The sequence below is a fragment of the Komagataeibacter melaceti genome (genome assembly GCF_003403295.1).
In the GTDB taxonomy this organism is placed as follows: domain Bacteria; phylum Pseudomonadota; class Alphaproteobacteria; order Acetobacterales; family Acetobacteraceae; genus Komagataeibacter; species Komagataeibacter melaceti.
Genome location: NZ_QUWV01000041.1, coordinates 56,345 through 113,063, shown reverse-complemented (window position 1 = coordinate 113,063; position 56,719 = coordinate 56,345). Strand labels below are relative to the sequence as shown.

Here is a 56,719-nt window from a genome sequence, read left to right as displayed (position 1 = left end):
TCACGCTCAAGCGCATGTGCCGCGAAGCGGGCGTGGAACGGCTGGAAGCTGGCCCCAAGGGCATGGTCATCCAGTTCCGCGGCAATACATTCGCCAACCCTGCCGGGCTGGTGGCATGGATCGCCCGGCAGAAGGAGGCCAATGTCCGCCTGCGCCCCGACCACAAGCTGGCCATCATTCGGGAAATGACAAATGCCCAGCGCATAAAACAGGCCCGCAAGGTACTGACAGCGCTGGTGGGGCTGGCACGGGAAGATGCGGGCGTCCCGGCCTGATAAACGCCCGCGAGATCATTCCTGCATACGGGTTGACGGGGCCAGCCGCATGGTGGCTGCCCCGTTAACGGCACATGTCCATCAACATATCCCTGACATGCGGCGGGACGGCGGGTAGCAAAACGGGCAGGCCGACATTGCGTTGCCTTAACGGATGGGCAGCGGAATATGGTTGACGGTCATGACACCGCCCTCCCAGCTTACATCCCATGACGTGCCGCCTGTTTCCGACTTGTGACCAAACAGCTTGGCCAGAATCAGCGCTGCACTGGCCCGTGTCTGCCCGGCATTGCGCAGGGTGTCGATCACGGCATCAAGATTCTGCACCAGTATGTGCCCGCTGGCGGAAGAAGCATCGGTATGGCCGGTCAGGTTGGCGTCACCATTGCCGGTAATCTGCATGGCCCCGCGCTGGGCCGACAGGGCTGATACATGCAGCGGCACCATGACGTTTTCCGGCGGGTGACCGGTTATGGCCTCGGCCAGCGGCACCAGCGAACTGCCGGGCACCGCCGCCTTTGCCGTTGCCTGCTGCGGCAGGGCGCTGACCAGCAGCGTATTGCGTGAGCCGGTTATGCCAATGCCCTGCGTTTCCAGCGTCAGGGTTGCGGGCGCGCTGTCGCTTTTGCTCCCCCCCAGATGCAGGTGCGCGCGGCGGAAGGACAGCTTCGTGCTTCCATTGGTCAGCAGGCCGCCCTGCCATGTCAGGTCATAACTGCCGCCCGTGCGCAGCCCGTCCATGATCGGAGCGGCGGCTGACGCGAAATAAGACTGCTCACAACCATCAGAATGATGCCCCGTCATGACCGCAAGCAGCACGAGCGACGCCACATCCTCCATATCCCGCAGGGCCTGCGGCCCCATGCCCGTACCGCTGGCCGCAATGTCGGTGGCGTGGAATGTCTGGTCGGTCCTGCCCGCCAGCGCCAGGTCATATCCCTGCGCGGCAAGGGCGCTGCCGCTACGGGGCTGGGTGGTCGCAACCTGCACCCTTGCGCAGGTATCGGGCAGGGCCGTGGCCTTTGCCGCGCCCATGCACGACAGGGTGGCGAGGATCGTGGTTATGAGTAATTTCTTCATTTGCCCTACACGTTGGCGTGATTATGCCCCTGATGCAATCGGGCATACTACTTCCACCCCATGATAATACAGCCCGAGCATACTGCCCATGCTGCGCAAGATTGATACTTTCCTGCTCTGCCTTCTGGTCACCGTGGGGCTGGCCAGCATCATGCCGTGCCGGGGGGTAGGGGTCAGCGTATTCAATACGCTTGCCATTATCATGATCGCGAACATGTTCTTCCTGCAGGGCGCACGGCTGTCACGCCGCGCGGTGGCGGAAGGGATCACGCACTGGCGCATCCATCTTGCCATCCTGTCATGCACTTTTGTCATGTTTCCGCTGCTGGGCATGGGCCTGCACCGGCTGCTGCCGGGCATGCTGGATGGCGCGATGTGGACCGGCGTGCTGTTCCTGTGCTGCCTGCCATCCACGGTGCAGTCTTCCATCGCCTTTACCTCGATCGCGCGGGGCAACGTGGCGGCAGCCATCTGTTCGGCCACGCTTTCCAACATACTGGGCATTTTCCTTGCGCCGCTGCTGGTGGGGCTCATGTTTGGCCGCCATGCCAGCGGGGGCGGCGGCGGAATCATGCCCATCGTGCTGCAACTGCTTGTACCCTTCATCGCCGGGCAGGTCGCGCAGCCATGGATTGGCGAATGGGCGCACCGGCACAAGAAATTACTGGCCTTTTCCGATCGCGGCTCGATCCTGGTGGTGGTGTACACCGCCTTCAGCGAGGCCGTGACCCAGGGGCTGTGGCACCGCCTGCCACCCGCGCAGATCGGCCGCGTGGTGATGATGGATACGGGCCTGCTGTTTCTGGCGCTGGGGCTGGCCTACCTTGCGGCGCGCGCGGGCAGGTTCGGGCGCAGCGACCGGATCGCCATACTGTTCTGCGGGTCGAAAAAATCGCTGGCGTCTGGCGTGCCGATCGCCAGCGTGCTGTTCGCGCCGTCCGATATCGGGCTGATCGTAATGCCGCTCATGATCTATCATCAGGTCCAGCTTTTCATCTGCGCGACCCTGGCGCGGCGTTTCGCCCGGCAGGCGGATGACCCGCCGGTGCCCGTGCAGGGTGCGGGCGAGACATGTTCCCGGCCCGGATCATAGGGCGATCAGCCGCCCGGTTTCCTGAAACGGCCTTCACGTCGATCGCCCCTCGCATACAGGCGCGCGGCCCGGTATGTAGGCAGGCCGCATGGTATGCCACAGGGCATGAAACTGCATGAATGGTGGAGAGAGATGACAGGACTGGATCCGGACAACTGGGATACGCTGCGGGCGCTGGGCCACCAGATGGTGGATGACATGATGGACCGCCTGTCCACCCTGCGCGAACGCCCCGTCTGGCAGCCCATGCCCACGTCCCTGCGTGAGGAACTGCGCACCGGCCTGCCGCATGATCCCACCCCGCCGGCCGAGCTGTATGCACGCTTTCGTAAACTGGTGGAGCCGTATTCCACCGGTAACGTGCACCCCGGCTTCATGGGCTGGGTGCATGGCGGCGGCACGGCGGTGGGCATGCTGTCCGAACTGCTGGTGGGCGGGCTGAACGCAAATTGCGGTGGCCGCGACCATGCCCCGATCGAAGTCGAGCGCGAGGTGATCCGCTGGGCGGCCGAGATGTGCGGCTTCCCGGCCGAGACATCGGGCCTGCTGGTCACCGGTTCCTCCATGGCGAACATGATCGCCGTCATCACTGCCAGCCGTGCCGTGCCGGACGGGCTGGAAATGCGCGCGCGCGGCGTGGGCACGCGCAAGCTGGTGGGCTATGCCGCCGCAACCGCGCATGGCTGCATCTCACGTGCATTCGACCTGACCGGGCTGGGCACGGACAGCCTGCGCGTGATCCCGGTGGATGCGCAAAACCGGATGATCCTGCCAGAACTCGAACTGGCCATTGCGCGTGACCGCGCCGCCGGGCTGGAGCCGTTCATGGTGATCGGCACCGCAGGCACGGTGGATACTGGCGCGATCGACAATCTGGACGGGCTGGCGGACATCGCCGCGCGGGAAGGCATCTGGTTCCATGTGGATGGCGCGTTCGGCGCGCTGGCCATGCTGTCCGACACGTTGCGGCCCATGCTGCGTGGGCTGGAGCGGGCCGACAGCGTGGCGTTCGATTTCCATAAATGGGCGCAGGTGCAGTATGACGCGGGCTGCATCCTTGTCCGCAGGCCCGGCGCACAGGCCGCGGCCTTCGCCCAGTCCCGCGCCTATCTTGCGCGCGAGGACCGTGGCCTTGCCACCAACGCGCCGTGGTACTGTGATCTCGGCCCCGACCTGTCACGCGGTTTCCGTGCGCTGAAGGTATGGATGACACTGGGCACCTATGGCGCGGATGGCATGGGCGCGATGATCGCCAACTGCTGCGCCATCGCCCAACATCTGGCGCGTCAGGTGGAAGCCAACCCCCGGCTGGAACTCCTCGCCCCCGTTACGCTGAACATCGTGTGCTTCCGGATCATCGCCCCGGTGGCGGATCTGGATCACTTCAATGGGGAAGTGGTGAAGGACCTGCATGAAAGCGGCATCGCCGCGCCGTCCACCACCATCATCAATGGCCAGAAGGCGGTGCGCGCGGCCATCGTCAACCACCGCACCACCAATGCGGATGTGGACCGGATGCTCGAAGCCCTGCTGGAACTGGCTGACCGCAGGCTGGTACCGGCCTGAAGCCGGAAAAACACCCGCGCCCGGCATATACTGACCGGGCGCGGGGCAGGGGCCTTAGCGGCGTGCCCGCCGGGCGCGGGGGCCGGCCTCCTCGCCAAACAGTTCGGACAGTTTCTTCATCATGGTGCCGCCCAGTTCCTCCGGGTCGGTAATGGTCACGGCGCGACGGTAGTAACGTGTCACGTCATGGCCGATGCCGATGGCCAGAAGTTCGGTGCTGGTGCGTGTCTCGATGTGGGCGATCACCTCGCGCAGGTGATTTTCCAGATAGGAGCCGGGATTGACGGATAGCGTGCTGTCATCCACCGGCGCGCCATCGGAAATCACCATGAGGATGCGCCGCGCCTCCGCACGCGTGGCCAGCCGCCGCTGTGCCCAGAGCAGGGCCTCGCCATCAATGTTTTCCTTGAGCAGCCCCTCACGCAGCATCAGCCCGAGGTTGCGCCGCGCACGCCGCCAGGGCATGTCCGCCGCCTTGTAGATGATATGCCGCAGGTCATTCAGCCTGCCGGGGTTGGCGGGCTTGCCCGCTTCCACCCATGTCTCCCGACTTTTGCCGCCTTTCCATGCGCGGGTGGTGAAGCCAAGCACCTCCACCTTCACCGCGCAGCGCTCCAGCGTGCGGGCAAGGATGTCGCCACACATCGCGGCAACCGAAATCGGCCGCCCGCGCATGGAGCCGGAATTGTCGATCAGCAGGGTCACGACCGTATCACGGAACTCCGTATCCCGCTCACGCTTGTAAGAAAGCGACAGCCTCGGGTTGACCACAACGCGCGACAGGCGCCCGGCGTCGAGCATCCCTTCCTCAAGGTCGAATTCCCATGCCCGCGTCTGCTGCGCCATGAGCTTGCGCTGCAACCTGTTGGCCAGCTTGGACACCACGCCCTGCATGCTGACAAGCTGCTGGTCCAGCGTCTGGCGCAGGCGGTACAGTTCCTCGCTGTCACACAGGTCCTCGGCGGCGATTTCCTCGTCAAACGCGGTGGTAAAGGCGTGATAGCCGGGCGCGGCGTCCTCTTCCGGGCCAGTGTCCTCGGCGGGACCACCCGCTTCCTCCGACCCGCTGGCAGCGCCGCCCTGTTCCCCGTCTTCCGGTTCGTCGTCACCGGTTCCCACGCCCTGCGACATCTGCATGGGCAGGGCGTTTTCATCTTCCTCCGGGCCATCATCCTGCGGCTCGGGGTTGGTGTCGTCGCCCTGTTCCTCGTCCTCGGGGGCGGCGGTATCGGCCTCGGCCGTGCCATCATCCGCCTCTTCCTCCGGCATGACTTCCTGCGGCAGCAGGTCACAGGCCATGAGCAGGCGGCGCGCGGCCTGTGCGAAATCCTTCTGGTTTTCCTGCCGCGTGGCCATCTCGTCCAGCGCGCGGGCGGCCGCGGGCGGCAGGGTCTTTTCCCACCCCGCCATAAGCTCGCGCATGGCGGGCGGCACGGGGTGGCCGGACATGCGCGCACGCGCCAGCAACCCGAGGGCGAGCGGGGTGGGCAGCCTGTCGGGACCGGGCAGGCGGTCCAGCCCCAGATCGGCACATTCCTGCGCCAGCCGGGCATCAAGATTGGCCGCCACGCCACTCATGTGCCGCGCGCCCAGGCTTTCCACCCGGGCCTGCTCGAGCACGTCGTACACTTCCCGCGCCTCACCCGCCGGGGGGCGGGCGGTTTCATGCAGCCCCACGTCATGATGGCGCAGTCGCAGGGCGGCGGCATCAGCCGCGCCACGCATGCGGGTCTTTTCCGCATCCGTCATCTGGCGCGAGGGATGTGGCAGGCGGACATGCGTGCCGGTAACGGACACCCCCGACGGCACGGGGCCGTTGAGGAACGAGACCTCCGTCTGCGCCTGCCCGCCCAGCGCGCGCACCGCGCCCACGGTCGCGCGCTTGAAGCGCTCGGCCATGCGGGCTTCGTGTTCCGCCGTGGGAGAGGGCGTTTTTTTCCTGCTATCTCGCATACCTGGCCCGTGCCCTGCCATCAGCCCTTGGGCGCCAACGGGCTGGTGTTGAAACAGCGCTGGTAATACTCAGCCACGGTGGGGCGTTCGGCCTCATCGCACTTGTTGAGGAAGGTAACGCGGAAAGCGAAGGCGAGATCATTAAAGATACGGAAGTTCTCGGCCCAGCTTATCACCGTGCGCGGCGACATGACGGTTGATATGTCCCCCGCGATAAAGCCCGAACGGGTCAGGTCCGCCAGCGCGACCATGCTTTCAACCTGCCTGCGCCCGGCTTCATCCCTGGCCGGGTCGATGTTCATGCGTGCGAGCACGATGGCCGTTTCCTGCGCATGGGGCAGGTAATTGAGCGTGGTCACGATGTTCCAGCGGTCCATCTGGCCCTGATTGATCTGCTGCGTGCCATGGTACAGCCCCGTCGTGTCGCCCAGCCCCACGGTGTTGGCGGTGGCGAACAGGCGGAAGAAGGGATGCGGGCGGATCACGCGGTTCTGGTCCAGCAGGGTCAGGTGGCCTTCCACCTCCAGCACGCGCTGGATCACGAACATCACATCGGGGCGGCCGGCGTCATATTCGTCAAACACCAGCGCGCACGGGTGCTGCAGGCCCCATGGCAGCAGGCCCTCGCGGAATTCGGTCACCTGCTTGCCGTCCTTCAGCACGATCGCGTCCTTGCCGATCAGGTCGATGCGCGAGATGTGGCTGTCGAGGTTGATGCGCACGCTGGGCCAGTTCAGCCGCGCGGCCACCTGCTCGATATGCGAGGACTTGCCCGTGCCGTGATAGCCCTGGACCATGACGCGACGGTTGAAGGCAAACCCGGCCAGGATGGCCAGCGTGGTGTCATGGTCGAATTTATAGGCGGGGTCGATCTCGGGTACATGGTCGGTCCGCACCGAAAAGGCGGGAACCTTCATGTCACTGTCGATGCCGAACACCTCGCGCGCGGACACGACAAGATCGGGGGCCGAAACAGCCGAGATGGCAGGTAATGGCGTGCCGTTGGCATCCACTGCGGCGGTAGTCAGGTCAGCGGGTTCGTTCATCTGCTTTCTTGTCCGTCACTTCGTCTGTTCTGGCCCGCCATGGTGGCGCGCACCCGGTGGGGCCGTGAGTATAGGTATGTACGCAACGATCGGCCAGTCCATCGCCTGCGGGGCATGCCCCGGGGTCAGGCGCTGCGGGCCATGCCGTCGCGCTGGCGGTTCGCCACAAGGTGGGCGCGCACCGTGGTATAGGCGATATTGATGCCCTTGAACCGTTCCTCCGCCCTGCGGTCGCCGCCATTGGCATCGGGGTGATGCTGGCGGGCCAGATCCTTGTAACGCGCCTTGAGTTCTTCCAGTGACACCGGCCAGCCAAGATCCAGCACGCCCAACGGATATTTGAGCGCATCCGGCGCCTCGGCGCGGCGGTCGGCCTGCTGGCGGCGCGCACTAGCGCGTGCACGCGCGGCCCCCTTGAGCAGGTCGAGCGGGTCGAGCACCTCCTCCTCGCTAAAGCCATGGGCCGCCTTGCCCTGTCCCAGCTTCCATGACGGCCGGTTCCATGAAACGTCGGCACGGATATGCGCCTCGATCTGGCCCGGTGACATGCCGCGATAATAATCCCAGCGGGAATTGTACTCGCGTACGTGTTCGAGGCAGAACCAGAAATACGAGTTCAGCGCATCACGCGAACGCGGGGCGCGGTAACCCGCGGGCTGGCCGCAGTCATGCATGTCACAGCAGCGATCCGGCGCGTCGGGATCGGGGTCAAAGGCGCGGTGGCGGGTATTCCTTCTCTTCATCATAATCGTTATGTGCGCCTGTTCATGCTTCGTGCAAGAGCGAAGCTGTGCAATGAATGATCCCGCCATCATGGAGCCGCCAATGAAACAGCACGCAACCGGCCGGGCCGGACGGATCGAAAGCATCATACGCGAACACCTTGCCCCCGTGGAACTCCATATCCACGATGACAGCGCCCGCCACGCCCACCACGTCCATGTGCGCGACAATGGCGTGCAGGCGGGCGAGAGCCATTACAACGTGATGGTTGTAAGCCCCGCCTTTGCCAACGTGAACCGCGTGCAGCGCTCGCGCATCGTGCATGACCTGCTGGCGGATGAGTTCGCCGGGGGCATGCACGCGCTCTCCCTCGTGCTGCGCACGCCCGAGGAACAGGCCCGGATCGCCGCCGCATGAAGCCCGGCTTCCCCTTCGCCACGCGACGGCTGATGATGGGCGGGCTGCTGACCCTGCTGGCCGCCTGCGCGGGCGTGCCCGAACGCCAGACGCTGGACCAGCATGGCGAGATCGAACGGGTTGAAGCCTATCTCAACAACACACACGGGCTGCAGGCCAGTTTCGTGCAGACATGGCCCGATGGCGGCAAGGGGCAGGGCGTCATGCATTATGACCCGGGCCGCCTGCGGCTGGATTACACCACGCCCGGCGCCATGAAGCTGGTGGCTGCCAACGGGCGGCTTTTGTTCGTGGACCACCGGCGCGAATCGGTCACCCGCATGTCGCTTGGCCGCCAGCCGCTGGGCCTGCTGCTGGACCAGCCGGTGCACCTGTCCGGCCAGATCGTGGTGACGGCGGTGCAGCATGGCGCCAACAGCCTCCAGCTTTCGCTTGCGCGCGCGGACAGCGCGTCACAGGGCATCCTCACCCTCGGCTTTTCAGATATCGGCGGCAGGCTGTCGCTGCTGGTGATCGAGATGACCGATGTGGAACGCCAGCATATCCGCCTCGACCTGACGGATACCACGGCCACCGGCCAGAGCTGGCCTGACACGATGTTCACCCTCAGCCCCGACGACTGAGGGAGCAGGCAGCGCGGCTTCAGTCCCGCGCGCCGGGAATCGGGCCGAAACATTCCGGCCACGTGGCGGCGAGGGCAGCGTCCACTGTCGCCATGTCCACCTGCCTGCCAAGCCTGGCCAGGCTGGTCACGCCGTATTCACTGATGCCGCAGGGCACGATTCCCCCAAAGTCGCTCAGGTCCGGGTTCACGTTGATGGCGATTCCATGCCAGCTCACCCAGCGTGAGACCCGCACCCCGATGGCGGCAATCTTTTCCTCCCGCCCTGTGGCCGGATCGACCACCCACACGCCAATGCGATCCGCGCGGCGTTCACCCGTCACGCCCAGGCGGGCCAGCGTGCGGATCAGCCATTCCTCCAGCGTATGCACGTAAGCCCGCAGGTCGCGCGCGGGTGAGAGGCCATGCGGCTTCATCAGGTCGAGCATGACATAGGCCACGCGCTGCCCCGGCCCGTGATAGGTCCACTGCCCGCCACGCCCCGCCGGGTAGGTGGGATAGCCGCGCGGGTTGAACAGGTCCGATTCCCGTGCCGATGTCCCGGCGGTGTAGGTGGGCGGATGCTCCAGCAGCCATACCCGCTCGGGGTGCGTACCGGCCCGGATACCGCGGGCCTGGGCCTCCATTTCCGCCAATGCGGCGGGGTAGGGGACCAGATCTGGCGCATGATCCCATAAAAACTTGCTTTCAGTCATTGCCCGTTCGTCATCCATCGGTTATACGCCCCTTCATCGTCATGACGGTATCGCCCAGTCGATCATCGTTGTCACGTTGCGGCCATGGCGGAATGGTAGACGCGCAAGCTTGAGGTGCTTGTGGGGGCAACCCCGTGGAAGTTCGAGTCTTCTTGGCCGCACCAGTTTTTTTCAAAAAAACCGATACACCGCGGAAACAGCCCTTAGGGGGCTGCGTTCGTGCGTTCATGCCATTGCAATGAATCGCGCGACATCTGCCCGGCAGGCTTCCGCGATGGAATGGCAGGTGTCATAAAAAGGTCACATTATCTTTGCACTGCACTGTTGTAAGTATTTTGTGACCATGGATTTTCGCAAACCCTCCTTCAACCCGCGCGCCAGGGGCGAGGTTACAAAAAATGTCGGCTCCGTCCCGCTACTGGCGTCGTATGAGAAACGTGACCTAGAATTATACCGGGTCATGACGTCATGTTATGATCATGATAAAATGCGCTATTTTTTATTGCCATCTGGCGGGATGCCACGATCGGGTTTTCAACATGAGGTCCGGCACCCGGCTGGCATGGTCCGTATAGCCTGTTCCTGATTCGTACGTTGAGGTAGATAATTAGTGATTAAGCCCCTTAAAAAAGCCGTATTGCCGGTTGCCGGTCTGGGAACACGCTTTCTCCCCGCGACGAAGTCGATGCCCAAGGAAATGCTTCCGGTGGTCGATCGCCCGCTGATCCAGTATGCCATTGATGAAGCGCGCGAGGCGGGAATCGAGGAATTCTGCCTTGTTTCCAGCCGGGGCAAGGACTCCCTGATCGATTATTTCGATATCTGCCACGAACTTGAAGACACGCTGAAGGCCCGCAACAAAACGGCCGCCCTCAAGGCGCTGGAGGCCACCCGCGTCGTGCCGGGCACCATGATGTCGGTGCGCCAGCAGGAGCCGCTGGGGTTGGGCCATGCCATCTGGTGCGCGCGTGAATTCATTGGTGACGACCCGTTCGCCATCCTGCTGCCCGATGACATCGTGCTCAGCAAGACCTCGTGCATCGCGCAGCTTGCGCAGGTCTATGGCCAGACAGGTGGCAACGTGCTGGCCGTAACCGAGGTGCCGCGCGAACAGACCAGCAGCTACGGCATCCTCGACATCGGTTCGGATGACGGCAAGATGGTCGAGGTGAAGGGACTGGTTGAAAAACCCGCCCCGGAAGACGCACCCTCCAACCTGTCGGTAATCGGTCGCTACGTGCTGACGGCGGATGTGCTGAAATACCTTGCCCGGCTTGAAAAGGGCGCGGGCGGCGAGATCCAGCTGACCGACGCCATGGCCAAGACCATTGGCGAGGTGCCGTTCCATGGCTACCGCTACGAAGGCCGACGCTTTGACTGCGGCAGCAAGATCGGCTTCCTGGAGGCCCAGATCGCCTTTGCCCTGGAACGTGACGACCTGGCGGCCGACGTGCGGGGTTTCCTGCAGAAGTATAAATGACCTTCACCCACCGCTTCGACCCGACCTGCCTGCGGGCATATGACATCCGCGGCACGGTCGGCCGGACGCTCAGGGTGGAGGACGCCTACGCCATAGGCCGTACCTTCGGCAGTATCGTGGCGCGGGCAGGGGGGCGGCGCATCGTCATCGGTTATGACGGACGCCTGTCATCCCCATCGCTTGAACATGCACTGGTGGCGGGCGCCATGGCGTCAGGCATGGATGTGCTGCGTATAGGCTGCGGCCCGACGCCGATGCTCTATTTTGCCTCCGCCGAACTGGAGGCGGATGGCGCGATCATGGTCACGGGCAGCCACAACCCGCCGGACCATAACGGCTTCAAGCTGCTGCTGGCCAACAGACCATTCTTTGGCGACGACATCCAGCATCTGGGCCAGATGGCCGCCAGCGGTGACGTGGTGGCGGAAACAGTCGGCACCGTGCGCGATGCGGACATCCGCCCCGCCTATGTGGACCGCCTGCTGCGCGATATTGACGGAACGGGCCGCCCGCTCAACGTGGTGTGGGATAACGGCAATGGCGCGGCGGGAGACGTCATCTCGCTACTGGTAAAACGGCTACCCGGTCGTCACCACGTGCTCAATGCGCGCATTGATGGCAGCTTTCCCGCCCACCATCCCGACCCGACCGTAGCTAAAAATCTGCAACAGCTTATCGCAGCCGTGCGTGCGGACGGGGCTGATCTGGGCATCGCCTTTGACGGGGATGCCGACCGCATTGGCGTGGTGGACAATACGGGCGGTATCCTGTGGGGGGACCAGTTGCTGGTCGTACTGGCGCGCGACGTGCTGCGCGACCACCCGGGCGCGACCGTGATTGCGGACATCAAGGCCAGCCAGACCCTGTTTGACGAGATCGACCGCGCGGGCGGCAGGCCGCTCATGTGGAAGACGGGCCATTCGCTTATCAAGGCAAAAATGGCGGAAACCGGCGCGCCACTGGCCGGGGAGATGACCGGCCACATTTTCTTTGCCGATAAATGGTACGGCTTTGACGACGCGCTTTATGCAGCACTGCGGCTGCTGGACATCGTCTCGCACCTCAAGGGCCCGCTATCCGATGTCCGGCTGGCGCTACCCCAGACCATCAACACACCGGAACTGCGTTTTGAATGTGCCGAAGCCCGCAAGTTTGACGTGATTGCCGAAGTCGCGGCCCGGCTGGAAAAAAGCGGGGCTTCGGTCTCCTGCATCGACGGGGTGCGTGTCACTACGCCCAATGGCTGGTGGCTGCTACGCGCCTCCAACACGCAGGCGGTGCTTGTGGCGCGGGTGGAGGCGGAAACCCATGCCGGGCTGGAACGGCTGAAGGCAGAACTTGGCACGCAGCTTGCGCAATCAGGTGTACGCGCGCCCGATTTCACGGCTGCAGCATCGGGTGCCTGAACGGCACCGCATGCCAGATTGCCGGGGCTGCTCCGCTTCCACGCTGTTTTTTTGTTGAATAGATGGCAGGGGGGTTTAATAAATCCACCTCCGGTCCGATATGCCCGACAGGACCACAATGCAGGACCATCGCAGCATAATGGCGACTCTTCCCTTTCGTTCCTTTCTTGTGCCGGGGCAACTTGTCCGCCACCCCGACCACCCGGAATGGGGGGAGGGACAGGTGCAGTCCGCCATAGGCGAGCGGGTTACGGTCACGTTCACCCATGCGGGCAAGGTGCTGGTTGACGCCACGGTCGTGCAACTGACCGTGCTGTCATAGGTTGATGGCCATGCACCACGCCCCGCTGCCCGATTCCTACGGCCGCCTGCTGACCTACCTGCGCGTATCGGTGACAGACCGCTGCGACATGCGCTGTATCTACTGCATGGCGGAAGAGATGACCTTCCTGCCCAAGGCGGAAATCCTGTCCTTTGATGAACTTGAACGGCTATGCGCCGCGTTCATCGGGCACGGCGTGCGCCGCCTGCGGGTTACGGGCGGTGAGCCGCTGGTCCGGCGCGATGTCATGTCGTTTTTCCGCGCCATGGGCGGCTGGCTCAACCGCCCCGACGGGCAGGCGGGCCTGGATGAACTGACCCTGACCACGAACGGGAGCAGGCTGGCCGAATTCGCTGATGAACTGCGTGCATGCGGTGTCCGCCGCATCAATGTCAGCCTTGATTCGCTCGATCCTGCCCGGTTTTCACGCATTACGCGGCGCGGCAATCTGACCCGCACGCTTGAGGGTATCCGCGCGGCAAGGCAGGCCGGCCTGGCCATACGCATCAACACGGTCGCCATGGCCGGGCTTAATGACGACGAATTCGATACCATGATCGCATGGTGTGGCGAGATCGGCGCCGACCTGTGCCTGATCGAGACCATGCCCATGGGCGAGACGGGCGAGGACAGGACCGACCGCTACCTGCCGCTCATGGATGTACGCCGCGACCTGTCGCAGCGCTGGACGCTGGAGCCGATCGACTTCCGCACCGGCGGCCCCGCGCGTTATGCCCGCATTGCCGAGACCGGACGCCGGATCGGCTTCATCACACCCATGACCCATAATTTCTGTGAAAGCTGCAACCGCGTGCGCCTGTCCTGCACGGGCAGGCTTTACACCTGTCTGGGGCATGAGGGGGCGACCGACCTGCGCGCGCCCCTGCGTGATGGGGCGGATGACCGGGCCATGATGGAGCATGTGCGCGCCGCCATCCTGCGCAAGCCACGCGGGCATGATTTCCTGATCGGGCGCAGCGCGGATGATCCCGCCCGCGTAACCCGGCACATGAATGTTACGGGCGGCTAGGTCTGCCGCCCGTCCCGCAGCGCATCTTCCAGACTGACATCAAACTGCCCCGGTCGCAGCGGTTGTGGCTGGGTGGGGGCAGGGGACCATCCGGTCATGATGGCGATATGCAGGTCCTGCGCAATGTCACCATCCACGCCACGGGGCAGGCGGGCCATGGCGTCAGCCAGCAGGGCGGGGGATGTCATGGCCCGCGTGCGCTGGCACAATGCGTTCGTCTCGCCCGCATGGCGCAGGTCGGACAGCAGGCCCATCGGGGTCTGGTAGGACAGATGGATCACATCCCCATCCGCCACCGGCAGCGCAAACCCCGCGCGCTGCAGCAGGGATGCGCAGTCCCGCAACCCCGGAAAGGGCGAGACACGCGGCGAAACCCCGCCACGGCTGGCCATCTCGGCCTCCATCAGCGCATGGCGCAGCCCGCCCAGTGTCGGCAGTACCGGCATGCAGGCCAGGAACAGGCCATCGGGCACCAGCACGCGCCTTACCTGCGCCAGCAGCCCCGGCAGGTCATTGACCCAGTGCAGCGACAGGCAGGCCACCACAAGGTCAAAACTGTGGGGGGCGAAGGGCAGCCATTCCCCATCCATGCAGACGGCAGGCCCCGCGTCACGCGCGCAGATGCGTGGCGACAGATCGGCCGCCACGGTGTCGATGCCGCGTGCGCGCAGTGCCGGGGCCACCACGCCTCGCCCGCCAATATCCAGCGCGGTGCTGAAAACACGCGTCACATCATCCAGCCGGTCAAGCAGGCGGGTGGCGGCCTCCTCCAGCACGGGCTGGACCTGATCAAGATCCGGCACGGCCCGGTCGCGGTGCAGGCGCACTGTCCTGCGGTCGAATATCTGTGGCACGTCCATGCTCATGCCTGCCGGTGTGCCCGCGCGCGTCATTCCTGCCAACCCCACGATCATGTGAACACATGAACCACCATTCCTTACCCCCATGGTGGCGGCGTGCCGGTGAGCGGATACTCGATACGCTGTTTCCACCACACTGCCTTGGCTGCGGCGCGGCAGTAACACGGGCGGGGCATCTGTGCGGGAACTGCGTGGCGCAGTTACAGCTCATCACCGCGCCATTCTGCCATCGCTGCGCGCAGCCCTTTACATCCCGCGCGGCGGCCGGTCCCGCCATGACCTGCGCCTCCTGCGCCAAAGATCCGCCACCATGGCGCGAAGGCAGGGCGGCCATGGTGTATGACGACCTGCCGCGCCGCCTGATCCTGCCGCTGAAATATGCCGACAGGACGGAAAATGTACGGCTGCTGGCACGTTACCTGGCCATTGCGGCGGCGGATGTGATGGGGGATGCCCCCCTGCTGGTGCCCGTGCCGCTGCACCGGCGGCGGCTGTTTACCCGGCGCTACAACCAGGCGGCCCTACTGGCGCGCGCGCTGGGGCGGATGACGGGGGCGGACGTGCTGCCCGACGCATTGGAGCGCCCACGCGCCACCCCGCCGCTGGAAAGCGCGGGGCGAGCGCGGCGGCAGGCCCTGATGCGTGGCGCGATTGGCGTAAGGCCGGGCAGGGCGGGGGCCATTGCGGGGCGGAACGTCATTGTGGTGGATGATGTCATGACCACCGGGGCCACGCTGTCGGCCTGCACACATGCCCTGCTGGCGGCAGGTGCGGCGCGGGTCGATGTCATTGCCGTGGCGCGTGCCTGTGGCCAGCAGGAACAACAATAGGGTAAGCTGGGCGCAACACACCGTTGCACGCAAGTTGAAACGGACAGACCACCAGCCAAGTGAAGGTTCCATGCCCGCCATCGACATCTATACCCAGCCCGGCTGCCCCTACTGCATCCGCGCAGTACGCCTGCTGACACAGAAGGGCGTGCCCTTCAATGAGATCAACGCCCCGCATGGCACCCCGGAACGCGCGGAATCCACCAGCCGCTCCGGTGGCCGCACCACCGTGCCGCAGATCTTCATTGACAACACGCCCATTGGCGGCTGCGACGACCTGATGGCGCTGGAACGCGCCGGCAGGCTTGACACCCTGCTGGGCAAGGACTGAGTGCAACACGCGGAGAGGGCATGATCCGGTATCAGCTACGCTGTGACGCAGGCCACGAATTCGAAGGCTGGTTTCCCGGCAGCGGGGCGTTCGAGCGCCAGGCCGAAAACAACCTGCTGTCCTGCCCGCAATGTGGCAGCAGCAATGTCATGCGCGCGCTCATGGCCCCTGCGGTCCATACCGGCGGCGCACCTGCGCCCGCCGCCGAATCTCCCCCGCCACCGCCTGTCACGCCACCCGGCCATGCGCCTGCGGGAGTGCCAGATGCCGTGATCGCTCTGTTACAGAAAATGCGTGAGACGGTTGAGAAACATTGTGATGATGTGGGCGACCGTTTCGCCAGTGAAGCCCTGGGCATGCATCGTGGGGAGAAGGAGGCCCGCGCCATTTATGGCAGCATGACGGAACAGGAGCATGCCGAACTGGATGAGGAAGGGGTGGAAGTCCATTCCATACCGTGGGTCCGCCGGGCCGACAGCTAGAGAGAACACGCAGGCGTACACGGCGCGGACAGCCGCCGGGCCACGCGCCGTCTCGGGGAGCGATTTGAGATGCAGGACAGCAAAAGGAACAACGGTGCACCAGGGCGCGAAAGCCGCTTTGCGCCACGCAGGGCGGCGCGGGCCGCTGTCATGCTGTGCGCCATGGCGATGGCTTGGGGCACGGGTGCTTCGGCCGCCCATGCCCAGAGCCATACCCCCGGGTCGCAGCCCGACGTGATCGGGCTGTGGATGACCAAGGACCATGACGGCGTGTTCGAGATCAGCCACTGCGGGCAGCAGTTGTGCGGACGGCTGGCCGGGCTGCGCTACACGACCGAAATGCCGCGCGACAAGCGGGGCGAGCCGGAATGCAACCTGCCCATGCTGAACGGGTTCACGCCGGACCCCGATTCGCCGGGACACTGGAACGGGCGCGTGACCGACCCCGATAACGGCCATGTCTATCACGCCAAGATATGGGTATCCCAGTCGGGCGACCTGAAACTGCGCGGTTTCGTGGCTGTTCCTTTATTTGGTGAAACCGAGACCTGGACCCGCTATACTGGCACGATTGGCCCCGCGTGCAAGCTGCCCTGACGGCCCGCCAAGATTTTTTACCCGACTGGCTTTAACTGACTGGGATCGCCTTTTTTCCATGAGCTGCAATATTTCGCGCCGCATGTTCACCACGGCGCTGGCTGCCTCCGGCCTGCCCGTCCTGTCCCGGCGGGCCATGGCCGAAGCTCCGGCCAAGCCCCGCATCATCTGCTATATCGGTGGCTATACCCAGCATGGCCCACCCGGCGGCGCAGGCAATGGACAGGGCATTTCGGTCTTCGAAATGAACCCCGATACCAGCAGCCTTTCACCACTCATGACCTATGTGGACATCGCAAGCCCGTCCTTTCTGGTCATGTCGGCGGATTGCAAGCATCTCTACGCCCTGAGCGAAATCAATGATTTCAATGCGAACGGGGAGGGGTGCGTTACCGCGTTTTCCGTCAACCGCTCCAGCGGGGAGCTGACCAAGCTCAATGTCGTGCGTTCGGGCGGTGCGATTCCTGCGCATCTGAGCGTCCATGCCTCGGGCAAATACGTGCTGGTGGCCAATTACATGGGCGGCACGGTGGGCGTCCTGCCCATCCATGCCGATGGCAGCCTGGGCGACCCGACCGACGTGGTGCACAACACCGGCCCGCGCATGCCCGACCGCGCCAGCGACAACCCGCCGGGCAACTTCGCCATAAGTGACCATTCATCCTCGCATGTGCACATGGTCAATTCCGATCCGTCAGGCCGCTTCGTGCTGGCGTGTGACGCCGGGCTGGACCGGGTATATGTCTGGACGCTGGACCTCCATACCGGCCGCCTCATCCCCGCCAAGATCCCGTTCATCAACATGACGCCCGGCTCCGCGCCGCGTCATTTCGCCTTCAATGAAAAAGGCACGATGATCTATATCCTTGGCGAGCAGGATTCGAAGGTGGTCGCCGCCACCTTCAACCCGCAGACGGGCGAGATCGTGCCCCAGCAGACCGTCAGTACGGTCACGCCGCATTTCCGCGGCAGCACGCTGGCGGCGGGCATCCTGCTCTCACCCAACGGGAAATACCTGTACGTCTCGAACCGGCTGGGTGATTCGCTGGCGAGCTTCCACGTCAATGACGACGGCACGCTCAACCTGGTGGACGAAATCTGGATGCATGCCGATTACGGGCGTTCGATGATGTTCGACCCCAGCGGCAATTTCCTGTTCTGCGCCAACCAGCGCAGCGATTCGGTCACGTCCTTCCGGGTCAATGCCCAGACCGGCGTGCTCGACTTCACATGGAATTTCACCCCCGTGGGCAGCCCGACCACCTTCGCGTTCATGAACACGATCTGACGCGCACCCGTTCCCGCGTCTGTAAATGGACAGGCGCGGGAACGGGACAGTCAGGGAAGGGGCCGACGCCCCCGGTCAGTCACGCACCCGGATCAATCACGCACAAGCGCCGCGATGTAGTTCACCGCCATGTCGCGGCTCTCCCGCCAGCCACCCAGCCCGGGCACCATTCCGGCCACATCGGTAATGCGCAGGCCGGAGCGGGCGGCGTACTGCCCCAGCTCGGCAGGCGTGATGAACTTGCGCCAGTCATGCGTGCCGACGGGCAGCAGGCGCAGCACGTATTCCGCCCCGATCTTGGCCATGGCCATGGAGCGCCATGTACGGTTCATGGTCGAGACCACCATCACCCCGCCGGGGCGCAGCATGCTGCCCAGCATGCGCAGGAATGCCGCGGGGTCGGTCACATGCTCGATCACCTCCAGCGCGGAAATCGCGTCAAAGCGCGCATGTTCCGCCACCAGTTCCTCGGCACTGCCACAGCGATAGACCAGCGGCCCGGCGGTTGCGGGCAGGGCATGCTGGCGCAGGTGCAGCCTGCCCGCCGTAATCGCCGCCTGGGAGGCATCAAGCCCGGTCACGTCAAATCCGGCGCGGGCAAAAGCCTCGCTCGCCAGGCCGGCGCCACAGCCGATATCAAGCAGCGTGCGGCGCGTGCCGTCCGGCCCGAGGGGGGCTGGCATGTGGCGCAGGCTCCAGTCCGTGCGCAGGTCATTCATGGCGTGCAGGGGGCGCATCGGGCCTACCGGGTCCCACCACCGGCTGGCCAGATCGCTGAAATGGGCGATCTCGTCCGGGGCGACCGAATCTGCCGCCAGAACGGGCGAATCGTGATGCTGCATGAGTGCACCGCCTTTCATTTGGCTTTCTCCCGCTGGACGCGGAAGCTGGGGGGTTGTATGTGACGCGGCTTGCGCATAACCGCAATGCCCCGGATCGGCCAGCAGGCCCACGTTCGGGACAGGATGTAGCCTGAGCAGGATGGAGCCGTTATTCCGATGTCCCCTACCGTACCGCGGATCGTGATGAAATTCGGCGGCACTTCCGTCGCTGATCTTGACCGGATTCGGGCCGTGGCGGAAAAAGTCCGGAAACAGGTCGAGGCGGGGTGCGAGGTCGCCGTGGTCGTCTCCGCCATGTCCGGTGTCACGAACCGCCTTGTCGGCTATTGCCGCGATCTTTCCCCCCGGCATGATGAACGTGAATACGACACCGTCGTTGCCACTGGCGAGCAGGTCACCAGCGGCCTGCTGGCGATCGCGCTGCAGAACCTGGGCATCAAAGCCCGGTCGTGGCTGGGCTGGCAGATCCCGCTGCGCACGGACGATGCGCATGGCAAGGCCCGCATCGAATCCATTGACGGCACGGCGCTGATCAGGAGCATGCAGGCGGGCGAAGTGCCGGTATGCGCGGGTTTTCAGGGCATCGGCCCCGATGGACGGATCACGACGCTGGGGCGTGGCGGGTCCGATACATCGGCCGTGGCGCTGGCGGCGGCGCTGAAGGCGGATCGCTGTGACATCTACACGGACGTGGACGGAATCTATACAACCGACCCCCGTATTGTTACCAAGGCACGCAAGCTGCACAGGATTACCTACGAGGAGATGCTGGAACTGGCATCCGTAGGGGCCAAGGTGCTCCAGACCCGTAGCGTGGAACTGGCCATGAAGGAGCGCGTGCGCGTGCAGGTGCTGTCCAGTTTCAATGACGGCCCGGCACCGGCCGAAGGGCATCTGCCCGGTTCATTAGTCGTGGATGAGGACGAAATCGTGGAACAGGAACAGGTCGCCGGAATTGCCTACTCCCGGGATGAGGCCAAGCTTTCCGTCCGCCGGGTTCCCGACCGCCCCGGCATCGCTGCGGCGGTGTTCGGCCCGCTGTCGGATGCCAACGTGAATGTGGACATGATCGTCCAGAGCACGGGCGATGACGGCATGACCAACATGACGTTTACGGTCAGCAAGAACGACCTTGCCCGCGCCATCGCGGCGCTGGACGCGCACCGCGCCACCATCCAGTACGGCGAACTGCTGACGGATAACGATGTTGTGAAGATAAGCGTCGTCGGCGTGGGCATGCGCTCGCACGCGGGCGTTGCCAGCACGATGTTCCGCACACTGGCCGAACGCAACATCAACGTGCAGGTCATCTCCACCAGCGAAATCAAGGTTTCGGTGCTGATCGCCGCCGAATATACCGAACTTGCGGTACGCGCCCTGCATACCGCCTATGGCCTTGATGCGGCGTGAGCAGCACTGACATGACAGCCCCCGGCACATCCGACATCACAGCCGCCATGGCCGATCCCGCCCGCCGGGCGGAAGCCCGTGCACGGCTCGACCACCTGTGTGGCCGGGGCACACGCTTCCTTGGCAGTGAATACGCGATTCTGGCGGGTGCCATGTCGTGGGTCAGCGAGCGCCATCTCGTCTCCGCCATTTCCAATGCGGGCGGCTTTGGCGTGCTCGCCTGCGGCGCGATGGAGCCGGAACGGCTGGCCGAGGAAATCGCTGCCACACAGGCCCTGACCAGCCGCCCGTTTGGCGTCAACCTGATCACCATGCACCCCCGGCTTGATGACCTTGTGCGCGTCTGCCTGGATGCGGGCATTACCCATGTGGTGCTGGCGGGCGGAATCCCGCCGGGGCCGGTCATCCGCGCCATCAAGGAAGGCGGGGCGAAAGTCATCGCCTTTGCGCCTGCGCTGGTGCTGGCCAAGCGCCTGGTCCGGCTGGGCGTCGATGCGCTGGTGATCGAGGGATCGGAAGCGGGCGGGCATGTCGGCCCGGTTTCCCTGACCGTGCTGGCGCAGGAAATCCTGCCGCATATCCATGATGTGCCGATCTTTGTCGCGGGCGGACTGGGCCGGGGGGATGCGATCCTGTCCTACCTTGAACTCGGGGCGTCCGGTGCGCAGCTTGGCACGCGCTTTGCCGCATCACGCGAGAGCATTGCTCATGAACGCTTCAAGAAGGCGTTCATCCGCGCCAACGCACGTGACGCAGTAACATCCGTCCAGCTTGACGAGCGTTTTCCCGTCATTCCCGTGCGCGGGCTGAACAATGCGGGTACGCGCAACTTCCTCCAGCATCAGGCCGAGACGCTACGCCGCTTCCAGGCCGGGAAACTGACCAAGGAAGCCGCACAGCTTGACATCGAGCACTTCTGGGCCGGTTCCCTGCGCCGCGCGGTGATTGAAGGCGATGTGGAAAACGGTTCGGTCATGGCGGGCCAGTCGGTCGGCATGATTACGGCTGAGCAGCCGGTTGCCGAAATCATCAGGGAACTGGTCGATCAGGCCATTGACGCCCTGATCCGGCAGGAGGAGAGGGCACGCCACGGATGAGCGACGGCAAGCGCATGTTCCGATCCACCCCCGCGACGCCAGACGCAACACCCGAAGCCGGGAAGGCAGCGCCTTCATCGGTTGGTGACGAACTGCGCGCGAAGCGGGAGGAAATGGGCTGGAAACTGCCTGATGTCGCGGCCTGGCTGCGCATCCGCCTGTCCTATCTGGAAGCGCTGGAGGGTGGTCGCCCCGGTGAGCTACCCGGCAGCGCCTATGCCGTGGGTTTCCTGCGCACGTACGCCAAGGCCCTTGGCCTGAATCCCGAACCGCTTGTCGAACGCTTCAAGGCCGAAAGCCGTGGTGCGTTCACCCGCCGCGCCGAACTCTCCTTTCCCGTGCCGCTGCCCGATCGCGGGCTGCCGACGGGCGTGCTGCTGTTATGCGGCATCGTCATTCTGGTGGGCGCCTATGCGGGCTGGTACCGGCTGACCGGATCGCCCGATGTCAACCATGATGCGCCAGCCCGGCTGACGCTGCCGGGACTTTCCTCGGCCACGACGGCATCGCCGCAGGTGGCATCCGTCCTGCCGCCGGCCGATGAACAGCCGGTGCCCCCGCCGCAGCCCCTGCCACCGCAGGAACGCGAGGCCCTGACCGGCACGCCCGCCACACCCCCGGCCACGGCGCCCGCACCGGTCCCGCTGGCTCCCACGCCCGCGCCCCAACTGGAAAAGATGGGGGGTGATCCCGTTCCCGCGCAGGTGCCGGAGCCGACGCCCGCCCCCACGGACAGCATTACCCTGAGCGCGACCGCCCCGACATGGGTGCAGGTGCGCAAGCCCGGCGGCCCGGTGCTCTATGACCATGTCCTCCAGCCCGGTGAGACATGGCAGACACCACAGGGCCTGTCCGGACTTGAACTGACAGTTGGCAACGCGGGTGGGCTGACACTTTCCGCCGCAGGGGTTACAACACAGCCACTGGGGCGGAACGGGGAAGTCAGGCGCAACATCGTGCTGACCCCGCAGGCAGTGGCGGATGGGTCCGTCCTGCGTGCGCAGGCTGTGCCGGTTGCGCCACCCGTAACGGGAAATGGCAATAATCCGCCATCGCCCCTCCCGCCGCATGTTGATCCGGAGTAGAATGGTCTTCTCTGGCATGGTCCACTCCGGGGCGCATGCCAAAAACGGCATGTTACAGACCCCGGACCACGCCGCGCCCCGCCATAGCGGGCCGGAGCCGAAACCGCCGCCTTATCTGGAGGGCACAGAATGAGCAGCTATCGTCCTTATCAGCACATCGAACGCCGCAAGTCGCGGCAGATCCATGTCGGCAATGTGCCGGTCGGGGGGGATGCCCCGGTTTCGGTCCAGACCATGACCAACACGCTGACAACCGACGCCGAGGCCACGATCGCCCAGATCCGCCGCGCGGAACTGGCGGGCGTGGACATCGTGCGCGTGTCCTGCCCCGATGAGGAAAGCACGGCGGCACTGGCCGAAATCGTGCGTGAGGTGAATGTCCCCATCGTGGCTGACATCCACTTCCACTACAAACGCGCCATCGAGGCCGCGAAGGCCGGGGCCGCGTGCCTGCGCATCAACCCCGGCAACATCGGCAGCGCCGAGCGTGTGCGCGAGGTCGTCAATGCGGCGAAGGACCATAACTGCTCCATCCGCATTGGCGTGAACGCCGGTTCGCTGGAAAAGCACCTGCTTGAGAAATACGGCGAACCCAACCCCGACGCGCTGGTGGAAAGCGCGCTGGAACACGCCAAGATCCTTGAAGATCATGACTTCCATGAATTCAAGATCAGCGTGAAGGCGTCGGACGTGTTCCTTGCGGTCGCGGCCTACCAGCAGCTTGCCGATGTATGCGACCATCCGCTGCATATCGGCATTACCGAGGCTGGCAGCAAGCGCGCGGGCACGGTCAAGTCCTCCATCGGGCTTGGCAACCTGCTGTGGGCGGGCGTGGGTGACACCATGCGTGTCTCGCTTTCGGCCGAGCCGGAAGAGGAAGTGCTGGTCGGCTGGGACATCCTGAAGTCACTGGGCCTGCGCCACCGTGGTGTTAAGATCATTTCCTGCCCGTCCTGCGCGCGTCAGGGCTTCAACGTGATCCAGACCGTGCAGACGCTGGAAGACCGGCTGGCCCATATCAAGACGCCGCTGACCCTTTCCATCATCGGCTGCGTGGTCAATGGCCCCGGTGAGGCGCTGATGACCGATATTGGCGTAACCGGCGGTGGCTCCGGCCGCCACATGGTCTATTCCGCCGGGCGGCAGGACCACACCATGCCGGCAGGCGACATGATCGAGCATATCGTCGATCTGGTGGAAAAGAAGGCCGCCGAACTTCAGGCGGAAGACGCAACCAACACCCCGGCGGAAGAAATGGCCCGTGAGGCCACCATGTCCCCCGCGGACTGAGCCATGCGGCGCGCGACTGAAGGCGCGCCATCTACCGGCCTGCCGGTAAGGCAGGCCGGACCCAGTGCAGGAATTTCGCGTAGTGAGCAGTATTCAGCCCGTTCGTGGCACCCATGACCTGATCGGTGAGGATCGCCGGCGTTTTGCCCATGTTGTGGAAACGGCGCGCCGTGTTGTCAGCCTGTATGGGTTTGATGAATGGTCCACCCCGGTTTTTGAAGATACACGGGTCTTTTCACGCTCACTGGGCGATACGTCCGATGTCGTTTCCAAGGAAATGTACACCTTCGAGGACCGGGGCGGCGAATCCCTGACCCTCCGCCCCGAGGGCACGGCCGCCATCTGCCGGGCGCTGGTCACCAACGGGCTGACCCAGTCCCTGCCGCAGAAGGTCTTCTACGCAGGCCCCATGTTCCGCTACGAACGCCCGCAGAAGGGGCGTTACCGCCAGTTCCACCAGATTGGCGCGGAACTGCTGGGGGCCGCAGAACCTCTGGCCGATGCCGAAGTGATCGCCATGGGCCGCGATGTGCTGCGCGCGCTGGGAATTGAGGGCGAGACCGTTCTCGAACTCAACACGCTGGGCGACGCGGCCAGCCGCGATGCGTGGCGCAGCGCGCTCATTGCCTATTTCAGCGCGCACCGCGCCGACCTGTCGGCCGATAGCCAGTCACGGCTGGAGCGCAACCCCCTGCGCATCCTTGACAGCAAGGATGAAAAGGACCGCGCACTGGTGGCCGACGCCCCCATGATCGCGCAGTACCTGACACCTGACGCCTTGGCGTTCTGGGACGGGCTGCGCCGCACGCTCGACCTGATGGGCGTGCGCTTTCGGGAAAACCCGCGCATCGTGCGGGGGCTGGACTATTACGGGCATACTGCCTTTGAATTCGTGACCAGCCGCCTTGGCGCGCAGGGCACGGTGCTGGCCGGGGGGCGGTATGACGGCCTCGTGGCTGAAATGGGCGGGCCGAAAACCCCCGCGATCGGCTGGGCCGGGGGCATTGAACGCCTGTCCATGCTGCTGGAATCAGCCCCGCCGGAGCCACGCCCCGTTGCCGTCGTGCCAATGGGGGATGAGGCGCAGGCCGCCAGCATTACCGTGCTGCAGGCCCTGCGCGCGGCGGACATCCGGGCAGAGACCTCCTATCGCGGCAACATGAAGCGCCGCATGGAACGCGCCAACCGCATGAACGCCACCCATGCCATCGTGATCGGCAGCGACGAGATCGCCCGTGGCGTGGCGCAGGTCAAAAATCTGGACAGCGGGCAGCAGACCGAGGTGCGGATGGAGGACATTGCCGCCTTCCTTCTGGCCGGAACACCCGAGAGAGCCTGAACGTGGCAAAGTTTGACGACCGCCTTGACCGCATCGTCGCCCGTTGCGAGGAACTTCAGGCCCTTCTGGCGGAAGGGCTGTCAGGGGCCGACTTCAGCCAGGCCTCACGCGAGTATGCGGAACTCGAGCCGATCGTGGCCCGCGTGGGCGCACTGCGGGAGGCCGAGCAGGCGGAACATGACGCCAGCCAGATGCTCGAAGACCCCGAAATGCGTGAACTCGCGCAGGCTGAACTGGATACGCTGCGCACCCGCATCCCGACCCTGCGCCACGACATCCGCCTTGCCATGCTGCCGCGTGACGAAGCGGATGAACGCAGCGCCATACTTGAAATCCGCCCCGCCGCCGGGGGCGACGAGGCGGGCCTGTTTGCGGCTGAACTGTTTGGCGCCTACCAGCGCTATGCCGACCAGCGTGGCTGGCGGTTTGAAATACTGGAATATGACCAGTCGGAACTGGGTGGCCTGCGCGAGGGGATTGCCAGCATTACCGGGCGTGGCGTGTTCGCACGGCTGAAATATGAATCCGGCGTGCATCGTGTGCAGCGCGTGCCCGCGACCGAAAGCCAGGGCCGCATCCATACCTCCACCGTAACCGTGGCGGTCCTGCCCGAAGCGGAAGAAGTGGATGTGGAGGTGAACGAGACCGACCTGCGCATTGATGTCTATCGGGCATCAGGGGCAGGGGGGCAGCACGTCAACAAGACCGAAAGTGCCGTGCGCATCACCCATCTGCCCACCAACATCGTGGTGGCGATGCAGGAAGAAAAGAGCCAGCACAAGAACCGTGCCAAGGCCATGAAGATCCTGCGTGCGCGCCTGTATGAGCGCAACCGCGCCGCCGCCCATGAAAGCCGCGCCGCCGACCGCCGCGCGCAGGTTGGCACGGGCGACCGCTCCGAACGCATCCGCACCTACAACTTCCCGCAGGGCCGGGTGACCGACCACCGTATCGGCCTGACGCTGTACAAGATTGACCGGGTCATGGCGGGCGAACTTGATGAGTTCGTCGATGCGCTGACACAGGAAGAACAGGCCGCGCTGCTGGCGGCGGATGACGGCTAGAACACCGGCACACCGCCCTTATGATGTGGGTGGCGCACAGAGCGAACTGGGGCCGGGATGACGTTCCGCCACCTCCGGGTCATCCGGGTCGGCAAGGTAGAACTGGGTGAAGTTGCGCGCACCCAGCGCCACCAGATGGTGCCCGTCGGGTTCATGCAGCACGCCTTCGCCACTGACCTGGTGGATCTCGACCTTTCCCTCCGGGCGGCGGATGGTGATTTCACCACACAGGGCGTAGCTGTGGGTTGTCCGTCCCATCGGGGTCTCGACATGGGCGGTCTGGGTGGCATGTTCCTGGTCGAGGCGGAATGTCGCGACAAGCTGTTCATCCACATACAGCCGCGATACTTCCGAAACCTCGTCAGGACTGCACCCGTCTTCCACATCGAAGGAACCGGCGAAGGCGGGCATGCCGATCCCCATGCACAGCAGGGTCATGGCGACGGTTCGTACAAGGCGGGATGAGAGGGCGGGCGTTTGCATGATTCCAAGATATGAAGGGAAAGTGGCCACGATGAAAGATGTCACGACACCCGCGCCCACAAATTTGCGCCAGGCCCTGCTTGCCGCCACAACCCGGTTGCGTGAAGCGGGCATCGAAGCCCCGCAACGCGAGGCCCGGCTATTGGCCGCCCATGCGGCACGGACCGATCTGGCCGGCCTGCTACGTATCGACACGCTGCCCGCTGCCGCCGCTGAAACCCTTGACCATATTCTGGCACGCCGCCTGCGCCATGAACCAATGGCCTATATTACCGGACAGGCCGGTTTCTGGACGCTCGACCTTGAAGTCTCCCGCCATACCCTGATCCCGCGCGGCGATAGTGAAACACTGGTCGAGGCGGTGCTGGACCATCTGCCCGACCGCAATGCACCGCTGCGCGTGCTTGATATCGGCACCGGCACGGGGTGCCTGATGCTGGCGGTGCTGGCGGAATATCCCCGGGCATCGGCAATCGGGACCGACCTTGCGCCACAGGCCGCAGCCCTTGCCGCACGCAACGCCACCCGCAACGGGCTGGGCGCGCGCTGTACTACGGTCTGCTGCAACTGGGCCGATGCCGTGACGGGACCATTTGACCTTGTGCTGAGCAACCCGCCCTACATCCCGCATGAGGACCTGGCCGGACTCATGCCCGATGTCGTGGAGCACGAACCCGCCCGCGCGCTGGATGGGGGCGAGGATGGGCTTGTCGCCTATCGTGCGCTGGGGAACGCGCTGCCCGGCCTGTTTGCCCCGGGTGGAATCGCGGTGCTGGAACTGGGCATAGGGCAGGGGGAGGATGTATCCGCCATCATGCGCGCGGCCGGGCTGGAGGTGACGGAAATCCGCCCCGATCTGGGGGGGATAGGACGCGCGCTGGTCGTAAAAAAATAATTTGGCAGAAAGAACCGTGCGGGTTATATTGCAGGCGTGCAGGGAAGACGGAAGGCAGATTAACGGCCACTCCACTCCCGCGCGATCGATCCCGATTGCAAAATAAAAAAACTGGCAAGATGAACCATGTTGGTTCCGCCATGGTTCAGGGATCCGCGTCCGGTGTTGCACCGGGCCATCAATATGCAACAGACGGGACGGGCAGACCGCCCCACGGTCCAGGGCAGCGCCGGCGACCGGCAACAGGAAAGTGCTGCGACAGCTTATGAACATGAAACGCATGCGAGGCCGTCACCATCGTTCGGGCGGCAGCAATGGCGGAAGCGTACGCCATAATAATGGCCAGATCCCGTTGAACCGCAACCATGTCTTTGACAGTAATGGGCCTGACCTGCGTGTACGCGGCACAGCGCAGCAACTGTTTGAAAAATATCTCCAGCTTGGTCGCGATGCCAGCAGCACTGGTGATCGTGTCATGGCGGAAGCCTACTTCCAGCATGCCGAACATTACTTCCGCATACTGAACGCCATGACCCAGGCGGCACAGCAGAGCCAGCAGGAACGTCAGGAACGCATGGCCCCGCGCCAGCAGCAGTCCCGCCCGGCCGATAACCGCCAGAACACCGACACCACACCGGAAGAAACACCGGAACAGCCCGCCGCCCAGCAGCAGCCGGCAGCCGAACCGCCGGAAACGGCCCCCCAGCCCAGCGTGGCCGAAGCACCGGAACCCGCAGCCGCCGCACCCGCGCCGCGCCCGCCCCGCATGCCGCGCCGCCGGACCAAGCCCCCGGTTGAAAAGAATAACGAAGAACTGGAATCCTCGCCGTCCTGATTCACGGCTGGTCCCGCTGCGGCTACCGACGCGGGACCATTACGGATTACATGGATACATGCCTGAAGAAAAACCGGGCCTGTAAAGACTATTGGGACTGTTTCAGCCCCGGTCGTCAACCAGTCGCCAGACCTTGCGCGCACGCCCGTCACGGGCATCGGGCGCGTCTTCCACGGTAACCAGCCCCTGGTTACGCAGCGCCTGCAGGGCGAGACGGGCGTGATAGGTGCCCAGTTCGGGAAACAGGTCACCTATTTCCCTGACCGACCGCGCTTTTCCATCCGACAGGATTTTCAGCACGATCTGTCGCTTGCTGTCATGATTGGTCATGCGCCAGGATCGATGCTGAAAGAAAGTCATGTTGCTTTCTATACCAGTTCCGTCCCCAATGGCCTAGCACCGATGCGCCGTATCAGGCGCGGATTGTGACAGGACCGTATGAATGGCCGTGGTCAGCCGCGTCAGTTCAGCGGGCGTTATTGTAAAGGCCGGGGTCAGATACACGATATTCCGGAACGGTCGTACCCACACACCCTGTGCGATCAGCGCGCTTTTGAGTGCATTCATATCGCCTATGCGTTCAAGTTCCACCACGCCAATCGCCCCCATTACACGCACATCCACCACATGGGGCAGGCCACGACAGGATTCGAGTTCGGCGCGCATCTGTTCGCTTATGCGACCGACCTGTTCCAGACGGGGTTCACTCGCAAACAGGTCAAGCGATGCATTGGCGCTGGCGCAGGCAAGGGCATTGGCCATGAAGGTCGGGCCATGCATCAGGGCATGCAGCGGATTGTCGGACAGGAAGGCCTCGAATACATGGCGGCGCGCGACCGTTGCCGCCAGCGCCATGGTGCCCCCGGTCAGGGCCTTTGACAGGGTGATGATATCGGGCACGATCCCCGCCTGTTCGCATGCGAACAGGGTGCCGGTGCGGCCAAACCCCGTAAAAATCTCATCAAGTATCAGTAGCACGCCGTGCCGGTCCGCAAGTTCGCGCAGCCTGCGCAGCACCTCGGGCGCATGGAACAGCATCCCGCCTGCGCCCTGTACCAGTGGTTCGACAATAATGGCGGCAATACTGTCACCCGACTGGCGCAGCAGGGCATCGAGCGCCTGCGTGCTGGTCTCATCGACTGGCAGGTCCGCGATGAAATGTTCCGGTAGCGCGCCCTGGTACAGGCTGTGCATGCCTTCCTCCGGGTCGCACACGGCCATGGTGGCCATCGTATCGCCGTGGTAGCCACCCCGGAAGGCAACCAGCCGTGTCCGCCCCGTCCGGCCACGGTTGAGCCAGTACTGGATGGCCATTTTCATCGCGACCTCGACCGCGACGGAACCGGAATCGGTAAAAAACACCCGCTCCAGATCGCCGGGCAGCATGCTGGCCAGCCTTGTGGCCAGTGTCAGCGCCGGTTCATTGACCAGCCCGCCAAACATGACATGGGGCATGCGCTCAAGCTGTGTCGCCACCGCCGCGCGGATATGCGGGTGGTTATAACCATGGCACGCCGTCCACCACGAGGCGATGCCATCCACCAGTTCCCTCCCGTCTGCCAGGGTAATGGTGCAGCCCCGCGTGCCCATGGCGGGCAGGGGGGGCAGGGTGGTGCGCATCTGGGTATAGGGCAGCCAGACATGGTTCATGCCCTGTTCCAGCCAGTCCGGTCCACACATGGGCTGTCTCCGTCATATTGCGTTGGCGGGATTGACCGGGGCAGCATGCTCCGGCAGGAGAATGCGCTTCATGGCCCGTTTCGATCCGATTTTCCAGACCGCGCTGCACGAGATGGCGCAGCGCCATACCCGGCGCGTGCTGCGCCCTGTGCGCCCCATGGGGGCGGCCATTGTTGTGCGCGATGGGCGGGAACTGGTCAATTTCTCATCCAATGACTATCTGGGCCTGTCCCACCATCCCGCCCTTGCCGCCCGCGCGGCCCAGTGGCTGGAGGAGGCAGGTACCGGCGCGGGCGCGTCCCGCCTTGTAACGGGCACAAGTGCCCGGCACATGGCCGTGGAAAAACGGCTGGCCACCTTCAAGGGGGCCGAGGCCGCCCTGCTGCTGGCCAGTGGCTGGCAGGCCAATGCGTCAGTTCTGGCGGCACTGCTCAGGCTTGCCGCAGCACAGGGTGCGCCCCCCCTTGTCTTTACCGACCGGCTGAACCACGCCAGCCTGCACCAGGGCTGCATGGCGGCGGGTGTGCGCCAGATCCGTTTCCGCCATAACGACCTTGACCATCTGGACGACCTGCTTTTGCGGCACGCGGACGATGCGGGCATGCGCGTGATCGTGACGGAAAGCGTGTTCAGCATGGATGGCGACCGCACCGACATCGGCAGGCTCAGCGCCATTGCCCGCCAGCATGGTGCCTTTACCTATGTGGATGAAGCCCATGCCACTGGCGTATTGGGGCCACAGGGGCGCGGCCTGTGCGCGGGGCATGACATTGACCTTGTCATGGGCACGTTCAGCAAGGCGCTGGGTGGTTTCGGGGCGTTCGTTGCCGGGTCGCAGGCGCTGTGTGACTGGCTGGTCAACGCCTGTTCGGGATTCGTGTTCACCACAGCGCCCCCGCCAGCCGTGCTGGGCGCGATGGACGCGGCCCTTGAACTGCTGCCAGCACTTGATGCCGAACGTGCGCGACTGACCCGCAATGCGGAGCATATACGCGACGTGCTGCGCGCATGCGGTCTTTCACCCGGTCCCTCGACCACCCAGATCATCCCGGTCATGATGGGTGAGGCCACGCGCGCCCTGGCTTTTGCCGCACATCTTGAAGAACACGGCATCCTCGCCACAGCCATCCGCCCCCCGACCGTGCCGCCCAACGCCAGCCGCATCCGCCTTGCACTAAGTGCCGCGCATACCGACGCCATGATCGACCAGCTTGCCAGCACCATTCCCGCCGCCCTGCGGGCGTGTTCGTGACCATGGCCCTCACATTGCCCGTTGCCTTCGTGCACGGATGGGCCTTTGAGCACACATTCTGGCAGGCCACACGCGCGGCCCTCGGGTCATGTCCCACGCGGGCGCTCGATTTCGGCTTTTTCAGCGATCAGCCGGACATGGCCCTGCCTGACCAGCCCTATATCGGGGTCGGGCACTCCCTTGGGGCGTTATGGCTCCTGCGCCATCATGGCCCGCTGTGCCGGGGGCTGGTCCTGATCAACGGGTTCAGCCGGTTCGGGGCCGCACCGGGCTTTCCCGATGGAATTCCCCGCCGGGTGATCGAGCGCATGCGCCTTGGCCTGCTGCGTGAGCCTGTGGGGCTGTTGCACAGTTTCCGCCAGCGTGCGGGCATTGAATCGCCACTTCCGGCCCATATTGACAGTGCGCGACTGGAAACCGGCCTGCGCGCACTCATGGACATGGATTGCACCCATGACCTGACCGCGGCGAAATGCCCCATACAGGCCATTGCCGGGACGCAGGACGCCATCGCTCCCCCCGCGCTGACACAGGCCTGCTTTCCGGCAGGTGAAAAAACGCCGACGGAGTGGATGGAAGGCGGGCACCTGCTGCCACTCACCCAGCCCGAAGCCTGCGCACATATCATCAGGACCATGAACCAACGGATCACCGCACCATGACGCGCAAGGACCGCATTGCCGCCAGTTTTGACGCGGCACAGGATTATGAGCAGGCCGCCCGTGTCCAGCGCATTGCCGCGAGCGAACTGGCGCGCCGCATCGCAGCCTGCCATGCGCCTGACGCCCCACTGCGCATTCTGGAAACAGGCTGCGGCACCGGGTTCCTGACCCGTGAGCTGCGCCGCCTGTTCCCCAACGCCCATATCACCGCCACCGACATCGCGCCGCGCATGCTCGAACGCCTTGCGCACCGGATGCCCGATGACAGCAGACTTACCCTGCACCATATGGACGCCGAAGCGCCGAACCTGACGGGACCGTTCGACCTGATCTGCTCCAGCCTGGCCATGCAGTGGTTCGGCCAGCGCGCGCATACCCTGCACCTTCTGGCGTCCCTGCTTGCGCCGGGCGGGCAGATGGCGTTCGCAACCCTTGGCGCCGACAGCTTCCGGCAATGGCGCACCGCCTATGCACATGCAGGCGTGCCGTGCCCCATGCCTGACTACCCCACGCTGGACACCCTTCAGGGTGAATGGCCAGCCTGTGGTGCGGGCCTGTGGCATGAGGCGGAGATTGTGGATGTCCCGGCCTCCCCACTGCATTTCCTGCGTGAATTGCGCACCATAGGCGCAAACCATACCGACCGGCTCCCGGCCTCGGCCGGGCAGTTGCGCCGCGTGCTGGCGGCAGCGGAGCAGGCGGGGCCAATGGTCGTTTCCTATCACGTGGCCTATGGCCTGTTCCGCAGCAACCAGTGGCCCGGCGTGTTTGTAACCGGCACGGACACCGATGTCGGCAAGACCGTCAGCGCCGCCGCACTGGTGCATGCATGGAATGCTGCTTACTGGAAACCGCTGCAGAGCGGCACGGACGATGCCCCGTCCGACAGCAGCACGCTGCGCCATCTGGCCGGTCGTGAAAACCTGCGCATCTATCCACCGGCGGCCACTTTCGGGGCGTCCCTCTCGCCCGAGGACGCGGCCCGCCACGCCCATGCCCGGATCGACCCGGACAGTCTGGCCCTGCCGCACCATGACGCCACGCATGGCCCACTGGTGGTTGAAGGGGCAGGGGGCGTGTTCGTGCCCATTGCCCCGGATTATCTTATGATTGACCTGATGGTCCGTCTGGCACTGCCTGTGGTGCTGGTGGCCCGCAGCCAGCTTGGCACCATCAACCACACCCTGCTCAGCCTTGCGGCATTACGGGCGCGGGGCCTGCATGTGAGGGGGGTCATCCTTAACGGTCCCCCCGAACCCATCGGCCGCGCCGCCATCGAGCGCCATGGCCGGGTGCGTATCCTGGCCGAGTTCCCGCCCGTCACCCCCATGGGGCCGGACGCCGTGGCCACACTGGCGGCCCGCCTGCCATCATGGAGCGATGTTAGCGGACCACAGCCATAGGTTCAGTAACGCCGGAGCAGCCCGGCCAGCGTGCCCTGTATGCTGACCCGGCGTGCGGGCAGGACGCGCGTCTCATAGCGGCTGTTGGCCGGGATCAGCGCAATGTCATCGCCATCATGGCGCAGGCGCTTGAGCGTGACCTCCTGCCCGTCGATCAGGGCAACCACGATCTGGCCATTCGCAGCCTGTTTCTGGTCACGGATGATGACCGTATCACCATCCAGTATCCCAGCTTCCTCCATCGAATCCCCGCTGACCTCCAGCGCGTAATGGCTGCCAGCCTTGCCCAGCATATCCGCCGGGACGGTGATATGGGCCGTGGTGGTATTGATCGCCTCGATCGGCGCACCGGCGGCGATACGGCCCACGAAGGGCAGTTCGACCATGCTGGCCAGTATCGCGGCGGATGGGGTCTCGGCAGGTGTCTGCGGCGAATCGGCGGGGCGGCGCTGGGGCGGTGGCTCGATATCGGGCAGGCGCAGGATTTCCAGCGCACGGGCGCGGTGGTGCCTGCGGTGGAGGAAACCACGTTCCTCCAGCGCGGAGATGAGCCGGTGGATACCCGACTTCGAGCGCAGGCCCAGCGCGTCCTTCATCTCATCGAAGGAGGGGGAAAATCCCGTCCTGCGCAGATGCCCGTCGATAAACAGCAAAAGCTCATGCTGTTTTTTTGTAAGCATGCCACATGTCCTTTTGCCGTGGGCGGTTTCCAGACCCTGAAATGCGCTGGAACAAATCAAAAACCTATGCGCATGTTCTATATTGGTTCCATACGCCACGTCAACCGGCATTAGCGCCTATGCGCCAGTCTGGTCCAGCCGGATGATGTCACATGCATCCCCCGCGCGGGCCGCTGGCGCGTGGGGCGCGCGCATCACCAGCGCCTGGCTCTGGGCCAGCACATGCAGCATGGCCGAATCCTGCACCGCGAACGGGGTCGCCACCAGACGCCCCTGCGCATCATGGTCCAGGCTGGCGCGCAGGAAGTCCATGCGCGCGTCATTCGCACGCAGGTCCGTGCCCAGTATGGCCTGAACAGGCGGTTCGACAGGCGTGGCAAGCCCCGCCATCCGCCGCAGGGCCGGAAGAATGAACACCAGCGTGCAGACAAAGGCCGCGACCGGGTTGCCGGGCAGGCCGATAAACGGCAGGCGGCCCAGATGGCCGAACATGAGCGGACGACCCGGACGGATGGCGATTTTCCAGAAATCGGTCTTCAGCCCGACCTGTTCCAGACCCCGCCGCACAAGGTCATGGCTGCCCACGCTCGCGCCGCCGGTGGTGATGAGCATGTCCACGCCGTCCACCATCCGCTCCAGCGTGGCAAGGTCGGCCATGCTGTCACGCAGCACGGGCAGCACCACCGGCTCGGCCCCGGCCGTGCGCAGCAGGGCCGCCAGCATGGGCGTGCTGGAATTGGCGATCTGTCCCGGCCCGACCGCGCTGCCGGGCAGGAGCAGTTCATCACCCGTCGCCGCAATGGCCACGCGGGGGCGACGCGCCACCTGCAACCACGCATGGTTGGCAGCCGCCGCAAGGCCGATATCACGCGCGCTCAGCCTGTGGCCTGCGGGAATGACCTCTTTCCCCGCCATGAAGTCCTGCCCCATGCGGCGCACATAGGTTCCCGCCGCCAGCACATGGCCTGTGGTTATGCGCGTGCCCTGTGCCTGCGCGTTTTCCTGTATCAGCACGGCATCGGCACCGGCAGGCATGACGCTGCCGGTAAATATGCGCGCGCACTGGCCCGGGCCGACCGTAACATCGGCAGGGTGCCCCGCAGGGGATTCGGCAATGCAGGTCAGCGTAACCCCATCCGCCGAAAGGTCGGCCGCGCGCACGGCATAGCCATCCATGGACGAGACATCGGCTGGCGGATTGGACAACCGTGCAACGACCGGCACGGTGGTGACACGGCCGCAGGCATCGGTCAGGGCCACGACCTCCGCAGGGAGGGGGGAGACCCCTTCGAGTATCCGCTCACGCGCTTCCGAGACACTCAACATCGTGCAATGCACTCCTTTTTTACCCGTTCTGGACGAATTTAAGCAGAAAAATGGAACTGGGTGCTTGACCTAGGCCTTGTGTATGCGCATTTTCCGCCAACTTGAACCACTGCCGCACCTGAATGTTCCAGCAGCGGCGGAGCAGTGCTGAGGATATCATGGCCAAGACCAACACCATTCAGATCAAGCTCGTTTCCACGGCGGATACCGGCTACTTCTATGTCACCAAGAAGAACGCCCGTGCCCAGACCGGCAAGATGGAAATGCGCAAGTACGATCCCGTCGCGCGCAAGCACGTGACCTTCCGCGAAGCGAAGATCAAATAATTTTCCGCCCTGGCGGATACGAAAAAACCCCGGCGGAAACGACCGGGGTTTTTTCGTATGTGCGCACGGGCGCGGGACAGGATCAGTAAAGATGGTCATGCTCGGCATAGGGCACGACAATCTCGTCCTGCCGCGCAAGGTTCTGCATGGTGCGCGCGCGTTCATCCAGCAGGTCGAGATCCAGCGCGCCTTCCTTCAGGCCCCGCACGCGGCGCAGCCATACATCCTGCTCCGCCTGCGCGTCCTTCTGCGCGGAGCGGGCTTCGTCCATCAGGTGTAGCTGGGCGGCGTAGCTGTGCAGCCCATGCTCACCGCGCATGACGTTCCAGCCAAAATAGGCCGTAAGCCCGATAAACAGGGCAGGGGGCAAAGTCGCCCGCACCACATGCCTTACAAACCTGCCAAATCGCATATCATCCTGTCCCTGTCTCGCACCGCCATCATCCCGGCCGGACGGGACCAGCCCGCCCGGCCGGGGTTGCATCACCCATGTTTCAGGATGGTGCGCCCGGCATAGCGGGCGGCCGTGGCCAGCTCGTTTTCAATGCGGATGAGCTGGTTGTATTTTGCGGTGCGGTCCGAGCGCGAGAGCGAGCCGGTCTTGATCTGCCCGCAGTTCGTCGCCACCGCCAGATCGGCGATGGTGCTGTCTTCTGTCTCACCCGAGCGGTGGCTCATCACGGCCGTGTAACCGGCGTGCTGGGCCATCTGCACGGCTTCCAGCGTCTCGCTCAGCGTGCCGATCTGGTTGACCTTGACTAGCAGCGAGTTCGCGACACCCGCCTCGATGCCACGGCGCAGGCGGTCGGGGTTGGTCACGAACAGGTCGTCACCCACCAGCTGCAGCTTGCCGCCAAGATTGGTGGTCAGTTCGGCCCAGCCTTCCCAGTCATCCTCGGCAAGGCCATCCTCGATCGAGACGATGGGGTAACGCGCGGCAAGGTCGGCCAGATAGGCGATCATACCCGCGGCATCGAGCGTGCGGCCTTCGCCCTTGAGCTCATAACGGCCGTCCTTGTAGAACTCGGTCGCGGCGCAATCGAGCGCGAAGGTCACGTCATCGCCGGGCTTGTAGCCAGCAGCCTCGACCGCGCGCATCATGAAGCCAAGCGCATCGTCAGCCGATTTGAGGGCCGGGGCAAAACCGCCTTCGTCACCCACATTGGTGTTGTAACCGGCACCTGACAGGCTTTTCTTGAGCTGGGCGAAGATTTCCGACCCCATGCGGATCGCATCCGTGACCGTGGGCGCGCCGACGGGCTGGATCATGAATTCCTGTATGTCGATGGGATTGTCGGCATGCTCGCCGCCATTGATGATGTTCATCATCGGCACGGGCAGGGTGCGGGCATAGACACCGCCAACATAGCGGTAAAGCGGGGTCTGCAGTTCCTGCGCCGAGGCCTTCGCCACCGCCAGCGACACGCCCAGAATCGCGTTTGCGCCAAGGCGGGACTTGTTGGGGGTACCATCCAGATCGATCATCGCCTCGTCAATCGCGACCTGATCGGTGGATTCCACGCCCTGCAGTGCTTCCAGGATCTCATGTTCGACATGGCTTGCGGCCTTGAGCACGCCCTTGCCGCCAAAGCGCCGGGGGTCGCCATCACGCAGTTCCACCGCTTCATGCGCGCCCGTGGACGCGCCAGAGGGAACCGCCGCGCGGCCTTTCGCGCCAGACGCCAGCTCCACATCCACCTCAACGGTCGGATTGCCACGGCTGTCCAGTATTTCACGGGCGATGATGTCGATAATGGCGCTCATGATATCTGTTTCCTCAGATTTGACATTATGGGGATAAGGCATACCACCGCATGCACATCCTGTCCCACGATAACAGATGCCGCGTATCATGCCAGAGTGCGCTATGAACTTCCCGACCTTGGCAACAGGAGAGTCCCGCCTTGAAACGCCTGCCACTGCTGGCCATCGTAACCGCGCTGGCCAGCCTCCTGCCGCTGATCGGCTGTACATGCGCGATCGTGTTCCTGACACCGCAATACACCCCACGCCTGCTTACGGCGGCAGTGGGGTATGGCGCGGTCATGCTGTCCTTTCTGGGGGCGGTGCACTGGGGGCTGGCGCTGGAACGGCCCGACATCATCCCCGCCGGGGGGCTTGGCCGCCTGACCAACATGCGCCTGAGCCTTGGCGGCGTACCGGCCTTTATCGGCTGGGTGGGCCTGTGCGCGGCCACCGTGCATGAACTGGCGGGGCTGTTGATCCTGATCGTGGGCTTTGGTGCCACCGCCGTGGCCGAGCGCATGGCGTGGAAGCGCGGCGCGATGCCACGCGGCTACATGACATTGCAGTGGTTCGTCATCTGCCTGGCCGAGGTCTGTTTTCTGGCCATCCTCGCGGCCTGCCTGGGCATGCGCCCGGGGCACTGACCCGCCATATCCCACGCAATAAAAAACCCGGCATGACTGGCATGCCGGGTTTTTTTCGTTCAGCTCAGGTGTGCCTAGCTGTTCTGGAGCGCGCGCAGCACATCCGCCGGGCGCACCGGCATGTGCCGCAGGCGCACGCCCACCGCGTTGAAGATGGCGTTGCCAATCGCGGGGCCAACCACCGTCGTTCCCGGCTCACCAAGGCCCATCGGCTTTTCGGTGCTGGGCAGGAACTCGATGTCCATTTCCGGCGTGTCGGCAATGCGCAGCGGCGTGTAGGTGTTCAGGTTGCGATCAACCGGCAGGCCGTTCACGATTTCCGTATTTTCAAACAGAACCATGCTCAGCCCCCACAGCGCCGCGCCCTCCGTCTGGGCCTTCGCCCCGTCGGGGTCCACAACTGTCCCGGCATCGACCACAATGGTCAGCTTCTCGCACCGTACCACGCCGGTCTTGCGGTCAACATGGACCTGCGCACAGCAGGCGATCCATGTCGGCATGCCGCGTTCCTGACCCGCCGTAGTGGCCAGCCCCAGCGCGGTGTCCTTGGGCAGGGTGGCCTTGCCCCAGTTCACCTTTTCCATGAGCCGACGCACGACAGCAGCCTGACGCAGCGCACCGCCCACGGAATCCGGGGCCTGCCCCTTGTTACGGCCCTGTGCCGTCAGCAGTTCCAGACGGAACTGGGCCGGGTCCTTCTTCTGGCGATGGGCAACTTCATCAAGGAAGCATTCCACACCCCAGCTGGTCCAGCCGGGACTGACCGAGCGCAGCCAGCCGGGACGGAAGGTCTTTTCCGCCAGATCGTTGCGCAGCGCGCGCACGCGGAAGGAACCGACCTCGTACCAATGGTCACCACCCGCGATGGCGAACTGGTCATAGGGCTTGTCATCCACGCCCTTTTCCATGAAGGCCGCGGCCATCACGCCAGTCGGCCACCCGGCAGCCGCCTGATAATCCATGGCGGTGATCCGGTCGCTGCCGTCAAACGCCATGCGGACACGCTGGACCGACGGGGAGCGGAAGGAATCGAACTGCATGTCATCCGAACGGGTCAGGATCAGCTTGACCGGCTTGCCCCCCAGCGCCTTGGACGCAAGGGCGGCAGGGATCATGTAGTCCCCGTTCAGGCGGCGGCCAAAACCACCACCCAGCAGGTAGCTGCGCAGGATGACCTTGGATTCCGGCACATCCAGCGCCTTGGCCAGCGTGGGCAGGATCAGGCTCTGCCACTGATTGCCGGCATGGATTTCGTAAACACCATCCTTTTCAAAGGCGAGGGCATTGGTCGGCTCAAGCTGGTAATGCAGCACGGACGCACAGGTATATTCCTGGTCCATGACCGTATGCGCGCTGGAGAACGCCTGATCCACGCCATCATCATTGAAGATATAGACGCCGCCTTCGCGGTTGTTGATCAGCGCGCGGCCACGGTCCTGAATGTCGCGTTCGGACACATGCGCGGTCTCGCCGGGGGTCCAGTCCACTTTCAGCGCATCCGCCGCGCGGATGGCGGCGCTGTAGCTGCTGGCCAGCACCACGACCCAGCCCTGCACCGTCTCGGACGGGTCCTCGATCAGCAGGTAACGGACATATCCCTTGATCTTGCGGGCTTCCGTATCATCAACCGAACGGACCTTTGACCCGTAGCGGGTGGGCGGCATCTTGGGGCGGGCATACAGCATGCCCTCCACCTTGGCGTCGATGCCATAGATGGCCGTGCCGTTGGTCTTGGCCGGAATGTCCAGCGCCTTGAGTTCGGCATTGCCGATCAGCCTGCGCTCGCTTGCGGGCTTGAGCGGCAGCTTGGCCATTTCATCGGGCGTGAAGGTATGGGACGGATGCCCCTTGGCCACGATGTCACCAAAGCTGATCTGCTTGTTGCCAGCACTGACAATGCTGTTGCTGACCGTGCACCTGTCGGGCGTGGTGCCCAGCAGGCGGGCCGCTTCCTCAACCAGTGCCGTGCGCGTCGCCGCGCCAGCCTGGCGGAAGATGTCCCACGTCATCCATACCGACCAGCTTCCGCCGGTGACCATCAGGCCCCATTTGGGGTCGGTATCGACATAGTTGATGCGGACCTTGCTCCAGTCGGCTTCCATCTCGTCAGCAATGATCCGGGCGAGGGCGGTGCCGATATGCTGGCCCATTTCCGCGCGGATGATGTTGACCGTGATCTCCCCATCCGGGGCGATGCCGCACCAGATGGTCGGCTCGAACGCGCCATCTCCGGGCAGCGCGGCCTCGATCGGGAAAATCTGGTTGGCGGAAGCCGGACGCGCGAAGCCGAACATGACCCCCGCGCCCAGCGAGGTGACAAGGAAACCACGACGGGACAGGCTGGCCTGCTCGCGGCGTCCGTCCTTACCCAGTCGGAAGCGGTTCAATCTACCCATTTGATGCATCTCCGCGTGCGTTGGCAGCGGCCTTCTTGATGGCCTCCCGAATGCGGACATAGGTCATGCAACGGCACAGGCTGCCCGCCATGACGGCATCAATTTCCTCATCCGTGGGAGAGGGGTAATCCTTCAGCAGGCTGATGGCCTGCATGATCTGGCCGGACTGGCAGTAACCGCACTGCGGCACCTGCAGATCACGCCATGCCTGCTGGACCGGGTGGTTGCCCTCCGGGTCGATCCCTTCGATGGTGGTGATGTCGGCACCCTCGGCGGCGCTGACGGGTGTGACACACGAGCGCGTGGCCCGGCCACCGATATGCACGGTGCAGGCACCGCACATGCCGATGCCACAGCCGAACTTCGTTCCGGTCAGTCCCACTTCATCGCGAATGACCCACAGCAGGGGGGTATCAGCCGGTACGTCAACGGTTACGTCGCGTCCATTGAGGCGAAAGGTCGTCATGTTCTAGCTCCGTCTTTCAGCTCAATGGGACGACGCGACAGGCGGGGCGGGCAGGGTCTTGCGCACCTCGGCCGCCTTCTTTTCCAGATCGGTCCACGGCGGCAGGGTCGTGCGCGTGGCGCGCAGGTAGGCCGCGAGGCGGGCCAGATCCGCATCGGACAGGGAATGGTAGAAACTGGGCATGGAAACTGTGGAAATACCTTCTGTCGTGCCGATGCCGCGCAGGATGACCTGATACAGGTTGGTCGGCTCATCCAGCCACAGCGCATTGTTCAGGGCCAGTTCGGGGCGGCCTTCAACCGGCTGCGGTCCCGCATTGGCGTGGCAGGCGGCGCAGGCCCCGGCGTAAAGCCGCGCATTGGGGTTGGTCTGCGGCCCGACCAGATCCTTCATGGATGCATCCATGGCCCATGCAATGGCCTTGGGATCCTGGCTGACACGGCTGGAGGCGTGGTCGATATCGGCCAGGTAATGCGCGATGGCATGCACGTCGGATTCAGGCATCTCGCTCAGGCCACCGTGCACCACGGGCGACATCGGGCCGGCCGCGCTGCCATGCAGCGGGGCGGAGCCATAGCGCAGGTACTTAAAGAACTCGTCCTCGGTCCAGACCTCGGGAGTCGGGTTGTGCGCGTTGAGCGGCGGGGCGATCCAGTTGTCAACAGCCGCGCCATCATACGGGGCGCTGGATTTTTCGGCGCCCATGGCGTTACGTGGGGTATGGCAGGCGGAGCAATGGCTCAGCCCTTCGGCCAGGTAGGCACCCCGGTTCCATTCGGCATCATGCGACTGGTCGTACTTCAGTTCCCCTTCATGCAGGAACAGCAGTTTCCAGCCCGCCTGTTCGAGGCGGATGTTGAACGGGAAGCCGACCGTGTTTTCACGCTTGACCGAATGGATGGGCTCACGCGTCATGAGGAAGGCATAGACATCATTGATGTCCTGATCCGTCATGTGCGTGAAGTGATCGAACGGGAAGGCCGGGAAAAGATGCGTGCCGTCACGTGACACGCCCTTGCGCATGGCGCGGCGGAAGGCGGCTTCCGACCAGCGGCCGATCCCCGTTTCCGGGTCAGGCGTGATGTTGGAGGAGAAGATGGCGCCAAAGGGCGTGTCCATCTTGTAGTCACCAGCCAGTTCGATACCGCGCTTGCCATCCGTGCGGGTATGACATTCGGCGCAGTAGCCGCCAGCGGCCAGCACGCGCCCATGCTCGATCTGGGCCGCCGTGAAGCTGGAGGGCGGCGGCGGTGCAATCGGCGCTATTGCCGGATACCACGCATAGGCCAGGAACCCGACGCCACCGGCGACACCGATCCCCACAATCGCTGTTGCAATACGTTTAATCACGATGTTCTCGCGGTTGTGAAAGTCATCATATCACCCCGTATAATCCGCCCCGTTCCGGTCCTGTATGACAGGAAACACAGCGGGCAGTACATCGTTGCACTGCCCGCGAAGCACCGGAACTGCCGCAAGTCGGGAACATCGGCGCTACGGCGGAAACTCAGTATTACTGTGTTCCTAATCAAGCCGTTCGGGCGCGCGTAAGGTGAAGTCTATGATAAGACTTATTCGGTTTTGCACTTAATGCCTGCGAAAGGCCGCAAAACCTTGAATAGCTGCGTTAAATACGCCTGATATCACAACCACATCTATATACGGATAAATATAGACATTAACGATATTGTCAAGCCGGGGAAGGAAAAAACCTTCCCCGGCTGGCCGGTTCAGTTCTGGTCCGGCAGGCTGTAGGCCACGATGTAGTCACCCAGCTTGGTGCCGAACGAGCCATGGCCACCATCTGCGGTCACGATGAACTGCTTGCCATCCACCGCATAGGTCATGGGGGTGGACTGGCCACCGGCGGGCAGGCGGTCCTGCCACAGTTCACGCCCGGTCGTCACGTCATAGGCGCGGATGTAATAATCCAGCGTCGAGGTCAGGAACGCGACGCCACCCGCCGTGGTCAGCGGACCGCCAAGGCTGGGCACACCCATCTTGATGGGCATGGGCAGCGGCGCGCTGTCACGGATGGTGCCGTTACGGTGCTGCCATACGATCTTGTTGGTGCGCAGGTCGATACCCGACATGTACCCCCACGCGGGCTGCTTGCACGGCAGGCCGAACGGCGAGAGGAACGGATGCAGGTCCACGCCATAGGGCGTGCCGAACTGCGGCTGCACGCCACTCTCGCTGCCCGAGGGCAGGGACTTGTCCGGTGTGGCCGGATTGTTCGGGCCGCGCGGGATCAGGCGCGATACGAACGGCAGGGCGATGGGGTTGGCAATCGCGATCTGGCGCTCGGGGTCCACGGCTAGGCCGCCCCATTCAAACATGCCAAGGTTGCCGGGGAACACGAGCGTGCCCTGCAGCGAAGGCGGCGTGAACGTGCCCTCGTAACGCAGGCGGTGGAACATGATGCGGCAGATGAGCTGGTCATACATCGTGCCACCCCACATATCCGCATCGGTCAGGTTCTTCTTGGGGCGGAACGTAAGGTCGGAGAAAGGCTGCGTGGGCGACAGATGATCGCCGGGCGCAGCCCCCTGCGGCACGGGGCGCTCGGGTGCGGGCACGACAAGCTGGCCGTTGCGGCGGTCAAGCACGAAGATGTTGCCGGTCTTGGCCGGGGCATACAGCGTGGGAATGACCTCACCCGCCGCGTTGCGGATATCGACCAGGCTGGGCTGGGCCGGAATGTCCATGTCCCACAGGTCATGGTGCACGGTCTGGTAGCTCCAGGCCAGTTTGCCGGTCGTGGCGTTTAGCGCCACGATGGAGCTGGCGTAGCGTTCGGAATCAGCATTCCGGTTGCCACCCCAGATATCAGGCGTCTGCACGCCCATGGGGATGTAAACCAGATCCAGCTTCGCATCATAGGAGGCCGTGATCCAGGAATTGGGCGAATTGGGTACGAAGCTGTGGTGTTCGGACGGCATCTCGTTCGGGTCGGGATTGCCGGGGTCGAACGCCCATTTCAGCGCGCCGGTATAGACATCGAACCCGCGCGTGACGCCGGACGGCTCATGCGTGGAATAGTTGTCGGTCACGGCGCCGGACACGACCACGGTCGTATCGGTCACCACCGGCGGGGATGTAGGTTCATAGAAGCCCGCGGTGCGGACCGTCATGCCTTCCTTCAGGTCCACCACGCCGTTCTGGCCAAAGGCGGCGCAGCGTTCGCCACTCTGGGCATCCAGCGCGAACAGGCGGCCGTCATTGGTGGGCAGCAGGATACGCTGCGCGCACTCGGTCGGGGCAGGGGTGCCATCCATCGTCAGCGCGCCCGGCTTCGTCTCATGATAGGAAACGCCACGGCAGGTCATGTGCTGGAAGGTCGGGTTGTATTCCAGCTTCGGATCGAATTTCCACCGCTGCTTGCCCGTCTTCGCATCCAGTGCGAACAGGATCTGGTGGGGCGAGCACAGGTAGAGCGTATCGCGGATCTTGATGGGCGTGACCTCATCAGTGATTTCCCCGGGATCGTTCGGACCGCGCAGGTCGCCGGTGCGGAAGGTCCATGCCACCTTCAGCTTGCTGACATTGCTGGCGTTGATCTGCCGGAGCGGGGAGAAACGATCCCCGAACTGGGTGCGGCCATAGGCCTGCCAGTCATCATCGGGCATCTGCCCCGCATCACCCGGCGTGGGCGCGTTCTGCGCCACGGGCGGCAGGCTGCCAGCAATATCCTGCGGGTCGCGCGTCATGGCCAGACCGACCACGACAACGGCGGCGGCAATCGCCCCCAGCAGCGGCACACGCGCGCCCATTCCCGCCGACTGCAGGTGGCGCGTGACCCACGGCAGTGCAAGCACGATGCCGATGGGTACGAGAATGTCGCCACGCGGCGCCAGCGCCCAGAAGTCCAGCCCGGCCTCATGCACGGCCCAGACCATCGTGCCCAGCAGGAGTACCGCATAGACCGTCAGCGCCGCCGCCTGGCGTCGCGCCAGCATGAACGCCGTGACCAGCAGCAGGGCACCTGCAACCGCGTAATAGAAAGATCCGCCAATCAGGCACAGCCACAGCCCGCCACCCAGCAGGTAGAGACCTGACAGGGCGCAGACGGCTATGGCCGCAGCGAGAAGGGGGGCCGAGCGTATGAGGCTATTCATAAGTTTTCCTGATTACAGAAATACGTTCCAAACATTCTTCTATGAATGAACGTGCGAGATGCAGTCAGGTCAACCCCATGTTTATGAATAAAGCGTGTAAATTATCGTAGGGTCGGGCGGACCACGCGCCCGACAGACCTGTTACGAACCCGCTATGACCTGCGCCAGCGTCGCGCGCGTGCCCCGGTCACGGATGGACTGGCGCAGACGGACGTAAGTCGCGACAAATCCGGGGTTGTCCTGCAGTTCCCACCCGGCGAAGGCGCTCATCTCCAGTGCGTCTTCCAGACGGGGCGAGGCCGCGTTCTTGCGGTCCTCATCCGTCAGGTGAGGTTCGACAATCGTGTAAGCCTGCCCCTGATCATCATGCCCGCGCAGGTATTCCGCATAACAGGCCACCACAAAGGCGATGCGCACCGCAGGGCGGTCATGCGCCAGCACGCCCATGGCCGTGCTCTTGATGAACATGGGCAGCTTTGACGTACTGTCCGATGCAATGCGCAGCAACTGGTCGCTAATCGCCCGGTTACGGAAGCGGTGCAGCAGGCGGCGGCCATATTCGGGCAGCGCCATGCCCGGCGGGGCCACCAGCAGCGGTTCCGCATCAAGGCCCAGATACTGCTCCACCAGCGTGACCTCGTTCAGGTCCGCCATGATCTCACTGACAATACGGTAGCCCGACAGCACGCCCGACAGCCCCAGCAGCGAGTGGGATGCATTGAGCATGTGCAGCTTCACCGCCTCATAGGGCTGGACGTTATCGGTGAACTGCACGCCCACGGCGTCGAGTTCCGGGCGTCCGGCGCAGAATTTATCCTCCACCACCCACTGGATGAAATCCTCGCAGAAGACGGGGATGCGGTCATCCAGCCCGCTTTCCGCATCAAGGCGGCGGACATCATCGGGGTGAACGGCGGGCGTGATGCGGTCAACCATGGTGCAGGGGAAGGTGACGTTTTCCTCGATCCACTGCGCAAGGCCCGCGTCACGCGCGCGCGCCCAGGTCAGGAACGCTGTGCGCGCCACATGGCCGTTCTGGGGCAGGTTGTCGCATGACAGGACCGTAAAGGGACCGGCACCACTCTCACGCCGCCTGCGCAGGGCCTCGGTCACGAGACCGAACACGGTGTGGGGGACATCGCGCTTCAGATCCTCGGCGATGACGGGATGATCAATGGGAAAGACCCCGTTTTCATCCACGTAATAACCGCCCTCGGTCACGGTCATGCTGACAATGCGGATTGCCGGGTCGGCCAGCCGCGCGATGGTGGCGGCACGGTCGGCAGGGGCGTACATATATTCGGTGATCGAGCCGATCACGCGCACCACGTTGGGCGCGTCCGGCGCGCATTCGGTCACCGAATACAGGCAGTCCTGCGCCGCCATGTCACGGGCCTTGGTGGCTTCGGCATCGTTTTCCATAAGGCCGATGCCCAGCAGCCCCCAGTCCGACTGGCCCGGACGCGCCAGCACGCGATCCATGTACACCGCCTGGTGGGCCCGGTGGAAATTGCCCACGCTGATATGTGCGATACCGGGCGTGACCTTGCCACGCTCATAGGCAGGCACCAAAATATCAGGGGGCAGGTGGCGCAGGGTCGTATTATTGATTGCGGTCATGACCAATTTCCATGGAAAGTATTTCCTGACGCGTAATCACAAACATACACCGGCACAACCCGTGAAAGGCACGTCCCTGCCGCAAGCCTGCCTCGGCGCTGGGCCAAAAATGACAGGCCCGCCATCCGTATGAGCGCCATTCGGTTTTCTAATACAAAAAACTGCCCTATGAACCGTTTCCACCGTTGCATGTCCGGTGTGCCGGTTCTGAAATGACGGCATGGGGCGTTTCCCGGTCGTATCTGTCGTTGGTAATGTATGCGTATCCTCTATCTCATAAATAGCCTGAACGGGGGCGGGGCCGAACGGCCGCTGCCGGCCATAATCGGGATGTTGCGCGCCTGCGGCCATGAAGTCCGGGTCGTGGCGCTGGCGCGCAAGGCGGGCAATGCCGTGGCCTGGCTGGACGCTGCCGGGATCGACTATCATGTGCTTGAAGAGCGCGACCCCGACCGCTTCGCCACGCTGCCGCAGCTCCTGCGCTACGTACGCGCCAACCGGCCGGACCTGTTGTGGACATCACTGACCCGCGCCACGCTGTACGGGCAGATGATCGGCGCGCTGCTGCGCATTCCGGTGGTAAGCTGGCAGCATAACGAGTTCCTCAAGCCCGCCAACCGCTTCCTGCTGCGCCAGACACGCAACCTGAGCGCGTTCTGGATTGCTGATTCGGATTTCGTGGCCCGCGTGACCGAACGCCAGCTTGGCATAGCGCCCGAGCGTATCCTGACATGGCCGCTGTTCGTGGCCAGCGCCGACAGCCCGGCCGCCACCCCGTGGAGCGGGCAGGCGGACCATATGTTCGAGATCGGCACGCTGGGCCGCCTTGAACCTGCAAAGAACATGGAACTGACCATCCGCGCGATGGGCGTGATCGCCCGGCGAATGCCCGAGGTGCGAATCCGCCTGTCCATCTGCGGCAGCGGGTCACTCATGCCCGGGCTGCGCAAGCTGGCGGACGAGCAGCAGGCGCACATCGTTTTCGAGGGATTCCAGCGCGACCCGCTGGAGTTCTGCCGCAAGCTGCATGTCTATGTTCAGTCCTCACGGTTCGAGGGACTGTGCATCGCGGTGCATGAGGCCATGCAGACCGGGCTGCCGGTCATCGCCACGCCCGTTGGGGCCATTCCCGACATCATCCGCAATGGGGAAAACGGCTTTCTCCTGCGCGATGCAACGCCCGATGCGCTGGCGGACCGGATACTCTATCTCTATGCCCGCCCCGAACTCTGCGCCCGTATCGGGCACGAGGCACGCAACGACATCCTCCGGCGCTACAGCCCTGAAAGGGTGCGCGAAAAGGCCATGGCCATCATCCGCCGCGCTGAATCACTGGTGCGCCCACGCCGCGGCTAAGGGCGAGGCCGCGCGCATACCCCTTCCGGTAACGGGGTACGATCAGGTAGAAGGGGGCGTGAATACGATCCAGAATCCCCCCCCGGAGTCCGCACAGAAGGACTCGCTTCTCGGTGTGTCGCAGCGCATGCCGCCTGCCAACATACAGGCGGAGCAGGCGCTGCTGGGCGCGCTGCTGACCAATAACCGCGCCTATGACCGTGTATCGGACTTCCTGACCGGCGCGCATTTTGCCGATGAAACCAATGGCCGCATCTATGACGCCATTTCCCGCCGGATCGAGGCCGGGCAACTGGCCGACCCGGTCACATTGCGGGCGGAGTTTGAAAACACCGGCGTACTGGATGCTGTAGGGGGCACGAGCTATCTGGCCCGGCTGCTCTCATCCATGGTCGGCATCATCAACGCCGCTGATTATGGCCGGGTGATCCATGATGCGTGGATACGGCGGCAGTTGATCGACATCGGGCAGGATGTGGTCAACAACGCCTTTGGCGCACGGCCCGACCTTGACGGCCCCGACCAGATCGCCGCGAGCGAGGAAGCGCTATTCCGCCTTGCAACGGAGAAGGGGCAGGATGGCGGCTTCCTGTCCTTTGACCGTGCGCTGGCCGAGGCGCTGGACATCGCGCACCAGGCGTTCAACCGCTCGGGCGATGTGGTTGGCCTGACCACGGGGCTGCGGGATCTGGACAAGAAAACCGGCGGGCTGCACCCGTCGGACCTGCTGATCCTGGCCGGGCGACCGGCCATGGGCAAGACCGCGCTGGCCACCAAGATCGCATTCTCCGCCGCGCGCGCCCTGATGGAGGAAGCCCGCAACGCGCCGGACGACAACAAGCCCAAAGGCTCCGTCGCCGTTTTCTCGCTTGAAATGTCGGCCGAGCAGTTGGCCACGCGTATCCTGTCCGAGCAGGCCAGCGTATCGGGTGAGAAAATCCGCCGTGGCGACCTGGGGCAGAAGGAATTCGACCGCTTTGTGCAGGTCAGCCGGGAACTGGCGCAACTGCCGCTGCATATTGACGATACGCCAGCCATCTCGCTCTCGGCCATGCGTACGCGCTGCCGCAGGCTGGCGCGCACGAAGGGGCTGAGCCTGGTGGTGGTCGATTACCTCCAGCTCATGCGGCCATCGGTGGGAAGCCGGGCGGAAAACCGCGTGCTGGAAATTTCCATGATCACGCAGGGCCTCAAGGCGCTGGCCAAGGAACTGTCGGTCCCGGTCATCGCGCTGTCACAGCTTTCGCGCCAGGTGGAGAGCAGGGAAGACAAGCGCCCCATGCTGTCGGACCTGCGTGAATCCGGCTCGATCGAGCAGGACGCGGATGCGGTCATGTTCGTCTATCGTGACCAGTATTACCTCCAGCAGCGCCAGCCCAAGGAAACCTCGTACGATTCAACGGACAAGTACCAGACCGCGATGGAGGAATGGCAACGCAAGATGGATCTTGCCCATAACCGCGCGGAACTGATTCTGGAAAAGCAGCGCCACGGACCGACAGGGACGGTGCATCTGTTCTTCGAAGGCGAGTTCACGCGCTTTGCCGATCTCGACATGGTGCATGACGTCTGATTGCACGATCCGGGCCTGACGGGGCGGTTACACAAAACCTGTAAGTTACATGTGGCAGGGGATCAGGCCCGTGGCGCAATGGCCACGGTGCCTGAAACCCGTTTTCTGGCCCATGGTATTGTGCAGGAACCTGCACAGCGATGTGGGAAAAAGCGGGAGCGGGAAAGCGGGTCAGGCGTCCCCTCTCACGCACATCCAAAAGTTTTATAAGAAATATTATGCCAACAAATATGGAGCCGGGCATGTCTGGCCGCTGTTAAACCCGATATCTGGCCCGCATATCATTTCCACGCACCATCATGGCCAAACTCGCCGGTATCCGGCATCATCACGTCATGACTGATACGGCGCTCGCATCCATCTCCGGTTTTGCCTTTTCCGGTATCGAAGCCGTTCCTGTCAAAGTCGAGGTCCAGCTTGCCGTGGGCCTGCCGTCATTCCTGATCGTCGGCCTGCCGGACAAGGCCGTCAATGAATCGCGTGAGCGCGTGCGCGCGGCCCTGTCCGCCATGGGTCTGGCACTGCCCGCCAAGCGCATCGTGGTCAATCTGGTGCCCGCCGACCTGATGAAGGAAGGCTCGCATTTCGATCTGCCCATCGCCCTGGCGCTGCTCATGGTCATGGGGCTGCTTCCGGGTGACCTGACGCAGCGTTACGCGGCGCTGGGCGAACTCTCGCTTGATGGCGGCGTTAATCCGGTCCGTGGCGTGCTGCCCGCGGCCATGACGGCGGCGGCGCAGTCACTGGGGCTGATCTGCCCGGCAACTCAGGGTGTCGAGGCCCGCTGGGCCAGTGACGAGATGGATATCCTTGCCGTTCCCTCCCTGCCCGCACTCCTCAACCATTTCCGTGGCCAGCAGATCATCGAGCCGGTTGAACTGCCGCCCCACATCATACCCGACCTGACCGCCCTGCCCGACCTGGCGGATATTCGTGGCATGGAAACCGGCCGCCGCGCGCTGGAAATTGCCGCCGCCGGACGCCACTCGCTCCTGATGGTTGGCCCGCCCGGCGCAGGAAAATCCATGCTGGCCGCACGCCTGCCGGGCATATTGCCTGACCTGACCACGGCGGAAATGCTGGAAATAAGCCGGATTCACAGCATTGGCGGATTGCTGGAAAATGGACAGCCCGTCCATCGTCCCCCTTTCCGTGATCCGCACCATTCCAGCAGTCCGGCAGCCCTGAGCGGTGGCGGTGCCCGCGCGCGGCCCGGCGAGGTCAGCCTTGCGCACCGTGGCGTGCTGTTTCTGGATGAACTGCCTGAATTCGCCCGCTCCGCGCTGGAGATCCTGCGCCAGCCAATGGAAACCGGCACCATATCCATCGCCCGCGCCGCCGCCCATGTCACCTACCCTGCCCGCTTCCAGCTTGTTGCCGCGATGAACCCGTGCAAATGCGGTTATCTGGGTGATGCGGCGCAGGAATGTCGCAAGGCTCCGCGCTGTGGGGAGGATTATCAGGCCCGCCTGTCCGGTCCGCTGCTGGACCGGCTGGATATGGCGGTGCACGTTGAACCCATGCCCCTGGCCCGTATTGCCGAACTTCAGGGTGGTGAATCGAGTGCCATCGTGGCGCAGCGGGTCATGGCGGCGGTGGAGCGGCAGCGTGCGCGACAGGGTGCGCTGCGCAATGCGGAAGCCCCGATCGATGCCTTCCGCATAACTGATCAGGCCCGTGACTTTGCCGTGCAGGCTGCTGAAAAACTGCGCCTTTCCGCCCGTGGCTTCACCCGCCTGCTGCGCGTGGCCCGCACCATAGCCGACCTGTCCGCCGCACAGGACGTGGAACGGGGCCATATTGCCGAGGCCCTGGCCTACCGCCTGCGCCGCCCGGGTGGAAAATAGCGTGAAAGACGAATTTTTCCCCCTTGCGCCCCCCGCGCTGCTGGACTAATAAGACCCCACCGAAGCGGATGGGTGCGTAGCTCAGCGGTAGAGCATCGCCTTCACACGGCGGGGGTCACAGGTTCAATCCCTGTCGCACCCACCATCCGGCCTCCCCCTTTATAAAAATCTGTTTGCGCCAAAGCCCGCGCCTGCTGTCCCGCTTTTACGCCGGGACCTGCCCGAGCGCATCGCGGCACCGGACATAGGACAGCTTGTCCTGAAACAGGAACAGCACATAGTAATCCAGCGTCCGCCGCCGCTTGCGGGTGGGATTGGTGTAGAACGGAAATACGTCGAACGGGCCGTCATACCCCTCCGGCACCGGGTCTGACGCGCTTATGCAGCGGATACGGAACAGCGGCGCATAGACCGTGGCATCCGAATCCGTGCGCCGCACGTGAAAGAGGTTCCGGCGGAATTTGCGCAGCCGGTCAGGCAGAACGAAAATCATGTTCTGCTCGATGAAATTGCCCGGCGGATTACGGTCGCGCAGGTATTTCATGTCCTCGGGCATGTCACAGAAAAAATTGGTGTCCTGTACGATCATGGCGCATCCGGGCTCCGTTTGACTGGCGGGGCGATGGTGCCCGCGGGGGCTGGCATATATGTCCCGTTCGGCATGTCAGCACGCATGATCAGAATCCGAACATGTGATCGACCGAAAAACGGCCATCCTGCCCCATCATGCGGCCGTGGTAGCCAAACAGGCGGCATGTCGTGTCACGGATGATGACATAGGCACCCTCACCCGCGCGCAGCAAGGCTGCCTCCCCGAATATCCTGTGGGGCCAGATCGCACGGGAGCCTGACTGGGGCACGGTGACCTTTTCCTGTGCAACCACCGTGCCATCGGCCGCATGCAGGTAGAGCGACGTATCCGAACATGGCCGCCATGATGCGGAGGACGGGTAGATAAGGGTGCAGAAGCTGAACGGTTCGGCAATCGCCGCCGTCAGGAACAGCCGGGTGGACAGCCCCGGTGGCGGGCCGACATAGGATTGCGGCTCACCACGATAGGTCATGACGGTATTGAATATATGCGCACCGAAGCTGGTTTCGGCCACGTGCCCGGTCCTGCGGTCCTCATACCGGATCAGGGCATGCAGCCAGCCATCGGCCTGCCCGCCATCGCGGAAGTCATAGACCAGTTCCCCATGCCCCTCCGCCGCCATGAGTTCACTGACATCGCACACCGTGGCGTGGTCGCGCGGCAGGCGGCCCATGAAGTGCAATCCGGCCCCTTTCCCCTCCGCATCGAAGCAGTCTATCCGCACCGGCAGGTCATCAAGGTTTTCAGCCATGGGGGCTGGCAGGACGAGCGTGCGGTAGCGCGCGGGGTCCGGCACCGGAAATGGCAGCAGGTAACCCCGCCCGAAAAACCGCGAATCCAGCTTTTCAATGCCGGGGTCAGGCCGCAGGTCGGCACGCTCCACGTTCAGGTGCGCGATACGGGTGCGGTGGCGCTGCGTAATTTCGTAGCGCGGGCGCACGACATGGCCACCGGCACGCAGTTCAATCTGCTCGGGCCATGCCAGATCGGGCATGATGTCGCCCATATGCACGGCCACGGTCTCGTAGGGCGCAAGGGCGCGGGCAATGGGGATGTGCCGCTCGCTTCCCATGCGGTTGAGGCTCATGTCACCGGACGCCACGGGCAGGGCGTGACTGTTCTGGAGCCAGAGCACCACGTCCTCCCCCAGGCCGGGCGCAGGCAGGTTGGCGTAACGCGCGGCAGGCCAGGCATTGGCGTCATGCGTGACCGACAGGCTGGGGTTATCCCCCCGCCCGCGCGTTTCCAGCGCGTATTTGACCACGTCGTGCCCGGCGATTCCCATCGCATGGATGAACAGTTGCCCCGTGAATTCAGGCAGGCCGAAGCGCTGGCGTATCTCCGCGCTGTCAAGGATGATGGCCTGCCCCGCGCGCGGAACCGCCTCCTCCCACGTATGCAGCACCTGCCCGGCCTGATCGTACAGCCGCAGCCAGAAGCGCACGTTGTCCGCGCCGTAACGTGACCAGTAATTGGCCGAGACCAGCCGGGTGGAAAATTCCGCCGTATCACGGAAAAAAGCGAGGTTGGTGGCGAAATTCAGCCCGTCGAGATAGTCATGCGCGACCGACAGCATGTTCCCGGGCAGGCGCACCTCCGCCAGCGTGCGCAGCCTGCCGCCCGCGGGTAACAGGTCCGACAGCCGGTTTTCCATAACCCCGTGGCGGAAATCCAGCGCCCATACGGTTTTTGCCGGGGTACGCGGCAGATCGGCCAGCGCCAGCAGGGTCATGTCGCCACATGGTTGCCCGACCCGAAGCGAATCATGGGTGTACACGCCAGCCACCGCAATGCGGGCAGGCAGCAGCGCCAGTGCGGTCTGCGCGATCCCGTGCGGGTCATAGATCGCAACCGGACCACCCTGCGCAAGATCGGCTGCCAGAAGGGCAAGTTTTTCCGCTGCCCATGGGTGGGTCAGGGCCTTGTAGGCCATATTGCCGCCAGCCTGCGGATCAAAGGTTCGAATACCGAGCATGAGGCCAGTTCTATTCCACTCTCCGCCCAAGGGGGAGCGTTATTGTATCATTACCCGGCCCCAAGGCACTGCCGCACCGCCTCGGCCGCGATTTCGGTATCATCCAGCGGGGTGACGGGCCATGTTTCCAGCCGCCCGGCAAAGGGGCGGATACGGCCCGCCTGCGTCAGGTCATGCAGGAAATGCCCGATACGCCGCGACCTGCCCGGCAGGGCCGCCACCATGACCGGCGCGGCCGTCGCCACCGCTTCCGACACCATGGACACGCTATCCATCGTCACCACAATGGCATCCGCGCAGGCCAGCAGGCCGAGATAGGGGTTGGGGCCGGTCTGGTCCCATATCCACGCCCCCGCCCCGTCCAGCGCGTGGTGCAGTTCCGCACAGACCGCCGGGTCAGTCCGGCGGGATGGCGTCAGCGCCAGCCCCACGCGGTCACGGCGCATCATGGTGGCCAGTTGCCCTGCAAGGGTCGCCCCCTCCGCCTGTCCCAGCCGGAAGCGGCCATTACCGCCCCCCACCAGCACCGCCACCAGCGGCCGGGGCAGATGGGCAAGCCGGGGCGCCCATTCCTGCCGCGCCTGTTCAAGCACATGCGCTGTCACGCCATGCAGTGCGGTGCGGGTCAGCACCACATTGGGGCCGGAAATCTGGTCATGGCGGTTGGCAATGACCAGATCGAACCGCGCGGGCGACAGGCGGGGGTTCTGCACCTGTATGACACGCGCGCCCTGCCGCCGCAGCGCCGCCCCCACCGCGCCCCCGCTCCCACCGATGCTGATGACGGGATGGTCCCGGTAATCAGCGGGCAGATCCAGTGGTTCCACCGCGCGAAGCGGCGCAGGCCACCATGCGGCGGGCATGCGTCGCCACAGCCCACGGGGAACCAGCGCGTGCAGGTGGGGTTCCAGCCCGGCACGGCGCGCCAGCCCGAAGGTCTGGGAACGCATGCCGGCAAGGTCTGCGGCGATCACGGTCGCGGGGGCCGGGGAATGGGTCATCCGCCCATCTGGCGGGGGGATAAGGCATGCGTCAATGCCCTCGCCCCTTTTGTCCACGGGCCAGCCGCGCTATGGGGCAGCAATGAGCGAGACAGAACCGACATTTTCCGCCATGGGGCTGGACAGCCGCGTGGCCGCCGCCCTGACGCGCATGGGCCTGTCCAGCCCGTCGCAGATCCAGCAGGCGGTCATCCCCCCTGTCCTGTCCGGGCGTGATGTGGAGGCCCGTGCAGGCACCGGCAGCGGCAAGACCATCGCCTTCGCCGCACCGATCGTGTCCATGCTCATGCACGGTGACGGGAGTGACACGGCGGACAATACGCGCATCCGCTGCCTTGTCCTGTCGCCCACGCGCGAACTGGCCGGTCAGATCGCGGGCGTACTGCGCGGGCTGGCGCGCGGGAGCGGCCTGCGCGTGCTTCAGGCTACGGGTGGTGCGCCGCGCATGGCGCAGGTCAGGACGCTTGCGGATGGAATCGCCATTGTGGTGGGCACGCCTGGGCGTGTGACCGACCTTGTGCGCGGGGGCGAGATGGACCTGTCCGCCGCCAGTACCTTCGTGCTGGATGAAGCCGACCGCATGCTCGAACCCGGCTTTGCGGAGGAGATGCTCGCCCTCGCCGCCGTCCTGCCGCCACGGCACCAGACATTGCTGTTTTCCGCCACGATCCCCCCGGCCATGAGCGAACTGGCGGCAAAGTTGCTGCACCGTCCCGTGCGTATCAGCATGGAGGTGGAACACGCACCTACGCCCCGTATCGCGCAATATGCCATTTTCGTGCCCATGCGGCACAAGACGGAGGCCACGCTTGCCTGCCTGCGCCATTACGGCATGCAGCGGGTAATGGTGTTTGTCCGCACGCGGCAGGAAGCCGATGGCATCGCGCGCGCCATTTCCGCCCTGACCCCGGCCGTAGCCATTCATGGTGAGCATTCACAGGCACGGCGCGAACGCATGCTGCGTGATTTCCGTCAGGGCCGCGTGGGGGTTCTGGTAGCGACCGACGTGATGGCGCGCGGCATTGATATTGATGACATCGCCCTGGTCATCAACCATGACATTCCCCCCCAGCCCGAATCCTACGTGCACCGGATCGGCCGCACCGCGCGGGCGGGACGGCGCGGCATGGCCGTAGCCCTGTGCGCGCCGGAGGAACGTCATGCGCTCAAGGAAATCGAACGCCTGACGGGCCAGCGCATCCGCATCGCGCCCCTGCCCGAATAAAGGGGGCTTTAGCGTCATAAGGCGCAACCGGTAACAGGCTTTAGCCACGGTCCCCCGGTCATATCTGCGTCATGCATGCGCTTTGCCCTGCCCGGCCCCGTTCGTGCCCTTGCCGTGGGGGACTGGCCGGATAAACTGCTGTCCATGATGACCGTGGATGCCCTGCCCGCATGTAACCGCTGGCCCAGCAGGCCGGACTGCCCGTGGCATGGCATGCGGGCAGATGGATAAACGCCTGCCGGTGCGTGTGGCGCGCCCGACCCGTTTCCTTGAGCGCCTGCCCCCTCCGCCCACGGCCCTGCCGCGCTGGAAGATCGGCATCACCCCGCCGGACCTTTCCCCATGGATACGGGGCAACTGTGGCATTCCCGGCGTCATGCATTACGAGGGCCGCA

The 56,719-nt window shown here is 64.3% G+C and carries 55 protein-coding genes and 2 tRNA genes (2 of these 57 cut by a window edge); 35 read left to right on the top strand and 22 right to left on the bottom strand.

Features of this window, described 5'->3' with window-relative positions; genetic code table 11:
- A protein-coding gene (gene mfd, locus DY926_RS05765; protein WP_116702486.1) for a transcription-repair coupling factor crosses the window boundary here: on the top strand, positions 1-275 show its 3' end. The gene continues 3,208 nt to the left of window position 1, outside the view; the window shows 275 of its 3,483 coding nt (coding positions 3,209-3,483); its start codon lies beyond the left edge, outside the window; it ends in the stop codon at positions 273-275.
- Between the two features lie 147 nt (positions 276-422).
- Here the strand turns inward: mfd and DY926_RS05760 are convergent, their stop codons facing one another.
- Positions 423-1,355 (bottom strand): hypothetical protein, encoded by a 933-nt coding sequence (locus tag DY926_RS05760; RefSeq protein ID WP_116702485.1) that lies wholly within the window; start codon positions 1,353-1,355, stop codon positions 423-425.
- An 88-nt stretch (positions 1,356-1,443) separates the two neighbouring features.
- Here DY926_RS05760 and DY926_RS05755 point away from each other — a divergent pair, with 88 nt between their 5' ends.
- Together DY926_RS05755 and DY926_RS05750 are read left to right on the top strand one after the other, a co-directional pair.
- Entirely contained in the window at positions 1,444-2,448 is a 1,005-nt protein-coding gene (locus tag DY926_RS05755) for a bile acid:sodium symporter family protein (protein ID WP_116702484.1), read from the top strand.
- A gap of 132 nt (positions 2,449-2,580) precedes the next feature.
- On the top strand, positions 2,581-4,014 hold the full coding sequence (locus DY926_RS05750; protein WP_116702483.1) for a pyridoxal phosphate-dependent decarboxylase family protein: 1,434 nt from the start codon (positions 2,581-2,583) through the stop codon (positions 4,012-4,014).
- A gap of 54 nt (positions 4,015-4,068) precedes the next feature.
- Here DY926_RS05750 and DY926_RS05745 read toward each other — a convergent pair whose 3' ends face one another.
- The 3 genes from DY926_RS05745 to DY926_RS05735 form a co-directional block, all read right to left on the bottom strand.
- Positions 4,069-5,967 carry a cobaltochelatase CobT-related protein gene (locus DY926_RS05745; protein WP_116702482.1) on the bottom strand — a complete coding sequence of 633 codons (1,899 nt, stop codon included), beginning with the start codon at positions 5,965-5,967 and terminating at the stop codon, positions 4,069-4,071.
- Positions 5,968-5,987: 20 nt separating this feature from the next.
- Positions 5,988-7,013, bottom strand: a complete 1,026-nt coding sequence (gene cobS / locus DY926_RS05740) for a cobaltochelatase subunit CobS (RefSeq protein ID WP_116702481.1) — start codon at positions 7,011-7,013, stop codon at positions 5,988-5,990.
- A 125-nt stretch (positions 7,014-7,138) separates the two neighbouring features.
- Positions 7,139-7,759 carry a J domain-containing protein gene (locus DY926_RS05735; RefSeq protein WP_116702480.1) on the bottom strand — a complete coding sequence of 207 codons (621 nt, stop codon included), beginning with the start codon at positions 7,757-7,759 and terminating at the stop codon, positions 7,139-7,141.
- Between the two features lie 79 nt (positions 7,760-7,838).
- On the opposite strand from DY926_RS05735, the gene DY926_RS05730 reads away from it, so the two are divergent.
- Both DY926_RS05730 and DY926_RS05725 read left to right on the top strand, forming a co-directional pair.
- Positions 7,839-8,153 (top strand): BolA family protein, encoded by a 315-nt coding sequence (locus DY926_RS05730; protein WP_116702504.1) that lies wholly within the window; start codon positions 7,839-7,841, stop codon positions 8,151-8,153.
- Positions 8,150-8,776, top strand: a complete 627-nt coding sequence (locus DY926_RS05725; protein ID WP_116702479.1) for a LolA family protein — start codon at positions 8,150-8,152, stop codon at positions 8,774-8,776. The genes DY926_RS05730 and DY926_RS05725 overlap by 4 nt, the downstream gene beginning before the upstream one ends.
- 19 nt (positions 8,777-8,795) lie before the next feature.
- Here the strand turns inward: DY926_RS05725 and lipB are convergent, their stop codons facing one another.
- On the bottom strand, positions 8,796-9,488 hold the full coding sequence (gene lipB / locus DY926_RS05720) for a lipoyl(octanoyl) transferase LipB (protein ID WP_116702478.1): 693 nt from the start codon (positions 9,486-9,488) through the stop codon (positions 8,796-8,798).
- Positions 9,489-9,548: 60 nt separating this feature from the next.
- On the opposite strand from lipB, the gene DY926_RS05715 reads away from it, so the two are divergent.
- From DY926_RS05715 to moaA, 5 genes are all read left to right on the top strand, one after another.
- Positions 9,549-9,634, top strand: a tRNA-Leu gene (locus DY926_RS05715).
- A 446-nt stretch (positions 9,635-10,080) separates the two neighbouring features.
- Entirely contained in the window at positions 10,081-10,950 is an 870-nt protein-coding gene (galU, locus tag DY926_RS05710) for a UTP--glucose-1-phosphate uridylyltransferase GalU (protein WP_116702477.1), read from the top strand.
- Positions 10,947-12,356, top strand: a complete 1,410-nt coding sequence (pgmG, locus tag DY926_RS05705) for a phosphoglucomutase/phosphomannomutase PgmG (protein WP_116702476.1) — start codon at positions 10,947-10,949, stop codon at positions 12,354-12,356. Before galU ends, pgmG begins: the two co-directional genes overlap by 4 nt.
- Positions 12,357-12,456: 100 nt before the next feature.
- The gene (locus tag DY926_RS05700) at positions 12,457-12,678 is read left to right on the top strand and encodes a DUF3553 domain-containing protein (protein ID WP_116702475.1); all 222 of its coding nucleotides are present in this window, start codon (positions 12,457-12,459) and stop codon (positions 12,676-12,678) included.
- A 10-nt stretch (positions 12,679-12,688) separates the two neighbouring features.
- Positions 12,689-13,708 carry a GTP 3',8-cyclase MoaA gene (gene moaA, locus DY926_RS05695; protein WP_116702503.1) on the top strand — a complete coding sequence of 340 codons (1,020 nt, stop codon included), beginning with the start codon at positions 12,689-12,691 and terminating at the stop codon, positions 13,706-13,708.
- Here moaA and DY926_RS05690 read toward each other — a convergent pair.
- The gene (locus tag DY926_RS05690) at positions 13,705-14,574 is read right to left on the bottom strand and encodes a methyltransferase domain-containing protein (protein WP_116702502.1); all 870 of its coding nucleotides are present in this window, start codon (positions 14,572-14,574) and stop codon (positions 13,705-13,707) included. The two genes, moaA and DY926_RS05690, sit on opposite strands and share 4 nt — an antisense overlap.
- Positions 14,575-14,630: 56 nt before the next feature.
- Here DY926_RS05690 and DY926_RS05685 point away from each other — a divergent pair, with 56 nt between their 5' ends.
- The 5 genes from DY926_RS05685 (at position 14,631) to DY926_RS05665 (ending at position 18,096) form a co-directional block, all read left to right on the top strand.
- Entirely contained in the window at positions 14,631-15,398 is a 768-nt protein-coding gene (locus DY926_RS05685; protein ID WP_116702474.1) for a ComF family protein, read from the top strand.
- A gap of 70 nt (positions 15,399-15,468) precedes the next feature.
- Positions 15,469-15,729 (top strand): glutaredoxin 3, encoded by a 261-nt coding sequence (grxC, locus tag DY926_RS05680; protein ID WP_116702473.1) that lies wholly within the window; start codon positions 15,469-15,471, stop codon positions 15,727-15,729.
- A gap of 20 nt (positions 15,730-15,749) precedes the next feature.
- Complete coding sequence (locus tag DY926_RS05675) at positions 15,750-16,211, top strand: DUF1178 family protein (protein WP_116702472.1); 462 nt, start codon at positions 15,750-15,752, stop codon at positions 16,209-16,211.
- Between the two features lie 69 nt (positions 16,212-16,280).
- Positions 16,281-16,808: a DUF2147 domain-containing protein gene (locus DY926_RS05670; RefSeq protein ID WP_116702471.1), complete on the top strand. Its 528-nt coding sequence runs from the start codon at positions 16,281-16,283 to the stop codon at positions 16,806-16,808.
- A 58-nt stretch (positions 16,809-16,866) separates the two neighbouring features.
- Positions 16,867-18,096: a lactonase family protein gene (locus DY926_RS05665; protein ID WP_116702470.1), complete on the top strand. Its 1,230-nt coding sequence runs from the start codon at positions 16,867-16,869 to the stop codon at positions 18,094-18,096.
- 92 nt (positions 18,097-18,188) lie between these two features.
- On the opposite strand, the gene ubiG is transcribed toward DY926_RS05665, so the two are convergent.
- Positions 18,189-18,938 carry a bifunctional 2-polyprenyl-6-hydroxyphenol methylase/3-demethylubiquinol 3-O-methyltransferase UbiG gene (gene ubiG / locus DY926_RS05660; RefSeq protein ID WP_116702469.1) on the bottom strand — a complete coding sequence of 250 codons (750 nt, stop codon included), beginning with the start codon at positions 18,936-18,938 and terminating at the stop codon, positions 18,189-18,191.
- 156 nt (positions 18,939-19,094) lie between these two features.
- Between ubiG and DY926_RS05655 the strand changes: the two genes are divergently transcribed.
- The 6 genes from DY926_RS05655 to prfA all read left to right on the top strand — a co-directional run bounded on the left by DY926_RS05655 (position 19,095) and on the right by prfA (position 26,223).
- Positions 19,095-20,348: an aspartate kinase gene (locus tag DY926_RS05655; RefSeq protein WP_116702468.1), complete on the top strand. Its 1,254-nt coding sequence runs from the start codon at positions 19,095-19,097 to the stop codon at positions 20,346-20,348.
- A 47-nt stretch (positions 20,349-20,395) separates the two neighbouring features.
- Positions 20,396-21,445 carry an NAD(P)H-dependent flavin oxidoreductase gene (locus DY926_RS05650; RefSeq protein ID WP_408886033.1) on the top strand — a complete coding sequence of 350 codons (1,050 nt, stop codon included), beginning with the start codon at positions 20,396-20,398 and terminating at the stop codon, positions 21,443-21,445.
- Positions 21,442-22,530, top strand: coding sequence for a helix-turn-helix domain-containing protein (locus DY926_RS05645; RefSeq protein WP_116702466.1), 1,089 nt, complete (start codon positions 21,442-21,444; stop codon positions 22,528-22,530). The genes DY926_RS05650 and DY926_RS05645 overlap by 4 nt, the downstream gene beginning before the upstream one ends.
- Positions 22,531-22,659: 129 nt before the next feature.
- Positions 22,660-23,820, top strand: coding sequence for a flavodoxin-dependent (E)-4-hydroxy-3-methylbut-2-enyl-diphosphate synthase (gene ispG, locus DY926_RS05640; protein WP_116702465.1), 1,161 nt, complete (start codon positions 22,660-22,662; stop codon positions 23,818-23,820).
- Positions 23,821-23,902: 82 nt separating this feature from the next.
- A complete protein-coding gene (gene hisS / locus DY926_RS05635; RefSeq protein WP_116702464.1) occupies positions 23,903-25,159 on the top strand; it encodes a histidine--tRNA ligase in 1,257 nt (418 codons plus the stop codon).
- Positions 25,160-25,161: 2 nt separating this feature from the next.
- Positions 25,162-26,223, top strand: coding sequence for a peptide chain release factor 1 (gene prfA / locus DY926_RS05630; protein WP_116702463.1), 1,062 nt, complete (start codon positions 25,162-25,164; stop codon positions 26,221-26,223).
- 18 nt (positions 26,224-26,241) lie between these two features.
- Here prfA and DY926_RS05625 read toward each other — a convergent pair whose 3' ends face one another.
- Entirely contained in the window at positions 26,242-26,706 is a 465-nt protein-coding gene (locus DY926_RS05625; protein WP_116702501.1) for a hypothetical protein, read from the bottom strand.
- Between the two features lie 31 nt (positions 26,707-26,737).
- On the opposite strand from DY926_RS05625, the gene prmC reads away from it, so the two are divergent.
- Together prmC and DY926_RS05615 are read left to right on the top strand one after the other, a co-directional pair.
- Entirely contained in the window at positions 26,738-27,601 is an 864-nt protein-coding gene (prmC, locus tag DY926_RS05620) for a peptide chain release factor N(5)-glutamine methyltransferase (protein ID WP_116702462.1), read from the top strand.
- A 280-nt stretch (positions 27,602-27,881) separates the two neighbouring features.
- Positions 27,882-28,436, top strand: a complete 555-nt coding sequence (locus DY926_RS05615; RefSeq protein WP_241503076.1) for a DUF4167 domain-containing protein — start codon at positions 27,882-27,884, stop codon at positions 28,434-28,436.
- A 102-nt stretch (positions 28,437-28,538) separates the two neighbouring features.
- On the opposite strand, the gene DY926_RS05610 is transcribed toward DY926_RS05615, so the two are convergent.
- Entirely contained in the window at positions 28,539-28,796 is a 258-nt protein-coding gene (locus DY926_RS05610; RefSeq protein WP_116702460.1) for a hypothetical protein, read from the bottom strand.
- A 33-nt stretch (positions 28,797-28,829) separates the two neighbouring features.
- Complete coding sequence (locus DY926_RS05605) at positions 28,830-30,116, bottom strand: adenosylmethionine--8-amino-7-oxononanoate transaminase (RefSeq protein WP_116702459.1); 1,287 nt, start codon at positions 30,114-30,116, stop codon at positions 28,830-28,832.
- A 61-nt stretch (positions 30,117-30,177) separates the two neighbouring features.
- Here DY926_RS05605 and DY926_RS05600 point away from each other — a divergent pair, with 61 nt between their 5' ends.
- The 3 genes from DY926_RS05600 to bioD are packed head-to-tail and all read left to right on the top strand — an operon-like array spanning position 30,178 to position 33,433.
- Positions 30,178-31,368, top strand: coding sequence for an aminotransferase class I/II-fold pyridoxal phosphate-dependent enzyme (locus tag DY926_RS05600; RefSeq protein WP_116702458.1), 1,191 nt, complete (start codon positions 30,178-30,180; stop codon positions 31,366-31,368).
- A 2-nt stretch (positions 31,369-31,370) separates the two neighbouring features.
- Positions 31,371-32,030, top strand: coding sequence for an alpha/beta fold hydrolase (locus DY926_RS05595; protein ID WP_186336091.1), 660 nt, complete (start codon positions 31,371-31,373; stop codon positions 32,028-32,030).
- The gene (gene bioD / locus DY926_RS05590; protein ID WP_116702456.1) at positions 32,027-33,433 is read left to right on the top strand and encodes a dethiobiotin synthase; all 1,407 of its coding nucleotides are present in this window, start codon (positions 32,027-32,029) and stop codon (positions 33,431-33,433) included. Before DY926_RS05595 ends, bioD begins: the two co-directional genes overlap by 4 nt.
- A 2-nt stretch (positions 33,434-33,435) precedes the next feature.
- Here the strand turns inward: bioD and lexA are convergent, their stop codons facing one another.
- Positions 33,436-34,113, bottom strand: coding sequence for a transcriptional repressor LexA (gene lexA / locus DY926_RS05585; RefSeq protein WP_116702455.1), 678 nt, complete (start codon positions 34,111-34,113; stop codon positions 33,436-33,438).
- A 117-nt stretch (positions 34,114-34,230) separates the two neighbouring features.
- Positions 34,231-35,439, bottom strand: a complete 1,209-nt coding sequence (locus DY926_RS05580; protein WP_116702454.1) for a molybdopterin molybdotransferase MoeA — start codon at positions 35,437-35,439, stop codon at positions 34,231-34,233.
- Positions 35,440-35,597: 158 nt separating this feature from the next.
- Between DY926_RS05580 and rpmG the strand changes: the two genes are divergently transcribed.
- Entirely contained in the window at positions 35,598-35,765 is a 168-nt protein-coding gene (gene rpmG, locus DY926_RS05575; RefSeq protein WP_025813389.1) for a 50S ribosomal protein L33, read from the top strand.
- Positions 35,766-35,847: 82 nt separating this feature from the next.
- Here rpmG and DY926_RS05570 read toward each other — a convergent pair whose 3' ends face one another.
- Together DY926_RS05570 and eno are read right to left on the bottom strand one after the other, a co-directional pair.
- Positions 35,848-36,177, bottom strand: a complete 330-nt coding sequence (locus tag DY926_RS05570; protein ID WP_116702500.1) for an FtsB family cell division protein — start codon at positions 36,175-36,177, stop codon at positions 35,848-35,850.
- Between the two features lie 71 nt (positions 36,178-36,248).
- Entirely contained in the window at positions 36,249-37,529 is a 1,281-nt protein-coding gene (eno, locus tag DY926_RS05565; RefSeq protein ID WP_116702499.1) for a phosphopyruvate hydratase, read from the bottom strand.
- Between the two features lie 140 nt (positions 37,530-37,669).
- Between eno and DY926_RS05560 the strand changes: the two genes are divergently transcribed.
- Entirely contained in the window at positions 37,670-38,155 is a 486-nt protein-coding gene (locus DY926_RS05560) for a DUF3429 domain-containing protein (protein WP_116702453.1), read from the top strand.
- Positions 38,156-38,229: 74 nt separating this feature from the next.
- Here the strand turns inward: DY926_RS05560 and DY926_RS05555 are convergent, their stop codons facing one another.
- The 5 genes from DY926_RS05555 to DY926_RS05535 form a co-directional block, all read right to left on the bottom strand.
- On the bottom strand, positions 38,230-40,551 hold the full coding sequence (locus DY926_RS05555; RefSeq protein WP_116702452.1) for a xanthine dehydrogenase family protein molybdopterin-binding subunit: 2,322 nt from the start codon (positions 40,549-40,551) through the stop codon (positions 38,230-38,232).
- Positions 40,544-41,017, bottom strand: a complete 474-nt coding sequence (locus DY926_RS05550) for a (2Fe-2S)-binding protein (RefSeq protein ID WP_116702451.1) — start codon at positions 41,015-41,017, stop codon at positions 40,544-40,546. The genes DY926_RS05555 and DY926_RS05550 overlap by 8 nt, the downstream gene beginning before the upstream one ends.
- Before the next feature lie 21 nt (positions 41,018-41,038).
- Positions 41,039-42,367 carry a c-type cytochrome gene (locus DY926_RS05545; protein ID WP_116702450.1) on the bottom strand — a complete coding sequence of 443 codons (1,329 nt, stop codon included), beginning with the start codon at positions 42,365-42,367 and terminating at the stop codon, positions 41,039-41,041.
- Positions 42,368-42,747: 380 nt separating this feature from the next.
- Positions 42,748-45,135 (bottom strand): glucose/quinate/shikimate family membrane-bound PQQ-dependent dehydrogenase, encoded by a 2,388-nt coding sequence (locus tag DY926_RS05540; RefSeq protein WP_116702449.1) that lies wholly within the window; start codon positions 45,133-45,135, stop codon positions 42,748-42,750.
- Positions 45,136-45,276: 141 nt separating this feature from the next.
- Positions 45,277-46,755 (bottom strand): mannitol dehydrogenase family protein, encoded by a 1,479-nt coding sequence (locus DY926_RS05535; RefSeq protein WP_116702448.1) that lies wholly within the window; start codon positions 46,753-46,755, stop codon positions 45,277-45,279.
- Between the two features lie 258 nt (positions 46,756-47,013).
- Between DY926_RS05535 and DY926_RS05530 the strand changes: the two genes are divergently transcribed.
- From DY926_RS05530 to DY926_RS05515, 4 genes are all read left to right on the top strand, one after another.
- Positions 47,014-48,111, top strand: coding sequence for a glycosyltransferase family 4 protein (locus DY926_RS05530; protein WP_116702447.1), 1,098 nt, complete (start codon positions 47,014-47,016; stop codon positions 48,109-48,111).
- Positions 48,112-48,169: 58 nt separating this feature from the next.
- Positions 48,170-49,684 (top strand): replicative DNA helicase, encoded by a 1,515-nt coding sequence (locus DY926_RS05525; protein WP_116702446.1) that lies wholly within the window; start codon positions 48,170-48,172, stop codon positions 49,682-49,684.
- Between the two features lie 335 nt (positions 49,685-50,019).
- Positions 50,020-51,531, top strand: a complete 1,512-nt coding sequence (locus tag DY926_RS05520) for a YifB family Mg chelatase-like AAA ATPase (RefSeq protein WP_116702445.1) — start codon at positions 50,020-50,022, stop codon at positions 51,529-51,531.
- Positions 51,532-51,601: 70 nt separating this feature from the next.
- Positions 51,602-51,676, top strand: a tRNA-Val gene (locus DY926_RS05515).
- A gap of 60 nt (positions 51,677-51,736) precedes the next feature.
- On the opposite strand, the gene DY926_RS05510 is transcribed toward DY926_RS05515, so the two are convergent.
- From DY926_RS05510 to DY926_RS05500, 3 genes are all read right to left on the bottom strand, one after another.
- Positions 51,737-52,120: a hypothetical protein gene (locus DY926_RS05510; protein WP_116702444.1), complete on the bottom strand. Its 384-nt coding sequence runs from the start codon at positions 52,118-52,120 to the stop codon at positions 51,737-51,739.
- A gap of 88 nt (positions 52,121-52,208) precedes the next feature.
- Positions 52,209-54,098 carry a hypothetical protein gene (locus tag DY926_RS05505; protein ID WP_186336090.1) on the bottom strand — a complete coding sequence of 630 codons (1,890 nt, stop codon included), beginning with the start codon at positions 54,096-54,098 and terminating at the stop codon, positions 52,209-52,211.
- Positions 54,099-54,148: 50 nt separating this feature from the next.
- A complete protein-coding gene (locus DY926_RS05500) occupies positions 54,149-55,099 on the bottom strand; it encodes a mitochondrial fission ELM1 family protein (RefSeq protein WP_116702442.1) in 951 nt (316 codons plus the stop codon).
- Positions 55,100-55,181: 82 nt separating this feature from the next.
- On the opposite strand from DY926_RS05500, the gene DY926_RS05495 reads away from it, so the two are divergent.
- The 3 genes from DY926_RS05495 to DY926_RS05490 all read left to right on the top strand — a co-directional run.
- Positions 55,182-56,324: a DEAD/DEAH box helicase gene (locus DY926_RS05495; RefSeq protein ID WP_241503075.1), complete on the top strand. Its 1,143-nt coding sequence runs from the start codon at positions 55,182-55,184 to the stop codon at positions 56,322-56,324.
- A gap of 75 nt (positions 56,325-56,399) precedes the next feature.
- Positions 56,400-56,555, top strand: a complete 156-nt coding sequence (locus DY926_RS17235) for a hypothetical protein (protein WP_158551930.1) — start codon at positions 56,400-56,402, stop codon at positions 56,553-56,555.
- A protein-coding gene (locus DY926_RS05490; RefSeq protein WP_186336089.1) for a M14 family metallopeptidase crosses the window boundary here: on the top strand, positions 56,548-56,719 show its 5' end (the start). The gene runs 863 nt beyond the window's last position; 172 of the gene's 1,035 nt are visible here — the first part of the coding sequence; its start codon is at positions 56,548-56,550; its stop codon lies off the right edge, out of view. The genes DY926_RS17235 and DY926_RS05490 overlap by 8 nt, the downstream gene beginning before the upstream one ends.

Bases quoted from the DNA above. Each gene is read 5' to 3' on its own strand.
- DY926_RS05760 (WP_116702485.1), bottom strand. From the start codon at position 1,355: ATGAAGAAATTACTCATAACCACGATCCTCGCCACCCTGTCGTGCATG.
- DY926_RS05755 (WP_116702484.1), top strand. From the start codon at position 1,444: ATGCTGCGCAAGATTGATACTTTCCTGCTCTGCCTTCTGGTCACCGTG.
- DY926_RS05750 (WP_116702483.1), top strand. From the start codon at position 2,581: ATGACAGGACTGGATCCGGACAACTGGGATACGCTGCGGGCGCTGGGC.
- DY926_RS05745 (WP_116702482.1), bottom strand. From the start codon at position 5,967: ATGCGAGATAGCAGGAAAAAAACGCCCTCTCCCACGGCGGAACACGAA.
- cobS (WP_116702481.1), bottom strand. From the start codon at position 7,013: ATGAACGAACCCGCTGACCTGACTACCGCCGCAGTGGATGCCAACGGC.
- DY926_RS05735 (WP_116702480.1), bottom strand. From the start codon at position 7,759: ATGATGAAGAGAAGGAATACCCGCCACCGCGCCTTTGACCCCGATCCC.
- DY926_RS05730 (WP_116702504.1), top strand. From the start codon at position 7,839: ATGAAACAGCACGCAACCGGCCGGGCCGGACGGATCGAAAGCATCATA.
- DY926_RS05725 (WP_116702479.1), top strand. From the start codon at position 8,150: ATGAAGCCCGGCTTCCCCTTCGCCACGCGACGGCTGATGATGGGCGGG.
- lipB (WP_116702478.1), bottom strand. From the start codon at position 9,488: ATGGATGACGAACGGGCAATGACTGAAAGCAAGTTTTTATGGGATCAT.
- pgmG (WP_116702476.1), top strand. From the start codon at position 10,947: ATGACCTTCACCCACCGCTTCGACCCGACCTGCCTGCGGGCATATGAC.
- DY926_RS05700 (WP_116702475.1), top strand. From the start codon at position 12,457: ATGCCCGACAGGACCACAATGCAGGACCATCGCAGCATAATGGCGACT.
- moaA (WP_116702503.1), top strand. From the start codon at position 12,689: ATGCACCACGCCCCGCTGCCCGATTCCTACGGCCGCCTGCTGACCTAC.
- DY926_RS05690 (WP_116702502.1), bottom strand. From the start codon at position 14,574: ATGAGCATGGACGTGCCACAGATATTCGACCGCAGGACAGTGCGCCTG.
- DY926_RS05685 (WP_116702474.1), top strand. From the start codon at position 14,631: ATGAACCACCATTCCTTACCCCCATGGTGGCGGCGTGCCGGTGAGCGG.
- grxC (WP_116702473.1), top strand. From the start codon at position 15,469: ATGCCCGCCATCGACATCTATACCCAGCCCGGCTGCCCCTACTGCATC.
- DY926_RS05675 (WP_116702472.1), top strand. From the start codon at position 15,750: ATGATCCGGTATCAGCTACGCTGTGACGCAGGCCACGAATTCGAAGGC.
- DY926_RS05670 (WP_116702471.1), top strand. From the start codon at position 16,281: ATGCAGGACAGCAAAAGGAACAACGGTGCACCAGGGCGCGAAAGCCGC.
- DY926_RS05665 (WP_116702470.1), top strand. From the start codon at position 16,867: ATGAGCTGCAATATTTCGCGCCGCATGTTCACCACGGCGCTGGCTGCC.
- ubiG (WP_116702469.1), bottom strand. From the start codon at position 18,938: ATGCAGCATCACGATTCGCCCGTTCTGGCGGCAGATTCGGTCGCCCCG.
- DY926_RS05655 (WP_116702468.1), top strand. From the start codon at position 19,095: ATGTCCCCTACCGTACCGCGGATCGTGATGAAATTCGGCGGCACTTCC.
- DY926_RS05650 (WP_408886033.1), top strand. From the start codon at position 20,396: ATGGCCGATCCCGCCCGCCGGGCGGAAGCCCGTGCACGGCTCGACCAC.
- DY926_RS05645 (WP_116702466.1), top strand. From the start codon at position 21,442: ATGAGCGACGGCAAGCGCATGTTCCGATCCACCCCCGCGACGCCAGAC.
- ispG (WP_116702465.1), top strand. From the start codon at position 22,660: ATGAGCAGCTATCGTCCTTATCAGCACATCGAACGCCGCAAGTCGCGG.
- DY926_RS05625 (WP_116702501.1), bottom strand. From the start codon at position 26,706: ATGCAAACGCCCGCCCTCTCATCCCGCCTTGTACGAACCGTCGCCATG.
- prmC (WP_116702462.1), top strand. From the start codon at position 26,738: ATGAAAGATGTCACGACACCCGCGCCCACAAATTTGCGCCAGGCCCTG.
- DY926_RS05615 (WP_241503076.1), top strand. From the start codon at position 27,882: ATGCGAGGCCGTCACCATCGTTCGGGCGGCAGCAATGGCGGAAGCGTA.
- DY926_RS05610 (WP_116702460.1), bottom strand. From the start codon at position 28,796: ATGACTTTCTTTCAGCATCGATCCTGGCGCATGACCAATCATGACAGC.
- DY926_RS05605 (WP_116702459.1), bottom strand. From the start codon at position 30,116: ATGTGTGGACCGGACTGGCTGGAACAGGGCATGAACCATGTCTGGCTG.
- DY926_RS05600 (WP_116702458.1), top strand. From the start codon at position 30,178: ATGCGCTTCATGGCCCGTTTCGATCCGATTTTCCAGACCGCGCTGCAC.
- DY926_RS05595 (WP_186336091.1), top strand. From the start codon at position 31,371: ATGGCCCTCACATTGCCCGTTGCCTTCGTGCACGGATGGGCCTTTGAG.
- bioD (WP_116702456.1), top strand. From the start codon at position 32,027: ATGACGCGCAAGGACCGCATTGCCGCCAGTTTTGACGCGGCACAGGAT.
- lexA (WP_116702455.1), bottom strand. From the start codon at position 34,113: ATGCTTACAAAAAAACAGCATGAGCTTTTGCTGTTTATCGACGGGCAT.
- DY926_RS05580 (WP_116702454.1), bottom strand. From the start codon at position 35,439: ATGTTGAGTGTCTCGGAAGCGCGTGAGCGGATACTCGAAGGGGTCTCC.
- rpmG (WP_025813389.1), top strand. From the start codon at position 35,598: ATGGCCAAGACCAACACCATTCAGATCAAGCTCGTTTCCACGGCGGAT.
- DY926_RS05570 (WP_116702500.1), bottom strand. From the start codon at position 36,177: ATGCGATTTGGCAGGTTTGTAAGGCATGTGGTGCGGGCGACTTTGCCC.
- eno (WP_116702499.1), bottom strand. From the start codon at position 37,529: ATGAGCGCCATTATCGACATCATCGCCCGTGAAATACTGGACAGCCGT.
- DY926_RS05555 (WP_116702452.1), bottom strand. From the start codon at position 40,551: ATGGGTAGATTGAACCGCTTCCGACTGGGTAAGGACGGACGCCGCGAG.
- DY926_RS05550 (WP_116702451.1), bottom strand. From the start codon at position 41,017: ATGACGACCTTTCGCCTCAATGGACGCGACGTAACCGTTGACGTACCG.
- DY926_RS05540 (WP_116702449.1), bottom strand. From the start codon at position 45,135: ATGAATAGCCTCATACGCTCGGCCCCCCTTCTCGCTGCGGCCATAGCC.
- DY926_RS05535 (WP_116702448.1), bottom strand. From the start codon at position 46,755: ATGACCGCAATCAATAATACGACCCTGCGCCACCTGCCCCCTGATATT.
- DY926_RS05530 (WP_116702447.1), top strand. From the start codon at position 47,014: ATGCGTATCCTCTATCTCATAAATAGCCTGAACGGGGGCGGGGCCGAA.
- DY926_RS05520 (WP_116702445.1), top strand. From the start codon at position 50,020: ATGACTGATACGGCGCTCGCATCCATCTCCGGTTTTGCCTTTTCCGGT.
- DY926_RS05510 (WP_116702444.1), bottom strand. From the start codon at position 52,120: ATGATCGTACAGGACACCAATTTTTTCTGTGACATGCCCGAGGACATG.
- DY926_RS05505 (WP_186336090.1), bottom strand. From the start codon at position 54,098: ATGCTCGGTATTCGAACCTTTGATCCGCAGGCTGGCGGCAATATGGCC.
- DY926_RS05500 (WP_116702442.1), bottom strand. From the start codon at position 55,099: ATGACCCATTCCCCGGCCCCCGCGACCGTGATCGCCGCAGACCTTGCC.
- DY926_RS05495 (WP_241503075.1), top strand. From the start codon at position 55,182: ATGAGCGAGACAGAACCGACATTTTCCGCCATGGGGCTGGACAGCCGC.
- DY926_RS17235 (WP_158551930.1), top strand. From the start codon at position 56,400: ATGCGCTTTGCCCTGCCCGGCCCCGTTCGTGCCCTTGCCGTGGGGGAC.